Raw genomic sequence first — 56,254 nt, forward strand, 5'->3', positions numbered from 1 at the left:
CCTGCGGCGCCAGGATGGTGCGCGAGACCAGCCCGACGAATATCGTGCGCTCGAGCCGGTCGCCCTGGATGAAGGTCTGGCGAATGGTCACGCCGCCGGACTGGAATGAGTAGCCGGGCACGCCATTGTCCATCACATTGCCCAGCGCCATCGGCACGTTGGCGCGCGCAAAGGCGTAAGGCGAGGTCAGCGCGATCTCGTACCATTCGGTCGGCGAGTAGCCGATCTCGGTCTCGCCGGTGAGCGCGCGCTGCGGCACCCGCCGGCCACCGTTCTGCTGCTGCGGATTGAACGTCGTGAGATAGCCGAAGCGCTGCTCGACCTGAAAATGACCGGGCGAGGCGGGATCGTTGCCCTGGATTTCCTCGGCTATAGCGGCGAACGGAGACAGCAGGGCGGCGCCGGCGATGGCGCTGCAGCCCCATCGTTTCGCCCACCGTGCCCGTGTCTGGTCCGTCGACAGCATCGTCCCCGCACTCCCTCATCGCATGAGCTAATGAGTTCGAGCGGCGAAAACATGCGGGGGGCTCGGCTGAAACGTGACACAATCGGGAAACGATCAGTTGCGTGTTGCCTCATTCGTCGGCTCCGTGCTCGCATCGGCGGCAATGGGGATGTTTTGGCAAGCTGAACGGGAGATTTTGACCGAAAGAATATGGCGCCGGAGTCGCGAGTGAATCTCAGCACGGCGATGAATGTGGCGCGTTGCAACCACATTGAAGTCATAGAGCGATGGAACACAGGTGTTGCAGCACGCATCGCTGATAGCCGGACCAACCAAAGATCGGATGCACCCGTGACCGAAGCCAACCAGCATCGTCGCCGCATGTCCGCCGGGCTGCCAGTGATGCTCTGCGTGGCGCTGTGTGCCTCGATCGCGCTGGTCGGGCCGACCATGGCGCGGGATCAGTTGCAGCGGGAAGAGCTGGAAGCGTGGTGGAGCGAGACGCAAGCCGGGAAGAAGGCAGCCAAGACAACATGCGCCGCGTCGACTGGCGCGGGCTGCAGCCGCCGGCATGGGACCGCGCAGTCTCGGAACGGTCGTGAGGGCGCGACGGTTGACCGGGCGCCGGTTCGCACCGCACATCGGGCCCGTGTCATCAAGCGCGGATCTGTCGCTGCCAACGCCCGCGCCGAGGCGCGAGACAGCGTCGGCTCCGACGCGGCGATGCAGCCTCGCCGCGACCGTCCCGGGAGATATTTCCTGCACGGTCCCAGGTTCTAGTCCCGGCGAGCCCTCCGATAATTTCCCGGACGTCCCTTTCTTGCACTTGCGAAAGGGCGGGACCTCACTTAGTTCCAAAGGGTGCATGCGGTGTCGCGCCAGGGAAACCGGCGACGCCCGCATACGTTGTTGACCGCACCCTTCATCGCCGTCCTGCGCGGACGGTGGAGACAAAGGATCAATTCGATGAATTGGAAACTGATGATGACGGCGGCCGCCGTCGGCATGGCGGCAATCGTCGGCACCTCGACGCTGGCCGTGAGCGCGCCGGCCCCCTCGAAGCTGCTGACCGCGATCGATCCCGACAAGGACGGCACCGCCGACATGAACGAGGTGCGTGCTGCGGCAGGCGCGCTGTTCGACCGCCTCGACCGCGACCACGATGGCACGCTGGATGCCAAGGAGCTGCGCGGCCGGGTCTCGGCCAAGGACCTCAAGGCCGCTGATCCCGACAATGACGGCACACTGACCAAGGACGAGTACCTCGCGCTGGTGGCCGGCCGGTTCAAGGCAGCCGATCCCGACAATGACGGCACGCTCGATTCCAAAGAGCTGAAGTCGGTGGCCAAACTGCTGAAGTGAGGCGAGGTCCGGCATTGGACCGACGAAATTGATGACGAAGGCCTGCGCCGGGATACCGTCGCGGGCCTTGTTCGTTCCGGCGTGTCGCCGCCAGGCGCACGCAGCGCAGCGGCCGTTTACGGAAACGGGACCGCCGCTCAGAGGCCCGGGCGAGACATTTCCACGGCGAGGCGAACCAAGTCGGGCAGGCTGCGCGCCCCGAGTTTCTGCCGCAGCCGGTAAGTCAGGTTGATCACGGTCTTGTAGCTGATCCCGAGATGATCGGCGATCGCCTGATAGGATTTCGCCTGCGCCAGCAAGGCAAGGGCCTGCCGCTCCCGGGGCGTCAGGAAGGTCCGTGCAGTTCCATCGTCCTCCTTGCGCAGCAGCGCAATCCGCGTGGCCAGTTGCGGATCCAGATAGGTGCCGCCGGACCGGACCCGATCCAGCGCCTTTGGCAGCTCTTGCGGCGGGGCATCCTTGAGCAGGTAGCCGCTCGCACCGGCATCGATGGCGGAGCGGACGATCCGCGGATCGGAAAGCATGCTGAAGACCAGGATCCGGGCGCTGGGATCGTACGACCGCATGCGCTCGATCAGCCCGATCCCGCCGAGGTCCTCGCCTTGCAGCCGCAGATCGACGACGGCGGCGTCCGGCCGATCGCGGACATAGGCCTCATAGGCGCGCTCGGCATCAGGGGCGTCGGAGATGGCCGCGATCCCGGCCGCGTTCAGGAGCCAGCGGCAGGCCGTGATGACGACCGGGTGGTCATCGACGAGCAGAACGCGATACATCGAAGACGGTCTCGCCCCTCTGGCGTCGGTCGCGCCGACGTTCCTCTACCATGCGGGTTCCGTTGCAGACCAGAACCGAGTGCGCATTGCGGCCGAGCCGGGGAGAGACCTTGGCGAAAAGGTCGCCAGTTTCCGGATATGGGAAGAATATCCCTAAGTGCCGAAGAATATTGCCCGTTGCGGCGAGGTTTGCCGGTGTTTACGAATATTAACGTTAGTAAACATGCAAATCGACCGGCTTTTGCGGAGGAACAGCTTGGGGTGCGAGCTGCCGCGGCTGGCGGTCGACAAGAAACTGGGGGACGTCTTGACCCGACTCTCGGCGCTGAAGAGCGCGCTTCTCGCGACCTGTGCGTTGCTACCGACCGCTGCGTTTGCGCAGCAAACCCTGCAGACCATCGATGTGGTCGGCGTCTCGCCCGTCCAGGGCAGCGAGATCGCGAAAGACAAGATCCCGTCCAACGTCCAGACCATAACGGCGAAGGATCTCGACCATAGCAAGACGCCGTCGCTGCTCGATGGCATCCTGCAGTCGATGCCCGGTGTCTCCCTCAGTGACCAGACCGGTAACCCGTTCCAGCGCGACCTCGACTATCGCGGCCAGACGGCCTCGCCGGTGCTCGGCACACCGCAGGGCATTGCCGTCTACCAGAACGGCACCCGCATCAACGAGGCCTTCGGTGACGTCGTGAACTGGGACCTGATCCCGGAAATGGCGATCGCGCGCATGACCTTGATGCCGAACAACCCGCTGTTCGGCCTCAACGCCACCGGCGGCGCGATGTCGATCGAGATGAAGAACGGCTTCACCTATCAGGGCGGCGAAGCGCAGCTGTTCGGCGGCTCGTTCGGCCGGGTCCAGTCGGGTGCGCAGTACGGCTGGAACAACGGCACTTATTCGGCCTATATCGCGGCAGAGGGCGCCTATGACCGCGGCTGGCGCGACTTCTCGTCGTCGTCGCAGGTCCGGCGCATGTACGCCGATTTCGGCGCGCGGGGCGATACCACCGAATTCCACCTCTCCTTCACCGGCGCCGACAACAAGCTCGGCTCGGTGGCGGCGACGCCGATCGAGATGCTGAACCAGCGCTGGTCCAGCGTCTACACTTGGCCGCAATCGCTGCGTCTGCAAATGCAGATGGTGCAGGCCAGTGCCAAATGGACGCCCACGGATACGCTCTCGATCCAGGCCAACGGCTATTATCGCCATTACAAATCGTCGCGCATCGACGGCAACGGCACCGAGGTGGAGGATGATGGTGGCGTGTTCGTCCTCGAGGACGCTGCCGGCACCGCATGGGACATCAACCGCAACGGCCCGACTGCCAACACGCTGGCAGGCGATGCGGCGCTTGGCCAGATCGACCGCAACACCGTCAAGACCGACAGCTATGGCGGCTCGCTGCAGGCGACCTCGACCACCCAGCTGTTCGGCCATGACAACCATTTCGTCGTCGGCGCCAGCGTCGATCATGGCAACACCAACTTCCAGGCGACCTCCGAGCTCGGGACCGTCGACAACAATCTCTTCGTCACCGGCCTCGGCGTGTACATCGACCAGCCCAATGCCGGTCTCGCTCCGGTCAACCTGAACGCCAAGAACACCTATCTCGGCGTCTACGCGACCAACACCTTCGACATCACCTCGCAACTGGCGTTCACGGCGGGCGGGCGCTTCAACTGGGCCCAGATCGACCTGCGCGACCAGACCGGCTTCGCGCCGCTCTTGAACAGCAACAACAACTTCCAGCGTTTCAATCCGGTGGTCGGCCTGACCTACAAGATCACGCCGAACATGACCGCCTATGCCGGCTATTCCGAAGCCAACCGTGCGCCGACCCCGCTCGAGCTCGGCTGCTCCGATCCCGCCAATCCCTGTCTGATCGACAACTTCCTGATCGCCGATCCGCCGCTGAAGCAGGTGGTGTCGCGCACCGTCGAAGGCGGTCTGCGCGGCGAGATTTCCGGTGGCCGCTCGGCCTACGCCGCCGATCTGCCGGCCTATCGCAAGGCGCCGGTCAAGGCGGTCGCCGTCGACGACGGCTGGCGGCTGCGCTGGGGCCTCAGCCTGTTCCGCACCGAGAACTCGGATGACATCATCAACGTCGTCGATCCGGCGAATCCGGTACGCGGCTATTTCAAGAATGCCGGCACCACCCTGCGACAGGGTGTCGAGGCCAAGCTCGACCTGGCCTGGAACCGGTGGACCGCCTACGCCAACTACACCTTCATCGACGCCACCTTCCGCAGCTCCTTCGACGTCAACGATCCATTCCTCGGTGCGGCCGTGGGCGTCGTCTCCGGCAACCATATTCCCGGCATTCCGGCGCATCGCCTGAAGTTCGGCGCCGAATATGCGGTGACCGACGCCTGGAAGGTGGGCGCGAGCGTCAACTATGTCGGCAGCCAGTATCTGCTGCACGATGAGACCAACGTCTATCCGAAGGTCCCGGCCTACTGGGTGGTCAACGTCAACACGTCCTATCAGGTGACCAAGAACGTCGAGGTGTTCGGGCTGGTGCAGAACCTGTTCAACCAGCGCTACTACTCGGCCGGCACCGTGTTCGACCCGGCCGGCTTCAATACGGCCGGCGGCGGAACCGCATTCGCCTTCAACGATCCGCGCAGCATGGTGCCCGGAATGCCGCTTGCGGCCTATGCCGGCATCCGGGCGAAGTTCTGAGGCGCGGGCAGGGTCGTCGCAACATCAAGGCGCATCGGCGCCGCGCCACGGCCGCCCCCACCGTGGTGAAAGGGCCGGGAGAAATCCCGGCCCTTTTTTTTGTCTTGTTCATCGCGGGTCGTCGTCCGTCGACGGACAGGCGGCTGCATGTCGGCCCGTCTGGCCTGGCTGACTCCCTTGAATGCGCCGATTGACGGTGGTGTGTACATCCCTGGCGCGAGGTGGTGCCGTCGACGTCTGATTAGTAACGATTAGTTTGCGCATAGCAGGACTAATTCTATTGTTAGTTGGAAATTGTCCCGGCCGCTTCGAGAAACTTTCGCCTTGCCGGTTCCCGTCAATATTTCGATACAATTCGGAACCAACAAGAAAGCGCATGTATTGCGTAATTTGGGGCGTCAGGTGAAATCAAAAACCAGAAGGCGCAGCGAAGCGGCTGCCGCGAGTTTCGTGCTGTTATCGACGTGGATGGTCGCCGGCGAGGCGAGGGCCGAATGTACGACCCCCGGCGTGACCGTCACCTGCAGCGGAAGCATCACCTCCGCGATCACGGTGTATGACGCAGCCGCAGCAACCGCGCCGACGAACGGCAGCAATTCCTACACCCCGGCAAACCCGGCTTTTCCGGCGACCGGTTACAATCCGAACCCGCCGACGACGACCGTCACGCTGGATGCGACTGCGATCCGCAGTCTCACCGCCAGCAACCAGACCGGTCTCGCCAACCGCGGCATGATCGTGGCCAACTTCTCCAACGACGAAGATCCGGCCGTCAACAACGTCGTCATCAACAACGCCGGCTGGCTCAGCCTCACCGTCACCCAGCTCAGCGCAGGCCGTCTTCACGTCATCGTGGCCGACAGCCAGGTCAACAAGTTCACGGTCAACAACACGGGAACGCTCGCCGTCACGCAGAATTCCTTCGGCGCCTTCAACGCAGCGAATCTGAACGCCTCGGTCGGGACGACCGCGACGGGGCGTTACAACAGCACGAACCTGCCGATCATCTCGGCGCTGTTCTCGGACGACAACACCAACAGCTTCGTGGTGAACAACCGGGCCGGCGGCACGATCTCGGCTGCGGGCAACTATGCCGCGGCCTATTACGGCCGCGCCGACACCACGATCACCAACTCCGGCACCATCGGCAACACCAGTTGGACGGCTGCGAGCCGCTTCTACGACGGCCATTGGGCGATTGCTGCCTTTGCCGGCGCGGAGTTCGAGACCATTCCCGGCAGCAATCCGGATTCGCCGCTCTACAAGTTCGACTCCGACGGCAACGTGACGGTCGTCGAGACCAAGGCGTTGACCGTGACCAACAACGCCAGCGGCGTCATCAAGGGTGACATCCTGGCGCTCGATACCAATCCGCTGACCACGGCCGCGGGCCTTGCCGCGGGTTCGACGTTCCCGCTGACCGGCAGCGGCTCGAACTCCGGCCCGCGCGACAGCGTCATCACCAATGCCGGCCTGATCCAGGGCAACATCTATCTCGGCTCGGGCGAGCACGAGGTCACCAACAGCGGCACCATTGCGGGATCGATCTCGGTCGATCAGAGCGCGTCGCGCGGATCGTTCACCAAGGGGACGGCGGGCACCGTTGACGGCACGTTCAGGAGCTCCGGCAGCGGCACGGACGCCAACGGCAATGCCTGCCCGACCGCGGGCAGCAACACGACCGACCCGCTGTGCGCCGCGACCACCTCCGTGGCCGCGACGTTCTTCGGCGAGCGCGTCTTCAATCTGGTCAATACCGGCACGCTCGGCGGCGACATCGTGATCAACGACCAGGATGGCGCCACCAACACGATCCTGCTCAAGGGCTCCGGCTTCAGCGGCAACGTCGTGGCGCAGAACGGCCTCGGCAGCAACGAGCTGACGCTCGACGGCGTGACCAGCCTCGCCAGCATCGTCAATTTCGGCATGCTCGACCTGATGAAGTCACAGGTGACGGTGGGCGGCGTCGACGGCGTGCAGCTCGTCGACGGCGCGGTGCTGCGGACCACGATCTTCGGACCGGGCGGCACCGCGGCGTCGCCCTCGACGAAGATCGGCAACATCACGGGCACGGTGACCTTTGCAGGCGCCGGGACGATCGCGCCGACGCTGCAGGGCATCGTCCGCAACGGCGACGTCTACCGGATCGCCACGGCGGTCTCGGCGACGCCACTCGATGTCGACTTCTCCAGCGCTCTGGTCGGATTTGCCGCTGATACGTCCACCGGGGCTCTGCTGTTGAAGGCCTCGGTGCGATCGCCCTCGACCATCGCCGGCATCTCGCCGGGCACGCTGGCCGCGCTCAACGGCTTGTTCGCCTCCACCAGCGGCAATGCGCAGGTGCAGGCGCTGGGCGGCGCGGTGCAGAGTCTCGGCACGGACCGCGAGGTGCGCAATGCCGGCGACCAGCTGCGTCCGTTCGTGAACGGCGCCCAGGTCCAGGTGCCGCTCAGCACCGCGTCGCTGTTCCAGACCCAGATCGACAACCGCCTGACGGCCGCGGCCGCCGGTCCATCCGCGAATGCGCGTGTCGCCTCGGCCTTCGCCTCGGAGACCGATCCGCTGACGTCGATGCTGATGGCCTATGGTGCGACCAAGGCGCGTCCGGCATTGAAGGCGCCCGTGATCGCGCCGGAGCCCGAGCGCACGGTGTGGGGCAGCCTGATCGGCACCAACGTGTCGCAGCGCGACGTTGCCGGCGTGGCCGGCTATTCGGGCAACACCGGCGGTCTCGTCGCCGGCGTCGATCAGCGCATCGACAGTGCGTTTCGCGTCGGCGCCGCGTTCGGCTATGCCACCAGCAGCATGGATGATCGGACCGCCGCCGGGGACGCGGTCGGAATGCAGCACTATCAGGGCACGGTGTATGGCGCCTACGTCCAGCCGTCCTGGTATGTCAACGGCTCGGCCGGCATCGCGCTGGTCGACTACACCACCACGCGCCGGGTCAATTTCGCGGGCTTCACCGACACCGTTGCGGGTAGCCACAAGGGCTGGCTGACGCTGGTCCGCGGTGAGTTCGGCATGCCCGTGAAGGTGGATCAGGCCGTGCTGACGCCGTTTGCCGGCGTGACCTATTCCCGTCTCGATCAGCAGGCCTACACCGAGACCAGCAACGCAGGCGCGGCGCTCGCCATCGCCAAGCAGACCACCAATTCGGTCCGCTCGAACCTCGGCCTCCGCTCGACGGTCCCGCTGCTGGTCACCTCGACCTACGGCTTCGGCCTGGAGACGCTGGCGGCGTGGCGGCACGAGTTCGGCAACGTGGCGCAGAACGTGACGGCAAGTTTCGCCGGTGGCGGCGCCAGCTTCGTCGCGGCCGGGCCGTCGCCCGAACGCAATCTGGCCGAACTCGGCGCGGCCCTCAAGCTGGTGGCGTTCGGCGAGCGGCAGTCGATCTCGCTCGGCTACAACGCCGTGGTCGGCAGCCAGTATCTCGAACAGTCGGCGGTGCTCAAGGTGCGCGCGGAGTTCTGAGGGCGGCAGCCTTCTCGACGCAGTCGGACAGCCAGAAAAGGCCGGGAGTGATCCCGGCCTTTTCCATGGTCGTCCACCGCGGTCGATGTTCGTTCTGCCTCGACATGTCGATCGTGATGGCCCGCTTGCTGCGGGCAACGGGAACTGATCCCGCCCTTGCCGTGAACTCATGAGCTATGTCGTCCGGAAATTTGCGACGTTTGCGCAATCGCCGCCGATCGTCGTCGCTTGCTGCGAAGTTTCGCCACGAAGCTCGACGAGCTATTGCGCATCTCTCGCATCGAGCAACGAGGTGGCGACATGAATAACGGGTCTTCTACCTACAGAGCGGTGATTTCAGCCCTCTCGGATGTCCTTCATCAGCCCGTCGCCATTCGTTACGTGCGGACGGCACTCTTCGCCGCGGCCCTCGCAGGCGGTCTGGCTCCGTATTCTCTACCGTTGCCCGATGCGGCGGCGCGCGATCTCGAGGGGCGTTTCGCGAATTCTCCGCTCAAGGGCTGGTTCGAGAGCCTGCATTCGGGCAAGGGGGCGTGCTGTTCGGATGCGGATGGGACTGCGCTGTCGGACATCGATTGGGACATGAAGGATGGCCGTTACCGCGTGCGCATCGAAGGCCAGTGGTGGACCGTTCCCGAAGACGCCGTCGTCACCGAGCCCAACCGCGTCGGCCGCACGATGGTCTGGCCGGTGTACTACCGCGAGCTCTACACCGGCCTTCGTATCGAAGTCCGCTGCTTCCTGCCGGGAAGCATGATCTGATGGCGTTGGTTGCGCACGTTTCGCGATATTGGTGTGGGCAAGGCGCGTGCGCGGCACATTGCGTCGTGCGAGATCCTTCGCGCGCGCCGCGCTCACCGTCCCGCACCGGATGCGAGGACCGGCGGTGGGCAGGCGATCGCCCTGCAGGCGGCCGCTCTGCCCACTCTACGAAGCGACGACTATTCCGCTGCCTGCAATGTCTTCAGCGTCGGATAGTCCGTGTAGCCCTTCTCGCCGCCGCCATAGAGCGTGGCGCGATCGAGCTCGTTGAGAGCAGCCCCGGTCCTGAGCCGTTCGACCAGATCCGGATTGGCGATGAAGGGGCGGCCGAAGGCGATCAGATCGGCGGCGCCGGCATCGAGCACCTTGGTGGCGAGTGCCAGATCGTAGCCGTTGTTGGCGATGTAGGCGCCCTTGAAGCGTTTGCGCAGCGAGGCGTAGTCGAACGGCGCGACGTCGCGCGGGCCGCCGGTCGCACCCTCGATGACGTGGATGAAGACGAGCTTCAGCGCTGCGAGCTGATCGACGATGTAGTCGAACAGGGCCTGCGGATTGGAATCGGAGATGTCGTTGGCCGGGGTCACCGGCGACAGCCGGATGCCGGTCCTGTCGGCGCCGATCGCACCCGAGACGGCCTTGGCGACCTCGAGCATCAGCCGGGCCCGGTTCTCGATCGAGCCGCCATAGGCGTCGGTGCGCTTGTTGGCGCCGTCCTTGGCGAACTGGTCGAGCAGGTAGCCGTTGGCGCCGTGGATCTCGACGCCGTCGAAGCCGGCCTCGATCGCATTGAGCGCGGCCTGCTTGAACGCCTCGACGATGCCGGGAATTTCGCTAAGCTCGAGCGCGCGCGGCGTCGAGACGTCGGTGAAGGTGCCGCCGACGAAGGTCTTGGTCTTTGCCGGAATGGCCGAGGGCGCGACCGGGGCGCCGCCGTTCGGCTGCAGCGAGACGTGCGAGATGCGGCCGACATGCCAGAGCTGGATGAAGATGCGGCCGCCCTTGGCGTGCACGGCGTCGGTGACCTTGCGCCAGCCGGCGATCTGCTCCTTGGAATAGATGCCGGGCGTGTCCTGATAACCCTGACCCTGTTGCGAGACCTGGCTCGCTTCGGTGATCAAGAGGCCGGCGTCCGCGCGCTGGCTGTAATAGGTGGCCGTCAGCGGACCCGGCGCGAGGCCGTCCACCGCGCGGTTGCGGGTCAGCGGCGCCATCACGACGCGATTGGCAAGGGTGACCGGACCGAGCTGATACGGCTCGAACAGTTTGGATGCACTCATCGGGGTCTTTCCAGGAGAGAGGAGGGGTAAAGAGGAGTTGTGCACTGCCGCGAACGGCGCAATGCCGGGAGCTATCCGTCAGGCGCAGACGAGCCGCGCGATTGCGGCTGCCCGACCAGGCCATCCAAATTGGGAGCCTGCGGCAGACGCCGACAGGCGTGTCAGGCGGCGCCGAGGAAGTCCCGCTTGCCGATTTCGACGCCGTTGTGGCGGAGAATGCCGTGCGCGATCGCAGCGTGGAAATAGAAGTTCGGAAACGAGACGCGGTTGACGAAATCCTGCCCCTTCAAGGTCAGGGTCGTGTCAGGCCCGGTTGGAAAGGTCACGTCGCGGCCATCGGCTCCATCGAACTGCGCCGGCCCGAACGCCTTCAGGTAGTCCATGGTCCTGGCAAGCCGCTGGCGAAGCTCGGCGAAACTGGTCTCGGTGTCGGGTGTGCTCGGGATCTCGCTGTGGGAAAGCCGCGCGCAGCCTTTGGCGGCGTAGTCGCAGGCGAGCTGGATCTGTCTGGAGAGCGGCAGCATGTCCGGATACAGGCGGGCGCCGAGCAGGACCTCAGGGGCGATCTTTTTGGCCGCGCAATGGGCTTCTGCCTTGTTGAGCAGGCCGGTGAGGTTGCTCAACATCTGGAGGTAGGCCGGCACGGTCGAATCGTAGAAGGACATGTGATGCTCTCGTTCAGCAGGAGATGTCGCGACGAAGCGCGCGCCACGGACATGGGGCGGCGACCAAGAGAATGCAACTGCATCTTCTGTGAATTTGCGGCGCGGTGCGATTCACCTTGGCGCCGGTCTGCTCCCGGATGGCGCGCGTCAAAACCGGCGGCTCGCCACGGGTGGTACGAATTTTAACAACTGTCAGTTATGCAGCCCGGCCGAATGGTTTTTAAGAGGATTGTTTCATGCGGAAATTTGTCTGCGAGGAGTTGCCCAACCCGGACCGCCGCTCGTTCCTCGCTGCCGCGGCGGCGACGGGCGCCACGCTTGCAGCAGGCTTCTCGACGCAAGCCGCGAATGCAATGCCGGCCGGTAATCCGAAATTCATGGAGGAGGCGACCCGGCTTGCCATCGAGTCGGTGGAGAAAGGGTGGGGTGGTCCATTCGGCGCCGTCATCGTCAAGGACGGAGAGATCATCGGGCGGGGTCAGAACCGCGTCCTGCTGACCGGCATTCCGGTCTTTCATGCTGAAGTCACGGCGATCATGGACGCGTCTGCACGTCTCAACCCGAAGGCGCTGCTCGGTAGTGATTATGGGGCCGGCACCATCCTCGAAACGATTCCGCGTGAACCCGGTTCGCCCGACCCGGTGGAGCATCGCGCACGCATGTTGAAAGGGTGTGACATCTACATCAACGGCGCGCCGTGCCCGATGTGCATGAGCGCGATCTATTGGTCGCGCATCGACCGCGTCTATTTCGCCGCGAGCCTGAAGGATACGAGCGCGATCGGATTCGACGATGCCTTCCAGTATGAGGATTTCGCAAAGCCGTGGACGAAACGCCGGATCGAGGTCACGGAGAACTTCGAGCGGGACACCGGCCTGAAGGCGTACAAGGCCTGGATGGATAAGAAGGACCGGCATCCCTACTGAGAACGGGAACATGCGCGCCGTTCACGCTGTCGCGAACGGTGCCGCAAAGACAGGTGGCGCAAGCTCGACCCTGGCTTGTTCGGTGGCCTGCGTCCACTCGAGTGGATGCGTCGCGGTCGAAGTCGTCTGACCTAGCGCGCTGCCGTCGCCGGGGCCGGCGCGGCCGCCCGCGGCGCGTTGCCACGCATGCGGGCCAGCAGCTCCGCAGTCGGCCAGGAATCGGCCGGCAGCCCCAGCCGCTGCTGCATGGTCTTCACCGCGATCCGGCTCTGCTGTCCCAGCACGCCGTCGATCTTGCCGACATCGAAACCGGCCTTCACCAGCAACTGCTGCAGCTCCTTGATCTCGTTGAACGGCAGCTGCGCGACCGGAGCCGTGGGCTTGCGCATCGGCGCTGCGCCGGCGATGCGGGTGGCGAGATAGCCGGCGGTGGTCGAATAGATCAGCGAGTTATTCCATTCGGTATAGGCAGCGAAATTGGCGTAGGCCAGGAAGGCCGGGCCGTTGCGGCCCATCGGCAACAAGACTGAGGCTTCGAGCGCATCGTTCGGCAGCGGGCGTCCATCGGCATAGCTGACGCCGAGCTCCGCCCATTTGCTGCGCGGCGCCTTGACGGTGAGATCGGCCTGCTCCCAGGGAAAGGTCTGCGGCACCCGGATCTCCTCCAGCCACGGCTCGCCGCGGCGCCATTTCAGCCCGGTGGCGATGTAGTTCGCCGTGGAGCCGATCACGTCGGCCGCACTGCGCAGCAGGTCGCGGCGTCCGTCGCCGTCATAGTCGACGGCATAGGTGACGTAATGCGTCGGCAGAAACTGGGTCTGGCCGAGTTCGCCGGCCCAGGAGCCGATCATCTCGTCCGGCGTGAGGTCGCCGCGGTCGATGACCTTCAGGGCGGCGATGGTCTCGTTCTGGAAGCGCTCGCTGCGGCGGCAGTCATAGGCCAGCGACACCTGCGACGGCAGCACCGGCAAATTGCCCATGTTGGCGCCGAAATCGCTCTCCAGACCCCAGAACGCGGCGATCACCGCCGGCGGCACGCCATACTCCTTCTCGGCCCGGGCGAAGGCTGCCGCATGCATCTTGATGTGCTGCTGGCCGTTCTGCATCCGGTAAGGCGCCGCCATTCGGCCGGCGAAGGCGGTGAACAGCTGGCCGAACACGCGCTGGCCGCGGTCGCGGTTGACGATGCCCTGGTCGTAGGTGAGGTACGGCGAGGCGGACGCGACCGCGCGCTGCGACACGCCTTCGGCGATGGCGCGCTGCTTCAACTCGGCGAGAAAACGGTCGAAGTTCTGGCCGTTATGGCAGGTGGCTGCGCGCGCGGAGGGCGAAGGCTTCGGACGCGGCGCGGCCGGCTCCGGCGCCATTTGCGCCGACGCGCTGACAACCAGCATGAACGAGGTTGCGAGCGCGCTGAAGGTTACGCGCAGAGCAGTCGAAGAACTTCGCATCCGGTCTCACCGATGGCTGTCCAATCCCTTGTCGGACCATCGATATCCGATACGGGGGGCGGGAGGGAAGGGGCTGTGGGGGCGGATAGCGAGTAGGGAATAGAGCTATCGCTATTCGCTACTCCCTATTCGCCATTCGCTCCTCACGCCACCTTGGCCAGCGCCGCCTGCGCTTCGCTCTGGATGCGCTTGAGATGCTCCGCGTCGCGGAAGCTCTCGGCGTAGAGCTTGTTGACGTCCTCGGTGCCGGACGGGCGCGCGGCGAACCAGCCGTACTCGGTCTCGACCTTGATGCCGCCGAACGACTGCCCGTTACCCGGCGCCTTGGTATGCACGGCACGCACCGGATCGCCGGCCAGTTCCTTGAGGTTCAGCGTCTCCGGCGTCAGCGCCTTCAGCGCGGCCTTCTGCGGCGGGCTCGCCGGCACGTCGATGCGCTCATAGACCGGCGCGCCGAGCTCGGACGTCAGCTCCTTGTAGAGCTCGCTCGGATCGCGGCCGCGCTTGGCCATGATTTCGGCGGCGAGCAGGCCGAGGATCAGGCCGTCCTTGTCGGTGGTCCACACCGTGCCGTCGCGCTTGAGGAACGAGGCGCCCGCGCTCTCCTCGCCGGCGAAGCCGAAGCCGCCGGAGCTCAGGCCCTCGACGAACCATTTGAAGCCCACGGGGGTCTCGACCACCCGGCGGCCGATCTTGGCCGCGACGCGGTCGATCATCGAGCTCGACACGATGGTCTTGCCGATCGCGGCGTCGCTACGCCAGTCGGGCCGGTGCGCGAACAGATAGGAGATCGCGGTCGCCAGATAATGGTTCGGATTCATCAGTCCGCCGGTGCGCGTCACGATGCCGTGGCGGTCGGCGTCGGTGTCGTTGGCGAAGGCGATGTCGAAGCGCTCGCGCATGCCGATCAGGCTCGCCATCGCGTAGGGCGAGGAGCAGTCCATGCGGATCTTGCCGTCCCAGTCGGCAGTCATGAAACGGAAGGTCGGATCGACCAGATCGTTGACGATCGTCGCATTGAGGCCGTAGCGCTCGATCAGCGGCGCCCAATAGGCGATGGCGGCGCCGCCGAGCGGGTCGATGCCGATCTTGATGCCGGCGGATTTGATGGCGTCGAGATCGACGGTGTTGGCGAGATCGGCGACATAGGGCGTGATGTAGTCGTAGGCGTGCACCGAGCCGCGCTGGCGCGCCTGCCGGTAGCTGATGCGCGACACGCCGTCGAGGTCGTTGGCGAGATAGACGTTGGCCTGGCGCTCGATCTCGCCGGTGGCATCGGTGTCGGCGGGACCGCCATGCGGCGGATTGTATTTGTAGCCGCCGTCCTCGGGCGGATTGTGCGACGGCGTGATGACGACGCCGTCGGCGAGCTGGTCCGTGCGGCCCTTGTTGTAGGAGATGATGGCGTGGGAGATCACCGGCGTCGGCGTATAGCCGTCGTCCTTGTCGATCATCACCTCGACGCCGTTGGCGCCGAACACCTCCAGCGCGCTGGCGAGCGCGGGCTCTGCGAGCGCATGGGTGTCGATGCCGACGAACAGCGGACCATCGAGGCCCTGCTGCCGGCGGTAGTCGCAGAGCGCCTGGGTGGTGGCGAGAATGTGGTTCTCGTTGAAGCCGGTCTTGAGCGACGAGCCGCGATGGCCCGAGGTGCCGAATGCGACCCGTTGGGTCGGCTCATGTGGATCGGGCTTCAGCGCATAATAGGCCGTGATCAGCCGCGGAATGTTGGCGAGCGCGGCATTGGCGATCGGCTTGCCGGCGGCGGGGTCTGTCTTGGCCATGGAGCGTCCTTCGCAAGTTCGAAAAACATCGGCGGCGGCGGTTCGTTCCGCCCGGCGGCGGGGAGAAGGCGGCCGTCGTGACGGGCATGCCGGCCAACATGGCGGCGGGCGCCGATCCGATCAACGGAAATTCGTGGCCTCCCGGGGCCGCGTCGCGCACGTCTTGCCTCGTCGCTCGCGGGCGGAGCGCAACCCCTGCGGTGGCGCCAGCAGGATCGGCCGCATCATGCGCGCGACATTAACCACGCCGCGCTGAGAAAGGGTGCCGAGACCGGCACTTAAGCCTGAGTTTAACGCCTCATCGTAGAAATGGGAGGCCAACGAGGACGCGCGTGCCCCGCGCAGATAGTCGTCAGGAGCGGAAAAGTGAGAGCGCTTTGTTTCGGCGCGTTGGCCGTCATATCAGCCCTTGCGCTTGCGGGCTGCAGCCATCCGGCTACGCCGGCGCTTGCGTCCCCTTGTGTGGATCTGAGCGGCGGCGCCTGCACCGAGAGTCCGACCGCCGGTCAGCCGGCGCCGTCGTCGGAGCGGGCCAAGGCGCATCGCAAATCTGTAGCCACCGCGCGCCGCGCTGCCCTGCAGCGCAAGCACGCCCGCGCCGCCAAGCGGCGCGCGGCCGCGCAAGGCGTCGCCAAGCCGGCTGAAAAGCCGATCGATAGGCCGCGCGACAAGCCGGCGCGCGACCAGGCGCCGCCGGCCGCCGCCGCATCCGCCCCCCAGAGCAAGCCTCCCGTCGCCGCGAAGGAGCCTCCGCCGAATCCGGGCACGGTGCAGAAGGATGTCACGATCGCAGCGGTGACGGTGGCGGCCGAACTGGCCGAGCGGATGACCGCGCTGCGTGTTCCCGAAGGGCCTGCCGACAGCCGTCTCGTCGCGGTGCTGCTGGCGCGCCCCACCGTGCGCGGGCTCGCGGATCTCAGCGGCAAGGTGATCGCGATCGACGAACGTTATGCCAAGTCCAATGCGAAGATCACTACGGCCATGAATGCAGCCGGTGCGTCGGAGGTGCTGCTGCTGGAAGGCCAGGCCACCGCGATCACCCGGCTGAGCAATGGCGAGGTGAGCGCGGCCGTCGTCGCGCTGGCGTCGCCGGAGGCCGCGGAGGCGTTTCCGAAGATCGCCGGCTTCAACCGGTTCACGGTGGTGCTGAAGCCGTAGCGCGCCCGTGCTGCCGCGGCGTTGATCGGCGCGGTCCTCTGGGGCCGGTCTGCGTCCAGTCCCACGACTTCGGCCCGGCTCAGGCCTTCGCCTTCCGCGCCTTCTTCGCAGGCTTGGCGGGGGACTTCTTCGTCGCCTTGCCGCCGGGCGGCTTGGCCGGCGCCGCGGCGGCCTTCTTCTCCGGCGCCTTCGGCAACTCCGCGACCGCCGCCTGCCGCATCGCGCGAGCGTAGCTGTCGGCGACGTTGTCGGCGGAGATCAGCAGCCGGCGCGCCGCGGCATTGGCCTGCTCGACGGCCTCGCGGGCGAGCATTTTGTAACGTTCCTTGACATCCTTGTCCTTGGCCTTCACGGCCATGCCGCTGAAGCGGTCGCGCCGCTTCTTCGCCGCCGCCAGGATGGTCTTGTTCTGCTGCTTGGCCAATTGCCGGATCACGGCATCAAGATCGGCATCCGCCATCGTCGTCCCCAAATCCCCCAGAGAATCAGCGCGCCCCGGCGCCGCAAAGCGCGCGGACTATGCTATCGGCCGTTTCGCTTTGCAATCGGGGTGCTGGAGGAGGGGCCGGCCGCACGGATGCGCGGCGGATGCGGCGAGGCTGGTTTCAACAGGCCATCGCCTCGGCGCATCTGACCAAATAGGCAGCGGCTCAAGCCTGCCCGGCCGGCATGGCCACGAGGCGTTCGAGCGTCGCGCGGTCGTTCAGCACCGCGAGCGTCTCGCGCCGGGAGAGGAAGCGAATCGCCTGCGCGAAGCTGGTCGCGTCCGCGATCCTCGCTTTTGCCGTGGCGAGCTCGACGTTGATGTCGCCGGGATCGCGGCGCTGCGGCGCGGGCAGGGCATCGACGTGCTGGCGGCGCAGCTCGGCGTTGCGCTGCAGCTCGGCCAGCGCCGCTTCGCGGCGGGGCGGGGTCGCAGTCGCCAGCTCCCTCGCCCGGATCAGCACCGGCGGCGGCATCCGGTCCTCCGGCGTGGTGAACAGGCGCGCGCCGGTCCTGCGGCCGCCCGTGAGCAGGCCGATCGGGATCGACAGCACGAGGCCTGCGATGACCGGAGACATCCAGGCGAGCAGCGGGACGGAGACCGCATAGGCGCTCGCTGCCATGATCAGGCCGCACAATGTCGGTAGCGCGAACTTGCGGTAGACTTCCTGCCGGCTCACGCCGCCGTCGCTGCGGCGCTGCACCTGCCAGCCGGCATCACGGCCGAGCAGGATCTCGATCACCGCGACCGACTGGAAGACCATCATCGACGGCGCGATCAGCGCCGCGAGCAGCGTCTCCGCCAGCACGGCGACGCAGAGGCGCAATCCGCCGCCGAAGCCGCGGCGCCGGGTGCGCGTGAACAGCGTGACCAGGCAGGCGAGCAGTTTCGGCACCATCAGCAGGCCGAGCGTCGCGGCAAAGACCTGCGCGGCGAGCACCGGGTCCTGCGCCGGCCAAGTCGGAAACAGCGCGAAGCCCTTCGGGAAGTATTCGGGCCGGACGAAGTTGGCCTGCAGCGAAATCAGGATGCCGAGCACGAGGAAGGCGAACCACAACGGCGCGGTGACATAGGCGCCGATGCCGATCAGGAGATGCAGCCGCGACACCCAGTGCAGGCCGCGCGCCGGCAGCACGGCGAGATGCTGCAGATTGCCCTGGCACCAGCGGCGGTCGCGCGCGGCATGATCGATCAGCGACGGCGGCACCTCCTCGAAGCTGCCGTCGAGATCGACCGTCATGTAGATCCCCCAGCCGGCGCGGCGCATCAACGCGGCCTCGATGAAGTCGTGGCTGAGGATATGTCCGCCGAACGGCTTGCGCCCGGGGAGTTCGGGCAGCGCCGCGTCCTGCGCGAAGGCCGCGACCCGGATGATCGCATTGTGGCCCCAGTAGTTGCCTTCGGCGCCGTACCACCAGGCATTGCCGGCCGCGATCATCGGGCCGTAGAGCCGGCTCGCGAACTGCTGCAGCCGCGCGAACAGGCTGGTGCCGTTGACGATCACGGGCAGCGTCTGGATCAGCGCCGCCTGCGGCGCGTGATCCATCGCATGGGCCAGCCGCACCACGGTCGCGCCGCTCATCAGGCTGTCGGCATCGAGAATGATCATATGGTCGTAGGCCGCGCCGAAGCGCTGCACCCAGTCGGCGATGTTGCCGGACTTGCGGGCGACATTGTCGGCGCGGTGCCGGTAGTAGACACGGGCGCTGCCGCAGGATTGGCGCAGCGCGAGAAACGCAGCCTCCTCGCCGATCCACACGTCGGGATCGGTGGTGTCGCTGAGCAGAAACCAGTCGAAACGCTCGGCCTGCCCCGTCTCGGCCACGGACTCGATCATGGCCCGCAGCCGCACCATCACCGCGTCCGGATCCTCATTGTAGGTCGGCAGCAGCATGGCCGTGCGGCTGGACAAGGAAGGCAGGGGGCCCTCGATGTCGATCGCGATCGTATCGCGCCGCCGTCCGAGCAGGGCGCCGAAGCCGGCCAGCGCACAGACGAAGGCGAAGGCGATCCATGCCAGCAGGACCGAGAACAGCACCAGCACCATGCCTTCCAGCACGGTCACGCCGCCGACCTCGACCACTTCGTACATCTTGGTGCAGCCCGCCAGCGTCAGCGCCGCGGTGCCGGCGAAAATGAGCGCGCGCCTGACTGCGATGCGGCCGCCGCTCGTGATCGCAAGCCTGTCGGGCGCGGCATGATGGAGCGGCGACGGCACCATTGCGAGCGGCGCCTCGGCCGGCAGAAAGCTCGCACCGGCGGCGTCATAGGTCGGGCGCGGCTGCGTTGCGGTCATGGCGTCCATCGATAGACCCAGGTCTCCGACACGATCTTGTCGTTCGCGACCAGCTCGGCCCTGAGCTCAAGGGGAGCGTCACCGACCGCGCATTGGAAGCTCAGCCGCCATCCCTGCGTTTCCGGGTTCGGCTGCGTGACGATGTTCGTCACGTCGGATTTCGCCGCGCTGACCACACCCTTCACGGCGTTCGGATCGAGGCCCTTCAAGACGTCGCCTTCGAGCTCGAGCACGAACAGCCGGCCCTCGCCGCGGGCGGCAACGCCAGTGCGGGTGAAGCGCGCCAGCGTATTCGGCTTCGGCACGTCGGGGCCCCAATGCAGGCGATAGGTCATGTTGTGCTCGCCCTTGGCCGCGAGCGGCGTCTTCGGCCGCCAGAAGGCGGCGATGTTGTCGTGGATCTCCTGGTTGGTCGGGATCTCGAACAGCACCACGGCGCCTTCGCCCCAATCGCCGATCGGCTCGATCCACAGGCTCGGCCGCCGTTCGAAATGCGACTCCAGATCCTGGTAGGCGGCGAAGGTCCGCTCCCGCTGCATCAGGCCGAAGCCGTGCGGGTTGAGGTCGTTGAACACGCTGACCTGCAGGTCGCGCGGATTGCTCAGGGGACGCCAGAGCTGCTCGCCCTTGCCGTTGAACATCGCAAGCCCGCCGGAATCGTGGACCGCAGGCCGGAAGTCGTCGACATCCTTGCGATCGTTCGGCCCGAAGAAGAACATGCTGGTCATCGGCGCCAGCCCGGCATGGGCGATCTCGACGCGCGGATACAGCGAGGCCTCGACGTCGAACACGGTGGTCTCGCCGGGACGGATCGTGAAGCGGTAGGAGCCCGTGGCGCTCTTGCTGTCGAGCAGCGCATGCACCACCATCGCCGAGGCGCCGGGCGTCGGCTTCTCCAGCCAGAACGCCTTGAAGACGGGAAACTCCTCGCCCTTCGTTTCCCCGGTGTCGATCGACAGCCCGCGTGCCGACAGGCCGTAGATCTCGCCCTTGGCGACGGCGCGGAAGTAGCTTGCGCCGAGGAAAACGCAGACCTCGTCATAGTAGTCGGGCCGGTTGATCGGCGCGTGGATCCGAAAACCCGCAAAGCCGAGATCGGCCGCCGGCTGGGCCTGGACTTGCGGACCAAACGAGAAGTCCTCGGGACGATAGGCCACGGGCTTGGCCTGTCCGTCGGACACCTCGTAGATGTCGACGCGGTCCTTGTAGATCGAGCCGCGATGGAAGAACTGCGCCTGGAACGGCAGGTTTTCGCCGCGCCACAACGCATGGTCCGGCAGGAACCGGATCGCGCGATAGGCGTCGTAGTCGAGCTTGGCCAGCGCGTCCGGCAACTGGCTGTCCGGCGCCGCATACGGCTTGGCGGCCAGATTGCGCGCGAGATCGCGCACTTGGGCTGCATTGAACGGCTGTGTCGCGGGCGCCGCGGCCGCGCTCCGCACCATCGACGCTGCGACCGGTAACGCAGCCGCAGATTGAATGAACTGACGACGGTTCAACTTGTACTCGCTTTGTTTGCATGGAACGCCGGAGCAACCGTTTTGGCGGCATCGGGTTCCATTTCATTTGATATGCGGCGGAGAGCATGCGAGTGACGCCATGAACGGCGTCTGAGTGACGGCAGCCAGTGGGAATGCTCGTAGCGTCGCAGCAGAATGCCGTCACCGTCCATTCGATGTGGCTGCCCGCGCAGGACTCGATGGGTGAAGTCGGACTGGAAGTGCAGTTCGCCAAAGATTCCGGCGCGAGGGAAAGTACTGCCGGATGGTCGTCAAGTGCGGTTCTCGGACAGCCACGACCGCTCAGCATGACGCTCACGGCCCGCAGGGCCATCGCAATCGCGGCGTGGAGCTTCGGACCGAAGTGGTTCGATCTCTGCCAGCGCCAGGAGATTCAGGTCTCGGCACCGTTGGGCGTGATGCTCGTGGTCAATCGGCAGGTTCGGCTTCGAGATCGCTGACCCGAACTTTGAGACGCCCGGTTGCGGGCACGGGCAGACGTTGGAGGCCCGAGAGCTTCTGTGCGACCGCCGCGCGGTCATCCCGACGAACGCAGTGATCCATGATCATAACAGGAGCCTAGAACTGCTCGCCGGGCCTTCCTCGGGGATTGCAGTAGATACAGCATTGATGTATTTTCCATCATTGATGGAGGTGTGCCATGACGGAATTCTCGACCAGCGACCTGTCGCGAAAATCAGGGGACATCATTGCGGAGGCCCTGCGCAGACCTGTGACCATCACCCAACGCAACAAGCCGCGGCTCGTCATTCTCAGCATTGAAGACTATCGCGAGCTCGTCGCCAGGGCGGAGACACGCAGTGTCGGCCGTATCGAGACCATGCCGGACGAATTGTTCGATGAGGTCCAGCAGGCCGTTGCCGCATACGAGGAGGAGCATGAGGATCGGTGAGCTTCGAACTGCTTCGCACCGGCTGCGTGATCCGCTTTCCCTAGCTGTGGGCGCGCGAATCCGATCGAGGTGAGACCGAGGGGCGCAAGCCTCGTCCCGTCGCCGTCGGCGTGAGACTTGCCAGACCGAAGGGCAACGACGTGCTGCTCCTGTTTCCCATCACCAGCCAGCCCCCGCATGCCGGGCGCTTCGCGGTGGAAATTCCAGCGACTGAGAAACGACGGGCCGGACTCGACATCGCCTTGCGGCTCTGGATCGTCCTTGACGAATACAATCAGGACGTCGTTGGAAAGTCCTTCTATCTTGAACCGGAGGAGCCGCTGGGCCGGCTCAGCAGAGTTTTCTTTCTGCCGGTCATGAAGGAATTCATCGCGTACCGTGCCCGCGCGCGGAGTGAACCGCCGGGACTGATCCCAGGGGCTCGCATGCGCGGCTCTTGCCCGATGCGATCTCTCCCTCGGGCGCTTCAGCCCGCATGCTGAAGGCGGTGGTTGGCGAGCGGGGCCTCGGCCGATCGTGCGCGTAGCCATTCCCGGAAGACGACCACCTCGGGACAATCTGCAGTCCCTTCCGGCGCCATCAGCCAGTCGCCCAACCCGGTGTCTCCATGAATCCGGTCGCAGCGATAGCCCGGATGATGACCAACACCGCGGGCGATCAGCAGGTCGATCTTGCCTTCGACCAATTCGTGCAGACCGGCGGGATGCAGCACGCGCAAGCCGATGTCCGTATGTGCGGAACGAAACTGCGCCAGGTCGAGGCGGCGCAGGTCGAAGCTGCCGGAAACTCCCACCTGCAGCAGGACGGCCCCTTGCGGCTTCAATTCCGAGGTTGCGTCCGCAATGCGGCGAAAGCCGTCGGACACTCCGGGGAGATAGGCCTGACCGGCCGGGGTGAGGATGAGCTGCTTGTGCAGCCGCTCGAACAGCCGGACGCCGAGGCGCTCCTCCAGCGCCTTGACCTGTTGCCCCACCGCCGCGGGCGTCACGTGCAGCTCATGCGCGGCCAGCTTGAAGCTGAGATGTCGCGCGGCCGCTTCGAAGGCGCGCAGCGCGTTGAGGGGCGGAAGCGTGTAGGTCATCGCGTCGTAGTTTGACACCGATCGGCGCCGGCCTTGCAATAGATTTTCTATCGCTTGGCCAAAGGAGATCTGCTTTGCGCGGCGCTGGCGGCCCCGGCTACGCTCGGCTCGTCAGATCCATCCCGTGCCCCCTGCAGACCCGATCTCGCGAGGGTGACTTTGAGAGAGCCTGCCAATGGCCGTGACCATCCATCCCTTCTACGCGGCGCATCGTGATGCACTGGACGCGGCCATGCGCCAGCGCCTCGACCTTGCCGAGCCGATGGTGTGCGCGCGAACGCATCTCGCCGACATCGCTGCCATCCGGCGGGAGATGCTGGACGAATTCGAGATCGTGCTCACCCAGATGCCGTATGTCGGCGGCGCGGCGAGCCGCATGACCGAGTTCTTCATGCGCCTGACGGGCTTCATGGCCATCAGCCGCGTGCTCCATCGCCATGGTGTGCCGCCGTCCATCATCGGCGACATCGAGCGGGAAACCTACAAGGCGCAATTGCTTACGGTGCCCGAGGAAGAGCGACTCGACTCGGGACGCCACTTCATGTCGGTGGAGAACCAGCAGCTCTTGCGGGAGCAGGCCGCAACAAGTGCGACGGAAACCCACCAGAAGGAGTTTCCGGAGGACTTCGTCTATGATTTCGTGGAGCCTAGCCCAGGTGACCATTTCGACTTCGGCATCGACTACAAGGCCTGCGGCTTCTGCAAATTCGCGGCCCGCCACGGCGATCGAGAGATCCTGCCGAACATCTGCGGGCTCGACTTCGACGCCTATGCGACGCGAGGTATCCATCTCGAAAGGACACAGACGCTGGCCGGCGGTGCGACGCATTGCAATTTCAGGTTCTCACGATTGCAGCCGGATGAGCACGATGGGCCTGCGCGCTTTGCCGCGGCGTCTCGAACCCGGAAGCGGCGCTGATATCGTCAAGGTTCGATGGTCCCGGGCAGGAGCCGCTTGAAGCGGGCGAGGACCCGGCGGGCCTCCTTCGGCGTCAGCGTCACGGCGTGACGAACGGCGGCCGCGATCAGCACCAGGTTGAGCCGGCAGAATTCGCCCAGCACCTTCTCGGACAGATGCGGCGCCAGTGCCCGCAGGGCATGCGTGAGCAAGGCCGTCAGAACGGCGAAGTCGTCCTCGTCGAGCGCCTGGAGCGCGCGATCCGCCTGGGTCGCATGCCAGATGTCGCGCACGACCGGTTCGTCGATGAAGAACTGATAGTAGCTGTCGGTGATGTGGCCGAGAACCGCCTGCAGGTCGTCCGGCGTGTGCAGGCGCTGCAACTCCTTGACGACGCACTCCCGCCCGATCGCGTTGTAGCGTTCGGCCAGCGTGCCGATGATCGCGGTCTTGTCGGGAAAATACTGATAGAGCGAGCCGAACGCGATCCCGGTGCGCTCGACGATGTCGCTCATCCGGAAGGCGTCGCTGCCCTTCTCGGCCATGATTTCGATGGCACAGGCGAGGATTTGCTCGAAGCGCGCACGGCTCCGCTGCTGGCTCGGAACCAGCCGCGCAATCCTCTCGCCTTGCGTCGCCGGCATATTGACTTCACCGCGGCCCGCCTTTCGCCCTGCCATGCTGCCCCCAAGATCACGCTTGACGGCCACAATACGAGAGATTATCGCTTTTGAAAATACGATAATTTCTCGTATTATTGCGAGGCAAGGCGATGCGCCATCTGCTCGTTTCCGGCCTGCTCTGGTTCTCCGCCGTCGGCTGCGGCCTGATGGCGGGCGTCTATTTCGCCTTTTCGACCTTCGTCATGGCCTCGCTGGCGCGCGTCTCGCCGGCGGCAGGCATCGCTGCGATGAATGCGATCAATGTCGAGATCGTGAGGTCGCTGTTCATCCCGCTCTTCATGGGTACGACCCTTGCGGCCGCGGTGCTGGCGCTGCTCGCGCTCTTCAGCTGGAGCGAGCCGGGCTCGGCTGCGCTTCTCGCCGCCGGCATTGTATACGTCGCCGGCATGTTCGCCGTCACGATGTCCTTCAACGTTCCGCTTAACGATGCGCTCGCGGCGGTCGACCCGGTGAGCCGAGAGGGCGTCGCGCTCTGGACGAATTATCAGCGTGACTGGAGCTTCTGGAATCACGTTCGGACGCTCGCGTCACTTGGCGCGGCGTTGTTTTTCACGATGGCGATAGCGGCGGGGTGAAGCCGTCGTGGTCAACGTGCGAGCTGCCTGACATCCATCGATTCTACCACACTCAACGCAGGGCCTTGCAGTTGGTCTTGCGCGAGCGCCTCGATCTCGACGGTCCGACGTGGGGTATTCTGCCGAGCATCTGCGGATTGGACTTCGTAGCCTGCGCGACGCGGCGTCCATCTGGAACGGACACAGGCCTTGGCTGCCTGCGCGAGTCGCTGCAAATCCGCTTCTCGCGGTTGCCTCTCGATTAAAAGGACCAACCCATAAGTGTATCGCTGCTTCTGAATGATGCAATGTCAGATTGCGTCCTTATTCCTATTCCCTTTCAAATTTTCTGTGCAATGATACGCCAGAGAAATTTTGACGCGGCGCGTTTGATCGAGGCCGTCATGCTAAGGGGCATGCGACGTACTTATCGTGGAAACTGAAGCGTATAGAGATAATTATGAGGACGATTCTCCCAATAGGCCTGCTTCTGCTGGCAGTTGTTTTATTTTACGTATATTACGATACCAGGTTACCACCTGGAGTTCAGGCCAAGGGTGGTGATGACTGGATCAGCATCGCATCACTTGTTACCTCGGTCGTTTCTATGATCGGAGGTGTAGTGTCGGCTATCTATCAGGTGCTCCAACATCGCAAGGGGTAGTGGTCCCATGCTTCGGGTAGCGCTTGCGCTTTCTATTATTGCTCTAACCTGCAATCTGTCTTCTGCCGGCACAGATGAAACTTATGTACGCCCAGCAGGACTGCCGTCCTGGTCCGATATCTATAAGAACTTCTTCGGGACCAGCGAGTTTGGGAAAAGTTACGCGATCGTCATAGGGGTGGGAGATTACGATATCTGGCCTAAGCTCGATGCTCCTGCATCGGACGCTCTTCGGATGCGCGATTTTCTGCGTGATGAAGCTGGCTTCGACTACATTGTGACTTTGACCGATGAGCGCGCATCTCGAGCTAGAATCGAGACCTTGTTGGAAAAGACGCTTCCGAAGCTAGTCGGTGTAAATGATCGATTTCTTTTGTACTTTTCTGGTCATGGAGAAACTAGAAAGCTCGCGGGTAACTCTAAGCGAGGGTATCTCATCCTGAAGCCCGCTGGGAAGGAGGACTGGGATGAAATGTTGGACATGCCGCGAGTCATGCAGTGGGCTGAGAACGTCGGCCAATCGCGCCATAGCCTCTTTATTCTCGATGCATGCTTCAGCGGTCTCGCGGCCGTACAAGCAAAAGGAACCGTCCGAGATCAAACCATCAGTCGTCTCTCTCAACCCGCGCATCAATTGGTGACGGCAGGCGTGGAGGACGAGGAAAGCTTTGCGAGTCAAGGCGAAAGTCTATTTACGAAGGCGTTCCTTGAGGCGGCCCGTGGTACGCGAAGGCCAGCTCCTGATGGTGTTGCCTCTGTCAGTGAGATCATGCTCGATGTGGGGCGGTCGATCGATGAATATCGGTCGATGACCGGGCTAAAGCCACGGATGTCTCCTCGGCAATATCTTCTCAGTGTGCGGAATAACGCGGGTGAATTCTTTTTCCTACAGAAGGAACGTCTAGAGAAGAGGGATACTCGTGCGGGTCTGCCTCGAAAAACTGACGATCCGGCGCCCAAGGGATGGGATGGGCAGGCCAGTTCACCTGAACGTAAGCCGCCCGGAAACGATAGCGCGCGCATTCCAAGTCGGGTGACGCTCGATCGCGATACCGTGTTGTTTGATCCATCGACCGGCAAACCCCTGCTGTGGTTTTCTCGCGCCAGCCTCGACTATGAGTTCTTCGACGGTCCTGGCTTCCATCCCCGCACCGGCGAGAAGCTTCTTCCGTTCGGCAGTGACGAAGCCAAGAAGTTCGAAAAGCAAAACGCTGAGCGAGCAGAAGCGATCCGTAAAGAAAAGGAGCAACTCGAAAAGTCGCGAGCGGAACGCGAGGCGCGCGATGCTGCTGCCAGAGAGGTGCTTGCTAAGAAGCAGGAAGAGGAGCGCAAGTCCAGGGAGGTGGAGGCGGCCCGCGCGTCAGAGGCCGGCCAGCGGTGCGACGAACTGGCGGCCAATCCGAACGACAAGAACAAGGCCGGTGTCGGTGTTTCGTTCGCGGTTCTCAAGTCGCAGGCGTCCGGGGCGGTCAAGACCTGCGAAATTGCAACAAAGCAGGCCCCTGGCGAACTACGCTTCAAATATCAACTCGCCCGTGCGCTGCAGTTTTCGGATAGGCCGCGTGCATTCGCGCTGTTCCAAGAGCTGGTTTCAAGACGGTACCCCGCTTCATACGACAATTTGGGCTGGATGCATCTGACCGACAAAAATAACCCTGCGCAGGCCGTGTCAATGTTTCGGTCGGGCGTGCAGGCAGGCGATGTCGACTCCATGGTTAGCTTGGCTGAAATGATCGACCGCGGACAGGCCTCGCCCGCCAACCCGTCGGAAACCAAGATGGAGCTTTGTCGACGGGCATCAGAACTCGGACATCTCGGTGCAGCCCAATGCTATCAGGCGGAAGTCGCCAAACTGGAGCAGGCAGAGAAAGACCGCGTACAGAAGCTTGAGCAGCAGAAAGTGATGATGGAGGTCATCGGCACCGTATTGCAGACAGTAACGAAGAGATAGTTGCCGCCGAGAGCTTAAACCGCATTGAAAACGGAGCATTCGCCAATTGCAAGCGCTGTCTGCTACGGGTCTATGACCGATGGAGTTTCTCTCATCAGTCGTAGGCACGGCCTCCTGCAGCGCGTCGAAAGCATTTTGACATGCGCGTGAAGTCTATTTGTGCCCGCTCAATCAACGAGATGGGCTCTGTCCAGATGGCGCCGGAAAAATATTCCGCTTGGCGCGTCGGGCAAATCATTCGCATCTTTTCGCCTGTCCCGCCTCGATCTGAGGGGCGTATCGCGGTCGTCACGAACGTGGGGTGCGGGATGCGATGGGCGTGTCGGGCTGCAGCGCGAGCGATCGTGCGGACGAACAGCTCGGTGCGCACGGTCAAGCCGTGTGGTCCTGGCCTCCCGATGCTGAGGTCAAGTCAGTGCCGACGATGGCGCGGATGACAGGGGCAAGACAGCCGGTCCCTGGGGAGAGCACGGAGTACGCCGTAAAGCCATCGCGCAGGGAGGGCCGGGATGTCCCAGCCGAACCTGTGGTTCCTACCCCGTGCATTTTTCCGCACGGGGGCCATGGGGGCGGCGAGCTCCCGGTCTTCCCTGCGCTCTCTGTGTGAGAGAGGGCGATCTATCAGCAGAACTCGGGCGCGAGACGTGCCGCGAGAGGCGACGCCATGTCTCTCCGCGTCATTGCGAGCGCAAGCGAAGCAATCCAGAGTCCCGCACGCGACTCTGGATTGCTTCGGCGCAAGGGCGTCTCGCAATGACGTGGAGAGAGGGGTGCCTCGGAATGACGGAGGAGGGAGCGTTGGCCCTACAACTCCCGCGCATTGCTGAACGCGAACGAGCTCACGCGCCGCGTGGTCTCGTCCAGAATCAAAGTCCGCGTGATCGGCGGCTCGGCGCGCTGGGCGCAGTTTTCGCGCTCACAGAGCCGGCAGTTGACGCCGATCGGCGTGCCCTCGGTCTTCTCCAGATCCATGCCGGCGGCATAGACGAGGCGCGAGGCGTGGCGGATCTCGCAGCCGAGGCCGATGGCGAAGCGCGGCTGCGGCAGCGGATGCGGCGCGACCGGCCGGCGCACCATCTGCGCGATCGAGAAATAGCGCGAGCCGTCGGGCAGCTCGATGATCTGCTTCAACAGCCGGTCGGGCGTATCGAAAGTCGAGTGCACGTTCCACAGCGGACAGGTGCCGCCGAATTTCGAGAACGGAAAGGTGCCGGAGGAGAAGCGCTTGGAGACGTTGCCGGCATTGTCGACGCGCAGCATGAAGAACGGAATGCCGCGGGCGTTGGGTCGCGACAGCGTGGTGAGGCGATGGCAGATCTGCTCGAAGCCGGTGTTGAAGCGCTGCGCCAGCACGTTGATGTCATAGTTCAGCGCTTCCGCTGCGGCGAGGAACGGTGCGTAGGGCATCATCACCGCTGCGGCGAAATAGCTCGCCAAGGTGATGCGATAGAGCCGGCGCGAGGTGTCGTCGAGCGCGCCGGCGCGCCCGATGATGATCTCGAACTGCGGATGGCACTCGGTCATGCCGAGCTGGACCGCGAGCTGGAAGGTGCGGCCGGGCCCGTCGACGAGCTCGGAGATCAGCAGCTGGCGGCGATGGCGGTCGTAGCGGCGCAGGGTCTCGCGCATGACGTCGACCGGCATGACGCGGGTCTGCACCGAATGTTTTTCGCGCAGCCGCGCGGCGAGCGCCGCGTACAGCCCTTCGGCCGGCACGTCGAGCGCATCGCGCAAGGCTTCGGCCTGCTGTTCGAGCTCGGCGAAGTAGTTGCGGTTGGCCTCGATCAGGTCGCGGACCCGCTCGATCGGATTGGCCTCGAAGTGCGCGCCGGCGTTGCGATCGGCCATCTGCGCCGCCACCAGCGTCTCGCCGCGGCGGGCCTCGGCGTAGGCGGCGTACAGCCGCTGCAGCGCGTGGGTGACGCCGGGGCAGAGCTCGGCGAGGTCGCGCAGCTCCTGCTTCGGCAGCTCGATCTGGCGGAACAGTGGATCCGAGAAGATCTCGTTGAGCTCGGCGAAGAAGCGGTCCTCGTCGGCGGTGGCGAGGTCGCGCAGATCGAGGTCGTAGGTCTCCGCCAGCCGCAGCAGGATCTGGGCAGAGACCGGGCGCTGGTTGCGCTCGATCAGGTTGACGTAGCTCGGCGAGATGCCGAGGCCTTCGGCGAGCTGAGTCTGCGACAGTCCGAGCTGCTGGCGGATGCGCCGGAAGCGCGGGCCGACGAACAGCTTCTTTCCGGATTCGCCTGGCATGCGAGCCCCTCTCGGCCGGTTCGTGACAAAATTTACAAAATGACATTCGTGACAAGTGAAGATGTTACATGACATCACCATTCAAAAACAAGGTCTCTATACGAAGCGGTTGGTTTCGCGTTTATCTCCGGTCACGCAATTCGCAATGCACTGTCACAGTTGTGACGGGTACAGGAGGGTCTCATGACCAGCAATTTCTGGGTGATCGGCGGCGAGTTCGGCTCGATGAATTTCCACAAGCTGGTGGAAGGCTCGGCCCAGGTGAAGGGTCCGTTCAAGTCGCGCAAGGAAGCCGAGGATTGCTGGCGCGAGGTCTCCGAGGAGAACCGCCACAAGGCCGGCGTGCGGTTCTCGATCGTCGAGGAGCCGCAGCGCGCGCCGGCGGCCTGATCGCAGCGACGGGATGCATTGCCGGGTATTCGAATAAGCTCAAGGAAGAGCCCAAGGACGGGGCGGTCTCAGCCGGGTCACACCGGAGGGGGCCGCCCACGTCCATTTTGGCGTGCCGTGCAGCCGGGTGGTTACACCAGCGTGCTTATAACCCATTGAAGATGAAAGGGGTTTGCGGAATACTAGGTTACTGCTAGGTTAATGGGAGAAAACCTGGCGAAACCAGGGCCGAACCGTGAAAGCGTGAGCGATGTCCGAGGCGCCCGACAGCAGCACCGAATCCCGTCCCGTGCGCCTGCGCGAGGCGCTGCGTCAGGCCCGGATCGAGGCGGCGGACCGAACCGGCGTGGTGGTCGATCTGCGCGACGCCGAGGTGGCGCGGCTCGAGATCCTCAGTGATGCGCTGGATCCGCTGTTCAACGAAATTCCCAACCACATCGACCTGTTCGATCGCGGCATCAGCCAGGGCGAGACGCCGCGGCTGTGGATCGACGTCGTCGCCCATGTCGTGATGGGGCGCGACAAGCGGCAATATCGCTTCGTGCAGGATACACGCAATGGTCGCATCGTGCTCGCCGAGTCGCACGACCTCGGCGCGATCGTGAAGGCCGTGACCGATTACGTCGCGCGCCGCATGGTCGAGCGCGAGCGCGCCTTCAGCGTGGCGCGGGCCGAGGTGCAGGCCGCCGGCGAGGCGCCGCGGCGCGGGCGGTTCTGGCCGTTCGTGCTCGGCTTCGTGCTCGGCGCGCTGTCGCTGTTCGGCATCGCGCTCTACGAGAGCCTGAAGCCGATCTCGTTCTGACGGCGCGCTCAGAGCAGCCGGATCTGGCGGATCTCGCGCGCACGCAGCGCGTCGTTGACGCCGCGCACGGTCATGTCGCAGCGCCAGTGATTGCCGTCACGGGCGATGGCAAAGATGTTGTAGGCCGCGGCCGGCGTGTGGCCATGGGCGAGCGAGGAGGCCGAGGGGACGCCGACGACCGGAATCTTGCGCTCCGGGCCGTCGATCCAGATGGTCGAATGGACGTGGTCGTGGCCGTGCAGCACCAGCTCGACGCCGTGGCGCGACAGCAGCGCGATGAGATCCTTGGCGTCGGTGAGCCGCTTCATCCGATTGGCCGAGCGCAGCGGATGATGCACCAGCAGCACGCGAAACAGCGGCTCGTTGCCGAGCGACTGCAGCAACTGCTCCAGCGCGGCGAGCTGGGCGCTGCCGAGCCGGCCGGTCGCCATGAACGGGGCGGAGGGCACGGCCGACGACAGACTGATCAGCGCCAGCGGCCCGCGCCGGCGCAGCGAGGGGAACGTCGCCGGCCCCTCGGCGTCGCCGCCGAAATAGTCGGCAAAGCTCTCGGCGAAACGCAGCCGCGTCGAGCGCACATAGGCGTCGTGATTTCCGGGGATCGCGGTGACCTTGTCGGGCGGCCCGACCGTCCGCAGCCAGGCCTGGGCGATCGGGAATTCCGATTCCAGGGCGAAATTGACCAGATCGCCGGTGACGGCGATCTGGTCCGGCATCTGCGTATGCAGATCGGAGACGAGCAGATCGAGGACGTCGCGGCGATGATATCTGTAGCGGTTGCGCGTCCAGTTGAGATAGGCGAGCGCCCGCTTGCCCGCGAGCTCTCTCAGCCGCGGCCGCGACTGCGGGGCGAGATGCGGATCGGACAGATGGGCCAGCGTGAAGGCAGCCATCACGCGCCTCGGCGCCGATGGCGGATGCAAGCGCGCCGTGATGTCATCTCATGCTATTCCTCGTGGTGCCCGGCTCTCATGGCAAGCCCGGCTGCGAAGCGCAAGAACAACCGGGACCACGACATTCATGACGACATATCTCAGCGGGCTGCGGATCCGGTTCGAGCCCGTGCTCCGGCGCGGCTTCCACCTGTATTGGCGCTTCGCCCGCGGCATGACCCTGGGCGTTCGCGGCGTGGTGCTGGATGCCGACAACCGCGTGTTCCTGGTGAGGCATGGCTACGTCTCGGGGTGGCACCTGCCGGGCGGGGGTGTCGAAGTCGGCGAGACCTTCACGCAGGCGCTGACGCGGGAGCTGTTCGAGGAGGGGCGGATCACGCTTTCCGGCGAGCCGGAGCTGCACGGCATCTTCCTCAACCGCCACGTGTCGCCGCGCGACCACGTCGCCGTGTTCGTTATCAAAAGGTTCACGCAGGACCGCCCGCCGGAGCCGAATCTCGAGATCGTCGAGACCGGCTTCTTCGCGCGCGACGCGCTGCCGGAGGGAACCACGCTGGGCACGCTGTCCCGTCTGCGCGAGGTGCTGGATGGCGTTAAGATCATTCCGACATGGCGGCCGGAAGGCGGCGCGCCGGCCGGATCATTATGAATTTCTGCACCCAAAGCGGGCAGTCTCCCGGCCGTGGGAGACGGGTCAATGAGTTCACCATCGATGCGCATCGCCGTGCTGGTGCCCTGCTACAACGAGGAGGCGGCGGTCGCCACCGTGGTCCGCGACTTCAGGCAGGCGCTGCCGGCGGCGACGGTCTACGTCTACGACAACAATTCCAAGGACCGCACGGTCGAGGTCGCGCGCGCGGCGGGCGCCGAGGTGCGCTGCGAGCGGCGGCAGGGCAAGGGCCACGTCGTCCGGCGCATGTTCGCCGACATCGATGCCGACATCTACGTGCTGGTCGACGGCGATGCTACCTATGACGCGCCGAGTGCGCCCGGCATGATCGAGCGGCTGGTCGCCGAGCACCTCGACATGGTCGTGGGCCTGCGCGTCGACCAGGAGCAGGCCGCCTACCGCATGGGCCACCGCACCGGCAATTGGATGCTGACGAGCTTCCTCGCCGAGGTGTTCGGCCAGGCCTTCAAGGACATCCTGTCCGGCTATCGCGTGTTCTCGCGCCGCTTCGTCAAATCCTTCCCCGTGCTGTCCGACGGCTTCGAGATCGAGACCGAGCTCACCGTCCATGCGCTGGAGCTGGCGCTGCCGGTCGCCGAGATCGCGACGCCGTACTACGCGCGGCCCGAAGGCTCGGTCTCCAAGCTCAACACCTGGCGCGACGGCTTTCGCATTCTCGGCACCATCCTGAAGCTCTACCGTTCGGAGAAGCCGCTGCGCTTCTTCACCGCGATCGGCATCTTCCTCGCGCTCATCTCGATCGGCTTCGCGATTCCGATTCTCGTCACCTACATCGAGACCGGTCTGGTGCCGCGGTTGCCGACCGCCGTGCTGTCGATGGGCCTGATGATCATGGCGCTGCTCTCGGCCTCCTCGGGCCTCGTGCTCGACACCGTCACCAGAGGGCGCCGCGAGATGAAGCTGCTGGCCTATCTGTCGCACGCGCCGATTGGAGGGGGATACCGGTGAGCGGGGGCGGAAAGCTTGTGTCCGCGCGCCGTTCCGGCCATGGTCCGGGCTGGTCAACGTCCTGCAACGAGAACACTGCTCCTCATGCCCATCCTCAACAGCATCGCCGCGCTCGCGGACGACATGGCCGCCTGGCGTCACGATTTCCACGAACATCCTGAGCTGATGTACGAGGTGCACCGCACCGCCGGCATCGTCGCCGAGCGTCTGCGCGACTTCGGTTGCGACGAGGTCGTGACCGGCATCGGGCGCACCGGCGTGGTTGGCGTCATTCGCGGCCGCAAGACCGAGTCCGGCCGCACCATCGGCCTGCGCGCCGACATGGATGCACTGCCGATCGAGGAGGCCTCCGGCGTCCCCTATGCCTCGAAAACGCCGGGGCTGATGCACGCTTGCGGCCATGACGGCCACACCGCAATGCTGCTGGGCGCCGCCAAGCATCTCGCCGAGACGCGGAATTTCGATGGCACCGCGATCGTGATCTTCCAGCCGGCCGAGGAGGGCGGTGCCGGCGGCAAGGCAATGGTCGATGACGGCCTGATGACGCGCTGGGGTATCCAGGAGGTTTACGGCCTGCACAATGCGCCCGGCGTGCCCGAGGGCGTGTTCGCGCTGCGGCCGGGCCCGATGCTGGCGTCGTCCGATCAGCTCGAGATCACCGTGCACGGCAAGGGCGGCCATGCCGGCGCCGGGGTTCACAAGGCGGTCGACAGCGTGCTGATCGCAGCCCACATCATCACCGCGCTGCAGTCGATCGTGTCGCGCAACGTCGATCCGGTCAAATCCGCCGTCATCTCGATCTGCATGGTCGAGGCCGGTAAGGCCATGAACGTCATCCCTGAGACCGTCGAGCTGAAGGGCACCGTGCGCACGCTCGATCCCGAGGTGCAGGACCTGGTCGAGCGCCGCATCGCCGAGGTCGCCGACGGCATCGCCCGCACCTATGGCGGCGCCGCGACGACGAAGTACACGCGGCTCTATCCGATCACGACGAACCATGCGCGCGAGGCCGTGATCGCCGCCGACGTCGCGCGTGACGTGGTCGGTGCGGAACGTGTTGTCGACAACGCGCCGCCGCTGATGGGCGCCGAGGATTTCGCCTTCATGCTGCAGGCCCGTCCCGGCGCCTTCGTCTTCCTCGGCATGGGCGACGGCAACGACTGTCACCATCCGGCCTATCGCTTCAACGACAACATTCTCGGCCACGGCGCGTCCTATTGGGTGCGGCTGGTCGAGAAGACGATGCCGGCGGGCTGACGCTCGCCCTGTGGCATCAGCCGCTGGTCACCGGTTGCCGTGAGCGTTGGCGCCACTGCCGCGGGCTGCAGCCGGTCCAGCGTGCGAAGGCGCGGGAGAAGGCGGAGGCCTCGGAATAGCCGAGCAGGAAGGCGACGTCGCCGAGCGGCAGATGCGTCTGGCGCAGATAGTGGCGGGCAAGATCGAGCCGCGTCGTCTCGACGAGATCGGAGAAGGTGGCGCCGAACTCGGCAAGGCGGCGCTGCAAGGTCCAGGGCGTCGTCGACAGCGCGTCGGCGACCTCCTTGAGATGCAGCGCGCCGGCCGCCAGCCGGCGCCTGATCTCGCCGCGGACGAGATCGAGGAATGCCGGCGTGCCGCAGGAGCCGGCGATGCCGGCGAGATCGCTCGTCAGCCGCTGCAGGCGCGAGCGGTCTGCCCCTGGCATGGCGCGGTCCAGGCCGTGATCGCGAAACACCAGCGCATTGGTGCCTTGTGACCACCCGACCTCGGCATCGAAAGCCGCCTCATGGTCGCGCCAGGCGGCGGGCCGGGCATGTTCGAACATCACCATGTCAGGTGCCCAGCCGGACGGCAGGCAGGCGCGGAAGACGTTCGCGAACATGCCCATGGTCAGCTCGGCGTCCTGCCGGCGATCGACGATCGAGCCGTCGAGGATGCGATATTCGAGGCGGAGAAAGCCGTCCTGGCGCGTCAGGCGGGTCTCGGTGGCCTGCTGGTGCCAGGGAAACCACAGAGCCAGGTGCTCGATCGCGGAGCCGAGCGTCGGCGCGGACAGTGCGATCTCGCCGATCAGGCCGAGCATCTGCGGCTGGTAGCGCTGGCCGAACCACAGTCCGAAATTGTCGTTGCCGGTCTCCTGCGCAGCCTCTTCCATCATCGCGACATAGTCGGCGAGATCGAGCGCGCGGCGGGTCTGGCCGAGGCAGGTTGCATCGATGCCGATCCGCTCGAACACCGCTTCCGGGCGGCCTCCCGTTCTGGCGATGAAATCGGCAACGCCGGTCGCAGCGGAGGCCAGGATGTTTCGACGTCGATCCCGCGGATGCCGGCTTTCGGCTGAAAGGTGCTGTGCCATGAGATCCTCGCCCTTGAGGAAATGCGCCGTTGGTTGACACCTCGTAATGATGCAAGTGACGTGCCTGCCGAAGCAGGCTTGCGACGAAACCCTCCGCGCGAGGATATGGCGCGGAGGGGGTTGGCCTCGATCGGCGATCGCGCGATCCCGCTACATCAGTCGGCCATGGCGCGGGCCTCGTTCAGCGCGATGTCGAGCAGATTGTCATTGGTCGCATGGCCGCGCCTGCCCGCCGTCAGACGATAGAGCGGCAGCCCGGCGGCGAACAGCACCACGAAGGCCGCGAACACCTGCAGGTTGAACCAGATCATCGTGAGCAGCGAGAGGCTCGCACACACCAGCGCCACCGCCGGCAGCACCGGATAGAGCGGCGCCTTGAACGGCCGAACCAGGCTGGGCTCAGTGGCGCGCAGGCGGAACAGCGCGGCCATGCTCATGATGTACATCACCAGCGCGCCGAACACGCTCATGGTGACGATGTTCGCCGTCAGCGTCTGCCCGGCGAACTGGATCAGCTCGTCGGAGAAGATCGCGGCGATGCCGACCACGCCGCCGGCCAGGATCGCCCAATGCGGTGTGCGGCAGGTGGGATGCAGCGCGGCGAGCTTGGCCGGCAGGAAACCTGCGCGCGACAGCGCGAAGATCTGCCGCGAATAGCCCATGATGATGCCGTGGAACGAGGCGATAAGGCCGAACAGGCCGATCCACACCAGCATGTGCAGCCAGCCCGAATTCTCGCCCACCACGATCTTCATCGCCTGCGGCAAGGGATCGTTGATGTTGGAGAGCTTCGCCCAGTCGCCGACGCCGCCGGCCATGATCATGGTGCCGAAGGCGAGCACGACGAGGGTCAGGATGCCGGCAATGTAGGCGCGAGGAACGGTCTTCGTCGGATTCCTGGTTTCCTCCGCGGCCATCGCGGCGCCCTCGATGGCAAGGAAGAACCAGATCGCAAACGGAATCGCCGCGACGATGCCGCCGATGCTCGCCAGCGAGAACGAATTCTCGCCGGCCCAGCCATTGGCGGCGAAGTTGGCGAAGGAGAAGCCGGGTGACACGACGCCCATGAACACCAGCAGTTCGGCGATTGCCAGGATCGTGACGAACAGTTCGAAGGTTGCTGCAATGGTCACGCCGGCGATGTTGAGCGCCATGAACACGACATAGGCGCCGAGCGCGGCCGCCTTCGGCGACAGCGCCGGAAACTGGACGTTGAGATAGGCGCCGATCGCCAGTGCGATAGCGGGCGGCGCGAACACGAATTCGATCAGCGTCGCGAAGCCGGCGACGAAGCCGCCGAGCGGACCGAAGGCGCGATAGGAATAGGCGAACGGGCCGCCGGCATGCGGGATCGCGGTGGTCAGCTCGGTGAAGGAGAAGGTGAAGGTCGTGTACATCACCGCGATGAAGATCGTGGTGACGAGGAAGCCGAGCGTGCCGGCCTTGTCCCAGCCATAGCTCCAGCCGAAATACTCGCCAGAGATCACCAGCCCGACCGCGATGCCCCACAGATGGAGTCCGGTCAGGCTCTTCGAAAGCGTCGGCTTGGTCTCGTCACGCATGTCCACGCGCTCCTGTCGTGTTGTGATGGATGTGTAGTGGTGGTGTCGTGGCCTCAAGCGCGGCGTCCGGCGCCGCTTCCTTCAGCCCGATGCCGGTGACGCCGATGCGCAGCGCTTCGCGCACCAGCCAGGCCAGCTTGTCGGCGGCGCGGTCAGCCGCGAGGCCGTGACCGTGAATGTTGGAGATGCAGTTGCGAGCGCTGTCGCGCAGGCCGGGCGCCGGATTCAGTGTGAGGTAGACGCCGAGCGAGTCCGCCGCCGAAAGTCCCGGACGCTCGCCGATGAGGACGGCGACCAGACGGGCGCGCATGGCGGCGCCGACATCGTCGCCCAGTGCCACGCGCGCCTGCGAGGCCAGCACGATCGGACCGATCGTGTGGCCGGCAAGACGCGCCGCGGTCGCGATCACGACGTCGGCGGCATGGCTTTCGACAGCATCGGCGGAGAGCCCGTCGGCAATGACGAACACGAGATCGAATGGACCCGATGGAAGCCCAGACGCTTCGCCGGCGGCCAGGCGGCGGCCGAGGTCGGGCCTCCGCAGGTAGCTGGCGCGATCTGGTGCTGCGCTCGCGACCTTGATCACCTCGCGCGGAGCGAGCGCGTCGGCGATGCCGTCGAAATTGACCTTGCCCCACACGGCATCGCGCGCGAGCGCATGCGCCATCTGGAATTCGAGCCTGGCCTTTGTCGGGAGCCCGTCGCCGGAGCGGCCGAGCCCGACGCGGGCGCGCGTCATTCGCCGCAGCCTGTCGAATGCGTCGTCCCTCATGCGCGTCCTCCCTGGCCGATGAGCCGGACCACGGCCGGCGCGCTGCCGGGCAGCGGCGGCACGCGACCGCTGTCGTCGAGCAGGCCCATCCGCGCGAGCCACGCCTCGAACTCCGGCGCCGGGCGGCGGCCGAGCAGATGCCGCAGCCGCATCACGTCGTGATGTGACAGGCTCTGATAGTTGAGCATGATGTCGTCGGCGCCGGGCACAGCGATCAGGAAGTTGACGTTGGCGGCTGCGAGCAGCAGCGCCAGATCGTCCATGTCGTCCTGATCGGCCTCGGCGTGGTTGGTGTAGCAGACGTCGCAGCCCATGGGCACGCCGAGCAGCTTGGCGCAGAAATGATCCTCCAGCCCGGCGCGAATGATCTCCTTTGCGTCGTAGAGATATTCCGGGCCGATGAAGCCGACGACGGTGTTGACCAGCAGCGGCGAGAAGGCGCGCGCGACCGCATAGGCGCGGGCCTCGACGGTCTGCTGATCGAGGCCGTGATGGGCGTCGGCCGACAGCGCCGCGCCCTGGCCGGTCTCGAAATACATCACGTTGTTGCCGATCGTGCCGCGCTCGAGCGACGAGGCGGCGTCCTGCGCCTCGGCCAGCAGCGCCAGCGTCACGCCGAAGCCGGCGTTGGCGGCCTCGGTGCCGGCGATCGACTGGAACACGAGATCGAGCGGCGCGCCTTTCTCGATCGCCTGGATCGAGGTCGTGACGTGGCTGAGCACACAGGACTGGGTCGGCACCTCGAATTTCAGCCTGAGCTCGTCGAGCATCGTCAGCAGGCGGATGCAGGCCTCGACATTGTCGGTCGCGGGATTGATGCCGATGACGGCATCGCCCATGCCGAACAGCAGGCCGTCGAGCGTGCCGGCAGCGATCGCCATGGGATCGTCGGTCGGATCGTTGGGCTGCAGCCGCGACGACAGCCGCCCGTGCAGGCCGATCGTCGAGCGGAAGCGCGTGACCACCCGGCACCTGGCGGCGATGGCGACGAGGTCGCCATTGCCGCAGAGTTTTGAGACCGCGGCGACCATTTCCGGCGTGAGGCCGGGTGCGAGCGCGCTCAGCCGCTCGGCATCCGCCTCCCACGACATCAGCCATTCGCGCAACTCGCCGACCGTCAGCGCGGCGATGGGCGCAAATGCGGCAGCATCGTGGCTGTCGAGGATCAGGCGCGTGACCTCGTCGCTCTCATAAGGAATCAGCGGCTCGTCGAGAAACCGTCGCAGCGGCACGTCGGCGAGCGCCATGCGCGCCGCCACCCGTCGCGTGGCGCTGTCGGCTGCGACGCCCGCCAGCTCATCGCCGGACCGGCGCGGCGAGGCGCAGGCCAGCAGCGTCTTGAGATCATCGAACACATGCGTTTCGCCGCGATGGCGCGACCGGAAACCACCCGTCATCTTCGACCTGCCGCTGGTCCTTGCGTTGGAGCGGTCCCCGCGGCCACGACCGCGGCCGCAACGCTCATGACTCGGTGCAGGTTACCCGATGCCGGCGCGGGAAACTTGACATCTCAGCACAATCTTAGGTCACGTCGCGCAAATGCTCAGAAATTCAGCATGCGGGCCAGGCCACGCGAATGCAGCCAAACCGGGTTGTCACGCCATGGACCGCGCCGCGCCGGGATGCTATCTCGCCACCCCACATGAGTGACCTTTCCATTACGATTTCCGCCGAGAAGCCGGGCGACGCACAGGCGATCGAGCGGCTGCATGAGCGCACCTTCGGCCCCGGCCGCTTCGTGCTGAGCGCCTACCGGCTGCGCGAGCATGTCGACCATCTGCTCGAATTGTCGTTCACCGCCCATATAGGCACCTTGCTGGTCGGCTCGGTGCGGCAGCTGCCGATCTGTGTCGGCGACACCAAGGCGCTGATTCTCGGGCCGCTCACGGTCGAGCCGCCGTTCCGCAAGCATGGCATCGGCCGCATGCTGATGGAACGCTCGATCGCGGATGCGCGGACCCAGGGCCACCGCTTCATCCTGCTGGTCGGCGATGCCGCCTATTACACGCGTGTCGGTTTCAAGCCGGTGCCGAAGGGCCGGGCGACGATGCCGGGTCCCGTCGACTACAACCGGCTGCTGGTAAATGAGCTGGTCGAGGGCGCCTTCGACGGCGTCGAAGGCGCGATCCGTCCGGACTGGGACTACGCGAAGTAGCCCAGCAAAGGGTGCGCTCCCTCGCCCCGCTTGCGGGGAGAGGGTTGGGGTGAGGGGGACTCTCCACGAGCTCAGTGCGTGGAGAGTCCCCCTCACCCGGATTGCATCTGCGATGCAATCCGGCCTCTCCCCGCACGCGGGGAGAGGCGAAGACCTCACTCAGAACTTCAGGTTCGCAAAAATCCGCACGCCGATGCCGGGCAGCAGCACCTCGTCCTTGGTGTAGGACACGGAGTTGCGGATCTTCTCGTTCAACAGATTGTTGCCGACCATGCCGACCAGCATCTCGCGCGCGCCGAACATGTTCGGGTCGAGCTTGGTCCGGTAGCTGACCTCCGCCTTCAAGAGGTTGTAGCCCGGCGTCGGCGTCTCCGCGATCCGCGCCACGTCGTTCTGCGCGAACGCATGCAGCAGGTTGATACGCGTCAGCCAATTGGCATCACGCCAGAACACGCCGCCGCCGACGCGCATCGGCGGAATCCGCGGCACGTTGGTGCCGTCGGGGAAGGTGGCGCGGACGACGTCGAACTGGTTCTCGATGCCCCAGATGCCGCTGCCGAGCGCGGCGACGTCGTACTGGCTCTGGAACTCGAAGCCGCGGAACAGCGCGTTGCGCTGCGAGTAGACCGCCTGGTTCAGCTCCGTGCCGGTGGTGCCGCAGGACGCGAAGTCGTCGTCGCACATCACCCCGGTCAGACGTCGATAGATGAAGTTGCTGAACTGCGTGTAGTAGGCGGTGGCCTCGAAGCGGAACGGGCCGGTCGCCTTGCGCAGGCCGGCCTCGACGGTCTTGGCGGTCTCGATCGTCAGGTTCGGATTGCCGATGTCGAAGGTCGCGGTCGCATCGTGCCCGCCGCGCGAAAACAGCTCGGCCGCCTTCGGTGCGCGCTCGACATATTGCGCGGTGACGCTGGCGACGAGATCGCCGGGCAGGTTCTGCAGCAGGCCGACGCTTGCGCTCTTCGGCGTATACGACGGATTGCGCGCGATGTTGGCCTGTGGCGTTCCGTCCGGCAGATAGTCGACCGGGAAGTTCGGCGTCGAGCCGTTCAGCGACACATGCTCGATGCGGCCGGCGATCTGCGCCTTGGTCGAGGGCGAGAAGGCGAACTCGTTGAAGACGTAGCCGGCGACGCGGTTGTTGGTGTTGGGGCCGAACAGGCCGTTGAAGACAGAGCCGGGATTGTCGGGGCTCGGCGCATTGAGTTCCTGGTGGCCGGCCTGCACGCCGTAGGCGGTCGTCAACGTGGCGAAGCGCAGATTGACCGGCATCATCTGCATCTCGACGCGCGCTTCCTGCTCGCGATTGGTGAAGGTCTGACGCACACCGTCCGTGGTCGGATCGGTCGTATCGGCCAATCCGATCTCGTTGTGCCGATAATCGGTCGCGCCGGCCCAGAAGCGGATGGCGTCGATGGCCGCGGAGTCCGGACGGTACTCGCCCTTCGTGGTGATCTTGGTCTGGTGCGCGTCGATCCGCGTGCGGCTGTCGGCGCCGTCGATGCCGGGAATGTGGTAGAGCGCATCGGTCTGCGTGATCGCGGCACCAATGAACCCGCCGGAGAAGAAGTAGCTGCCGCCGATCGAGGCGCCATCGTTCTGCACGGCCGAGTTCGGCTGCCGCCCGTTCACCGGGCGGCTTCGATCGAACAGATAGGGATAGCCGGGAATCGAATAGTCGCCGGTCTTGCGGCCATAGGCGTCGGCATGGAGCGCGAAATTGCCGCCGCCGGCATCGAGCAGCACGCCGCCTTCGACGCCGCGATCCACCGAACTGAACGACGTGCGCGTCTCCGCAGTGACGCAAGGCGCGGCACCTGCGGAAGGCGCGCTCGCCGGCAGGCCGTAGGTCTGGAACGGTGCAGTCGAGCACGTCGGCAGCGCCTGCGGGATGCGGTTGTTGGTGGCGCTGACGACGCCGCCGATCGAGGTCGAGCCGTAGCGCAGCGCCGCTGGCCCGCGGACGACTTCGATCTGATCGCTGGTGAGCGGGTCGATCGGCACGAAATGGTCCTCGCCGAGATCGGAGGCGCCGCCGCCGCCGAGCCCGTTCTCGACGATGCCGACGCGGTTGACGTCGAGGCCGCGGATGATCGGCCGGCTCGAGGCGCCCGGCGCGAAGCTGGAGCCGGTGATGCCGGGCTTCGAATTGAGGAGATCGCCGAGGGTGGCGGCGCCGGAGCGGCGAAGCTCCTCGTTTGGCACCACGGTGACGGTGGCGAACTGATCGGTGACGACCGGCAGCACGCCCTGCTGCGGCGGAGGCGGCGCGGTCTGCGCCTCGCGTACCGGCGCCGGTGTGCGCGTGCCGCCCCGGGCGACGCGCGCAGCGGGATTGGGCCGCGGCACGACCGGCTTGCGGGCGCGGATCGGGCTCGGCGCCGTCACATTGACCTCGGGCAGTTCCGCCGCCGGCTTCGGATCATCGGCGCGCGCGGGCGCGCCCAAAAGGCACAGCATGGCTGCAGCGCTGCAGCCCGACATCAAAGCTCTCGGCAACATTCTTCCATTCCTGATCCTGATCAGGCGTCCCACGGTCGTCATTGCTGGTGGGATGCGCCTGCCGTCGGCTTGCGACGGACCCATTCCTGCACGCCGGTCGAATGCGCATCGGCGCATCGGTCGCAGCGTCTCGCGGCTGGTGATCAGGCGGTCGGAGGTGCGCGTGGCTGGAACGCCGTGCCGATGATGACGCGATCGATCGACTCGACGATCGGCGTCGGCTTGCGGAAGGCCACCGCGTGCGGCGGGGTCAGGGATGGGGGCGGCGACAGCAGGATCGATTGCGCCATCGCCATGACGGCGCAGATGGCGCAGCCGTCGGCGGCGGGCTGCTGGTCGGGATCCTGGCTTGCCGGCAGTGAGCCGGTGTGAGCCTGGGCAATCGTCAGACGACCACCGTCCAGGGCCTGTGCGGAGAGCCAATGCACATGGCCGAAGGCGAGCGCGAACTGCACCACCAGCGCAAGCAGCGCCAGCCGCGAGACATCCTTGATGTTCGCGCGAAACCAGCTCATGGCCAGCTCTGGCTCATGTGAATCGGCCACCCCGTTTGGCTGATGGGCTCAGCCACTGTTACAATGTAACATCGCAGGGGAGCCCTGCAGCGTCAATCAGGGCACCGCAGAAACGGGCACAATCAGGGATGATTGTGCCCTTCGCGCCACGATGCCCGCACCGTCAGGTGCGAGCGCGCGCGGCTCGATCAGCGTCCTTCGCGGACCCACGTCGCGGCCAGCGCGCCGAGCAGCAGCAGGAGGCCGATGACGCCGGCGAACATCGGCAGCACGCCGACGCCCTTGACCACGCTGGCGTCACGCATCCGCACGCCCATCCAGCCGTCACCGCTGAACAGCGTCGACGATTTGACCGGGACGATGCGCGGCATGTCGAGGCTCGATCCGTCGGCGATGCGGCGGGCGTCGCCGCCGGTCGCCTGCGCCAACGGCTTCAAGGTCTCGGTGGTCGAGGTGACCTCGGAGAATTCCTTCGGGTTGGTGGGGCCGACATTGATCAGCGCCTTCAGGGTGCCGTCGGTGGCCTGCCACAGGCCGAGTTCGCTGGCCGGCAGCGTCGCGCGCCACTCGCCGGGATCGCCTTGGGCGAGCGTCAGCTCGCGGGTCTGGCCCGACGGCGAGGTGACGGTCACCGGCGGGACTGTGTCGCCCATGGTCTGGCGGATGACGGCGAGGTCCTTGCCCTGCATCTGCAGCCGCAGCGCTTCCTCATCGAGATCGGGTTGCTGCATCAGCCAGTGCGACATCCGACGGAGCAGATCGAGATGCGGGCCGCCGCCTTCATAGCCCCGCGCCCACAGCCAGATGTGGTCGGACAGCAGCAGCGCCACCCGGCCGGCGCCGAAGCGCGACAGCAGCAGCAGCGGCTTGCCGTCGGCACCGGTCATCACCGGCGGGCTGACGGCATTGCGGGTCTCGACGGTGCGGAAGAAGCGGCTCCAGCGCGGCGGCTCGGCACCCGATCCCTCGAGGCCGCGCGTGACCGGATGGCGTTTGCCGGCGTCCGAGAGATGCGCATAGAACGGTTTCTCGGTGACACCGACCGGCTCGGCGGGCAGCACCGAATCCAGTGGCGTGCGCCAGATGCTGGTGTTGGACGCATAGTCCGGCCCGGCCGAGACCAGCACCGCGCCGCCGTTACGCACGTAGCGCGCGATGTTGTCGAAATAGGCGATCGGCAGCACGCCCTGACGGGCGTAGCGATCGAAGATGATCAGCTGGAATTCGTTGATCTTCTGCTGGAACAGCTCGCGGGTCGGAAACGCGATCAGCGACAGCTCGTTGATCGGCGTGCCGTCCTGCTTCTCCGGCGGCCGCAGGATGGTGAAGTGGACGAGGTCGATGCTGGCGTCCGACTTCAGCAGGTTGCGCCAGGTGCGCTCGCCCGAATGCGGCTCGCCCGACACCAAGAGCACGCGCAGCTTGTCGCGCACGCCATCGATCGAGACGACGGCGCGGTTGTTGACGAGCGTCAGCTCGTTATCGAGCGGGGAGGCCTCGATTTCGACGATGTTCTGGCCTTCGTGCTTGATGTCGACGTCGATCGTGGCGCTCTGGCCGCTGGTCAAGGTGCGCTCGTTGATCACCTCGCCGTCGCGGCGGATCACGACCTTGGCGCTGGCGCCCGTGATGCCCTGGTCGTCGAGCCGGAAGCTGACGGTCTGCGGCTGGCCGACGATGCCGAAGCGGGGCGCGGCGGTGATCGCGACGCGGCGGTCGCGCTCGGCCTTCTGCCCGGTGATCAGCGCCTGCAGCGGCGCCTGGAAACCGAGCGCGGCGGCGTTGCCGGGGATGTCGTGCACCCGGCCGTCGGTGATCAGGAAGGCGCCCGCGACGCGGTCGACCGGCACGTCCGACAGCGCCGAGGTCAGCGCGCTGAACAGATGCGTGCCGTCGGTCTCGCCGTCGGCCTGGCCAGCCTCGACGACGCGCACTTCGAGGCCCTTGATCTTCTTCAAGCTATCGACCAGCGCCTCCTGGGCGGCTTGCGTCTGCTTGGTGCGGTCACCGAAATTCTGGCTCGGGCTCTTGTCGACGACGACGGCGGCCACCGACGTCAGAGGCTCGCGGTCCTCGCGCGTGAACTGCGGATTAGCAAGCGCGAGCGCGATCAGGGCCAGCGCGGTGACGCGGATCCAGGCCGAGCGCGAGCGGCTGATCAGCAGCAGCGCCGCAATGACGACGATCGCCCCGATCGCGAGCCACAGCACGATCGTCGGAACCAGAGGGGTGAACGCGATGCCGTAGTTCATGAGGCAAACTCGCTGTTGTCTTCGTCATGGCCGGGCTCGTCCCGGGCATCCACGTCGAGCCGCATAGCAGGATGGACGTGGATGCCCGGGACAAGCCCGGCCATGACGACGATGTGTTTGGCGCGGCCTGGGCGCAGAACTAATTTCACTGCCCGAGCCGTTCGATCAGCGCCGGCGCGTGCACCTGGTCGGCCTTGTAATTGCCGGTCAGGGTGTACATCACGATGTTGACGCCGGCGCGGAAGGCGAATTCGCGCTGGCGCGGCTCGCCTGGCACCATCGGCAGCATCGCCTGGCCGTCGGGCCGGATCGCCCAGGCGCCGGCAAGGTCGTTCGAGGTGATGATGATCGGCGAGACGCCATCGCCGCCACGCGCCGGGCGCGCGGCGCTGTCCTCATCGTCGTCCTTCGGCAGCGTCTCGACCCAGGTCTGGCCGGTGGTGAAGCGGCCGGGGAAGTCGCGCAGCAGATAGAACGTCTTGGTCAGCACGTGCTCGCGCGGCACCGGCTCGAGCTCGGGCACATCGAGCGAGGACAGGATGTCACGCAGCGACTGCATGCCCGGTGTCTGCTGCGCGCCGTTGTCGCCGGGCGGCGCCTCGACCGCGTCGCGGGTGTCGAAGATCACGGTGCCGCCCTGCTTCATATAGGCGTCGATCTTGTTGATGGCGTCCTGCGGCGGCTTCGGCGCGCCCGGCACGATCGGCCAGTAGATCAGCGGGAAGAAGGCGAGCTCGTCACGCGCGGGATCGATGCCGACGGGATCGCCGGCTTCGAGCGCGGTGCGCTGCGCCAGGAACAGGGTCAGCCCGGCCAGGCCGGCCTTGACGATGGTGTCGACGTCGGCATTGCCGGTCACGACATAGGCGAGCCGCGTCTGCGACACCGCCCGCATCGCGAAATCGTCGCTGGCCGCGTCGGCGCGTGCCGTGGTCGGCATCGCCACCGCGAGCAGGGCGCCGGCGGCGAGCATGGCGAGAGCGATCGCGGCCGGAGCGGCGCGGCGGCGACGCAAGAGCGCAGCCAGCGCACCGCCAAGCAGCGCGACGATCACGGCATCGATCAGGAACAGCAGCAGGGCGGTCGAGAGCATGATGCCCCGGAGGTCGCGCGGCTCTGCCGTGGTGTAGCTGGCGCGCTTGGCGCGCAGCGCTGACGTGTCGAGCGGCAGGATGCGATCGGCGGGGCTGAGCGTGTTCACTGCGGTGGGTCCCTCGGCAGGGCCGTAGAATCCGGGTGGATGATCCAGCGAAGCCCGGTCGTTCGAATCGGCTGGCAGCGGCTTGGCCGTCGAAGGCGGCGGTCCAAAGGCGCCGAAGCCGTCGAGAATGTGCAGCGGCGCCAGCGTCGCCTTGGCGGTCTCGCCGGCCGGTCCCGGCCCCGGTGTCGAGGTATAGCCGGACATGTCGACGATGCGGCGGAGCATCTCGACCATGGCGCCGGACATCGGCAGGTCCGACCAGCGCATGTCGGCGCTGACGTGGAACAGCGCAATCAGTCCCTTGCCGCGATGCTCGCCGGTGACCAGCGGCGTGCCGTCCTCCAGCGACGCCCAGCTCTTGGTCGCCAGCACGGCGTCGGGCTCGGCCAGCACCTGACGGCTGATCGTGACGTCCTTGGGCACGCTGATGCCGGCGAACGGGCCGTCGGCGGCGAAGGCCGCCAGACGCTGCGGCTTCTCCCAGGTCAGGCTGCCGCCGAGCGTGCGGCCGCCGCGGCGCAGCTTCACCGGCACCAGATCGTCGTCGCCCTGCGCCAGCCGGGGACCGGCGAAGCGCACCAGCACGCCGCCATTCTCGATCCAGCCGTTGAGGCGGTCGCGCAGCTCCGGCGACAAGGTGCCGACATCGGCCATCACGATCATCGGCACCTTCTGGTCGAGGAATTGCGTGATGATCTGCTGCGGTGCGCCGCGGTCGCCGAGCCGGAGGTCGGCGAAGGGGGACAGTGCGCGCGTCAGATAGAAGGTCGGCGCGAGCAGCGGCTGCGCGGTGTCGCTGGTGGCGCCGGAGACGATGCCGACGGCGCGACGGCGCCAGCGCTTGTCAAGCAACTGCACGGCGCCCGCGGAGCGTTCGCCGGCGATCTCGAGCCGGGTGATGTCGTTGCGCAGTTCGACCGGCAGGTCGAAGCTCGCCTCGGTGTCGCGTGCACCGGCGGCGAAGCTGAACGGCGCCTCGCCGAGCGGCGAGCCCTTGGCGTCGAGCGCACGCACGATGCCGCCCGGCACCGACAGATCGGCGCGCAGCACCTTCACGGTCATCTTGGCCGCAGCGTTCTCGGCGCCGGCCAGCGCCAGCGGCGACGGCGCGCCACCTTCGAACACGGTCAGGCTGCGATCGCCGATGGTCTTGGCGAGACCCGTCACGAACTCGCTGCCGCGGCCGGGATCGACGCCGTCCGAGAACCACAGGATCTCGGCATCGCCCGTGGCCTTCAGAAAGCGATCGAGCTGCGGGAGCGCATCGGCGCGCTCGGTGGTGTAGGCCTTGGGGGCGATCTGGCGCAGCGCGACGCGCGCCGCACCGGCCGGCATCAAGGTGAGGTCGCGGGCAGGCTCCGACAGCGGCAGCAGGGCAACGCCGCGCCGGTCGGCGTCGGCATTGGCGATCATCTCGTCGGCGGCCTTGATGCGCGTCTCCCAGCTCGCGGCCGCGCTCCAGCTGTCGTCGAGCAGCAGCACCATCGGCGCCTTGCTGCCGGCGGCCTCGGTGCGCGGGTTCCAGATCGGGCCGGCTGCCGCGAAGATCACCAGCGCTGCCGCGATCAGCCGCAACAGCGTCAGCCACCAGGGCGAGCGCGACGGCGTCTCTTCCTTGGGCGTGATGTCGAACAGCAGGCGTGTCGGCGGAAATTCGATGCGCCGCGGCCGCGGCGGCATCACCCGCAACAGCCACCACAGCACCGGCAGGCTGATGAGCCCGGCCAGCAGCAGCGGTTCGGCGAAGGACAGCGGCAGACCCATCATGCGCCGAGCCCTCGGATGCCGGCCCCAACCTTGACGTTGCCGCGCGCGGCCCCCTTGGCCGTCGTCATGCCGGCGTGCAGGAACAGCAGCAGCTCGGCGGCCGAGCGGCTCGTGGTGTGCGTCGTGAACAGCCAGCCGAGCTTGCCGGTCTCGGAGCGGATCTGGTCGCGATGCAGCGCGACGCGGGCGACGTAGTCCTGCGCCCAGCTCTCGGCGCGGCCGGCGGTGATGACCTCGCCGCCCTCGGGCTCGACGAACTCGACGCGGCCGGAATAGGGAAAGGTCTCCTCGGCGGGATCGACCACCTGAACCATCGTTCCGTGTGCGCCCGACGCCGACAGGCCCGTCAGCATGGTGCTGATCTCAGGGATCGGCGACCAGAAGTCCGACAGCACGACGATCTCAGCCAGCGCCGACGGCACGAAGGACGGCGGCAGGCTCGGCCTGATCGCCTCGTCATGCAGCATCGCCTGCGCGATGCGGTCGATCACGTTGCGGCTCGCGGTCGGATTGACCAGGCCGGGAATGCCGACGCGTTCGCCGCCGGCCACGAGCAGCTCGGCCAGCGCAAAGGTCACGATCAGTGCGCGCTCGAGCTTGCTGTCGCGCGCGCCTTTGGATGCGAACGCCATCGACGGCGAGCGGTCGGGCCAGATCCACACCGTGTGCGCGGCCTCCCATTCCTGCTCGCGGACATAGAGATGATCGTCACGCGCGGAGCGGCGCCAGTCGACGCGCTGCGACGGCTCGCCGGAGACGAAGCGGCGATACTGCCAGAAGCTTTCGCCGGAGCCGGCGCGCCGCCTTCCGTGCAGGCCGTGAATCACGTTGGCCGCGATCTGCCGGGCTTCGAGCACCAGGCGCGGCAGCGACGACGCCAGCGTCCGGCTTTCGCCGTCGGCACGCCGGATTGCGAGAATCTCCTTGTCGGCATGCCCCGGTGCTGCGGCCATCAACCAATCCGGCTCTTCAGTTGCCGGATCACGTCCGGAATGGTGCGGCCCTCGGCGCGGGCCGGGAAGGTCAGCGCCATGCGGTGCTTCAGCACGGGCTCGGCGAGATCGAGCACGTCGTCGATCGACGGCGCGAGGCGGCCATCGAGCAGCGCACGCGCGCGCACAGCGAGCATCAGCGACTGGCTGGCGCGCGGGCCGGGGCCCCAGGCGATCAGCTTGCCGGCCTCGCCAGCCTCGGGACCGGGGCGCGCCGAGCGCACCAGCGACAGGATCGCCTCGACGACGGAATCGCCGACCGGCAGCCGGCGCACCAGGCGCTGGGCTGCGATCAGCGCATCCGCGCTCATCGCGCCCTTGGCGGCGCTCTCTTCGGCCCCCGTCGTCTCGAACAGGATGCGGCGCTCGGCGTCGCGATCGGGATAGTCGACGTCGATCTCCATCAGGAAGCGGTCGAGCTGCGCCTCGGGCAGGGGATAGGTGCCTTCCTGCTCCAGCGGGTTCTGGGTCGCGAGCACGTGGAACGGCTTGGGCAGGTCGTGCCGCGCGCCTGCAACGGTGATGTGCTGTTCCTGCATGGCCTGCAGCAGCGCCGACTGCGTGCGCGGGCTGGCGCGGTTGATCTCGTCGGCCATCAGAAGTTGTGCGAATACGGGGCCGGCGATGAAGCGGAACGAGCGCTTGCCGCCGGCGCTCTCGTCGAGCACCTCGGCGCCGAGAATGTCCGATGGCATCAGGTCGGGCGTGAACTGGATGCGTTTGGCGTCGAGGCCGAGCGTCACGCCCAGGGTTTCGACCAGCTTGGTCTTGGCGAGGCCGGGGACGCCGATCAGCAGCGCGTGGCCGCCGGACAGGATCGTCACCAGGGTGTTTTCCACCACCTTGTCCTGGCCGAAGATGACGCTGGAGATCGCCTCCTTTGCCGCGCGGATCTGTCCGGAGACCTGTTCGGCCGATCGGACGATCGCATCTTCGAGCTTCTCGGCACTCTCAGCCATTCCCGTCGCTCCTTCTGCCCTGCAACTTCTTCAACCGTCCGACCGGCATTCCGCTCCAGTTTGTCGGGACGCGGCTGCCAATGTATGCGAAGGCGCTGTATTCGTTGAGTTAAACTATCCCCATATTATCGGCATTCAGGGGTATTGACGGCATCACGTTATGGCGACCTTACATCACGTGCACGGCTGCCAGGAACTTTTGCACAGACGACGGCGATGAAGACTTGCACCGAGGTCTTGCACCAATCGTGCCAAGGCATACGCAAACTCAGGGCAAACCATGGCGAAGCAAGGGCAGACCACAGATCAGGGGACCACAGATCAGGGACTCGAACGGCTGACGTCGGCTGCGGCGCAGGCCGGCTCGTCTGGAAAGGCCCTGCCGCCGGTGCATCTGTGGAATCCGCCATTTTGCGGCGATATCGACATGCGAATCGCCGCTGATGGTAGCTGGTACTACATGGGCACGCCAATCGGCCGGCCCGCGCTGGTGCGGTTGTTCTCGACCATCCTCAAGCGCGAGGACGGCCGCTATGTCCTGGTCACGCCCGTAGAGAAGGTCGGCATTCGCGTCGATGATGTCCCCTTCATGGCCGTAGAACTGCGGAAAGAAGCCGATGCACAGGGCGTGCGGCTCCACTTCCGCACCAATGTCGACGACTGGGTCAGCTGCGATGCGGAACACGGGCTGCGCTTCGAGCCGGGCGACAGCGGCGGGCTCACGCCTTATTTGCACGTCCGCGCGGATCTCTGGGCCAAGGTGACGCGGGCGCTCTACTATGAGCTAGTTGACATGGGTGAGGAGCGGATGGTCGATGGTGAGGTCATGTTCGGGGTGGAGTCGGCTGGAGCGTTCTTCCCCATGGCCAAGGCAGAAGAGGTGAGGGCGGCGCTTTGAACGAGCCCATGGTGGCGAGGACGACGATGGCTGGCGTCAGCTCGGCCGAGTTCTTCGAGCGCGGTCGGAAGCGGCTGCGTTTCGACGTTCCCAAGGCCTTGCTCGATCCGGACGTCATCCCGAGCAGCGGCGATTCCGGCACGGATCGCATGCTCGAGATCATCGCCCGTGAGCAGCCGATCCGGCCCGCCGCGGTGCTGATCCCCGTGGTCGATCGTCCCGAGCCGACCGTGCTGCTGACGCAGCGCGCGCCGAACCTGTCCAGCCATGCCGGCCAGATCGCGTTTCCCGGCGGCAAGATCGACGTCACCGACGCCTCACCGCTCGACGCGGCCTTGCGCGAGGCGGAGGAGGAAGTGGGCCTCGACCGCAGTTTCGTCGATCCCATCGGCTATCTCGACGTCTATGGCACCGCCTTCGGTTTCCGCATCCTGCCGACGGTGGCGCGGGTGCAGCCCGGCTTCACGCTCGAGATCAACGCGGGGGAGGTCGACGATGCGTTCGAAGTGCCGCTGGCGTTTCTGATGGACCCCGCCAATCACCAGGTGCATTCCAAGGAGTTTCGCGGCATGGAGCGCTCGTATTACGCGATGCCGTTCGCGGAGCGCTACATCTGGGGGGCGACGGCGGGTATACTCCGGGTGCTCTACGAGCGGATCTATCTGTCATGATCCGAGCCGTATTGACGGAAATCGGAATTTTCCTCATTCCTTTCGCAATTTATGTGCTGTTCTTACTCGCGACCCGATCCGGACTGTTGGCGCCGGCCAGCTGGCCTCTGCATCTGGTCGTCAAATTGATGGTGGCGGCGCTGGTGTTGGTCATTGCAAGTCTGGTTCTGGTCGCCGAATTCTCCGGCGCGCCGCCGCATTCGACCTACGTGCCCGCGCATATCGAGAACGGCAGGCTCGTTCCCGGAGTCGAGAAATGACCGGCGCGCGGGTCCTGAGCGCGCCCTGGCTCTCGTCGGGGCCGGCCGCGCGGGTGCTCGCGCTGCTCAATTCCGATGGCGAGGAGGCGCGCGTGGTCGGCGGCGCCGTGCGCAACGCGCTGCTCGGCATCGACATCGGCGACATCGACATCGCGACCACGGCGCTGCCGGCCGAGGTGATCCGGCGCGCCAAGGCCGCCTCGATCAGGAGCGTGCCGACCGGCATCGATCATGGCACCGTGACGCTGGTGCTGGACGGTCATCCGTTCGAGGTGACGACCCTGCGCGAGGATACCGAGACCTTCGGCCGCAAGGCCAAGGTCGAATTCGGCCGCGACTGGATCGGCGACGCGCACCGTCGCGACTTCACCATCAACGCGCTGTCCGTGGGGCAGGACGGCATCGTGCACGACCATGTCGGCGGCCTCGCCGACATCGCCGTGCGCCGCGTGCGCTTCATCGGCGATCCCGCCGAGCGCATCGCCGAGGATTATTTGCGCATCCTGCGCTTCTTCCGCATCCATTCGGCGTTCGGCCACGGCGATCCCGACCGAGACGGCTATCTCGCCTGCATCGCCGGCCGCGCCGGGCTCGCGACGCTGTCGGCCGAGCGCGTGCGGATGGAGATGCTGAAGCTCCTCGTCACCGAAGGCGCCGTCGGCGCGCTCGGAGCGATGACCGACGGCGGATTGCTGACGTCCTTGCTCGGTGGCGTCGCCTATCTCGGCCCGTTCGCGGCGATGATCGACATCGAGCGCGAGCTGGCGCTGCCGCCGAACCCGGTCCGCCGGCTCGCCGCGCTCGCGGTTGCCGTCACCGAGGATGCGCGCCGCCTCGGCACGCGCCTGAAGCTGTCCAATGCCGAGACCAAGGCGCTCGACGGCATGGGCCATCGCTGGTGGCGCTTCGCCTCCGCCGACGAGGCGCGCGCGCGGCGTCTGCTCTATCGCCTCGGCGAGACCGTCTATCGCGACCGCCTGCTGCTCGGCTGGGCGCGTGCCGGCGGCGATCGCAACGACCCGCGCTGGCGCGAGCGCGCGCTGTTGCCGCAGCGTTTCACCCCGCCGAAGCTGCCGTTGAAGGCCGCTGATTTCATCGCGCGCGGAGTGGCGGAGGGCCCGCTGCTCGGCCACGTGCTGACGCTCGCCGAGGATGCCTGGCTGGCGGCGGATTTTCCGCTCGACGAGGCCTCGCTGAACGTGATCGCCGATCAGGCGGCGGCGCGTGTCAATCGCGACGGGCGGAGCTGACGCCGCGCACCACCAACGGGCTTGATCAAGACCTTGGGCAGGACGGAACTGACGGGCGGATCAATCTCTTGATTTTTGTTATGTTATAACGTTACGTTGTGGCTCCACCATGGAGCCTTCATGACCCAGTACGAAAGCATTCGCAGCCTGCACACCCTGCGTCCCGACGCGCCGGGCGACGGCAGAGCACAGGTGAGAGCGTCGGGAGAGGTCGTTCGCGTGGTCGACTTCAGGTCGAAGCGCCGGGAAAGGATCTATGATCCCGAGAAGATCTGGTCGGGCGAGCATACGATGCTGGATTACGTCGAGCTCTGAGCCATCGTGGTCTGCCCGTGCCGCGAAGGGTCTATGCCGGCCGAGCGCGGTGTTGCCGTAGCGCTTCACCCCGTGGAGATAACCTCTTGCCGTCGTCGATGTGATTGCGCTCGGGGTTGCGGAGGCGTGGTTTCTCGGTCACGAGCTGCTTCCCGCAGAGGATGCCTTGCCTTGCGGTCGATTGTCCACGAGGCGCGGTACCGCTGAATGCGATCGCCGATCAGGCGGCGGCGCAGGTCAACCGCGACGGACGTTCATGAATTTTCTGGCAGGCTTTGCCGACATCTCGCTTCTGCAACTCCTGCTCGTCGCCGCGGTCGCTCTGTTTGCTTCCATCATCGGCGGTCTCGCCGGCTACGGGACGGGCGCCCTGATGCCGCTGGTGCTGGTGCCGATGGTCGGCGCCGAGCCGGTGGTGCCGATCATCGCGATCTCCGCGATCCTCACCAATCTCAGCCGCGTCGGGGCCTATTTCAGCCATGCCGACCGCACGCGGGCCGGCATCGTGATCGCCGCGGCCGCGCTGACCACTGCGCTCGGCGCCTACGGCTATACGCGACTGACCAACGCCGGGGCGGCGTTCGTGATCGGGACGATGCTGATCATGAGCGTGCCCTTGCGCCGGATCCTGCGCAAGCGCGATGTCAGGATCGGCAATGGCGGGCTCGCGGCCGGCGCGGTGGGTTACGGCGTGCTGGTCGGCGGGACCTCCGGCTCCGGCGTGATCCTGCTGTCGCTCCTGATGGCGGCCGGCCTCGAAGGCGCGGCCGTCATCGCCACCGATGCGATGATCTCGGTCGCGACCGGCGTGATCAAGATCTCCGTGTTCGGTCTCGCCGGCGTGGTCACCGCGCAGGTGCTGGCCTTCGCGCTGCTGATCGGCGCCGTCGCCGTGCCCGGCGCCTTCCTCGCCAAGGCCTTCGTCGCGCGCATGCCCGTGCACATCCACGCCGCCATCCTCGACGCCGCCGTGATCACCGGCGGCGGCGTGATGATCGCCTCGGCGCTGCGCCATGTGTTGCCGGTGAGCTGACCCGATCGCGTTTGGTCCGCATCAGGAGCCGATACGGACCGGCGTGCATTCCCGGCTGAACAGCCCGATGGCGTCGCGCACCAGCGGCAGATGGCAGAGGAATCCCGACGGGCGATACTTGCCGCGAATGCTCTCCAGCCGCGCCATGGTGAGGCTCATGAACGCGTTCAGCCGCACCACCTGCTTGTCCAGCGCCGCACGATAGCGCGCCTCGTTGTCGCGGAACGCCTTCACGCGGTCCTCGCCGACGACATTGTTCGATGCCCAGACGCGCGCGGTCGCCAACTGGCGATGCGATTGTTCGAAGCAGAAGTGAAGCGTGAGAAGGTGATGTTTGGCGCTCTGCCAGTCGATCGTGACCGGCCGCCGTCCGGTCCCGCGCTTGGCGCAGAGATTGACGCGCTGGGCCGGCTGCGGCGGTGGTGCATCGGCCCTGCAGGGATCGGCATCGTCGGATGACGCCGTGCCGGTGATTCCGAGCCGCGGCATGTTGGCCTCCGCATCGCAATCGAAATCATAGGTGCCGAGCAGGGCCTCGTTCAGTGGATCCTGGTCCAGCGCCCGCGGTGCGTCCGGATCGCGGCCGAGATCACTGGCCCAGTCGATGTAGATTTCCGCCTCGTGCGCGTAGATGCTGCTGTTCTGGCGCAGCGCCATCCGCGCCTTGGTGTAGGGCGCGAAATTCTCGTTGCCGGCCTTCGTCGTCAGAGCCTTGTCGCCGGGATCGACGCCGGCGAGGCTGGCTGCGGCGAAATTGTAGAAGATCAGCTCCTGCAGCATCTGCGCCTCGGCATAGGCGTTGGAGATCGTCACGAAGGTCGCGGTCGCCGCCTTCATGTCGGCCTCGGCGAGTGCGCTGACCTTGGCCTCATAGGCGCTGAGATACTGGAAGTAGCCGCCGAGAAAGCCGGTGGCGATGGTGATGAAGGTCAGGTTCTTGACGACCGACAGCTTCTGATTCCAGTCGAGGAAGCGCGCCCACAGCCCCTGGGGCTGGTTCGCCTCCGCAGGACTCGTGCCCTGACCGGCAGCCGGCGTGGCGGCAACTGGCGTGC

Annotated in this window: 49 protein-coding genes (2 of these 49 only partly in view); 25 read left to right on the forward strand and 24 right to left on the reverse strand. The window is 66.0% G+C overall.

The window, feature by feature from the left end; all coding sequences use genetic code 11:
• Positions 1 to 466: the 5' portion of a hypothetical protein gene (locus tag ACQR1B_RS24380; protein WP_434836413.1), read on the reverse strand. 434 nt of this gene lie to the left of the window's left edge; the window shows 466 of its 900 coding nt (coding positions 1–466); its start codon is at positions 464 to 466; its stop codon lies off the left edge, out of view.
• A gap of 330 nt (positions 467 to 796) precedes the next feature.
• Between ACQR1B_RS24380 and ACQR1B_RS24385 the strand changes: the two genes are divergently transcribed.
• Positions 797 to 1,225, forward strand: coding sequence for a hypothetical protein (locus tag ACQR1B_RS24385; RefSeq protein WP_434836412.1), 429 nt, complete (start codon positions 797 to 799; stop codon positions 1,223 to 1,225).
• 225 nt (positions 1,226 to 1,450) lie between these two features.
• A complete protein-coding gene (locus ACQR1B_RS24390) occupies positions 1,451 to 1,807 on the forward strand; it encodes an EF-hand domain-containing protein (protein WP_434836469.1) in 357 nt (118 codons plus the stop codon).
• A gap of 137 nt (positions 1,808 to 1,944) precedes the next feature.
• On the opposite strand, the gene ACQR1B_RS24395 is transcribed toward ACQR1B_RS24390, so the two are convergent.
• Positions 1,945 to 2,580 carry a response regulator transcription factor gene (locus ACQR1B_RS24395; RefSeq protein WP_434836411.1) on the reverse strand — a complete coding sequence of 212 codons (636 nt, stop codon included), beginning with the start codon at positions 2,578 to 2,580 and terminating at the stop codon, positions 1,945 to 1,947.
• Positions 2,581 to 2,887: 307 nt separating this feature from the next.
• Here ACQR1B_RS24395 and ACQR1B_RS24400 point away from each other — a divergent pair, with 307 nt between their 5' ends.
• The 3 genes from ACQR1B_RS24400 to ACQR1B_RS24410 all read left to right on the forward strand — a co-directional run bounded on the left by ACQR1B_RS24400 (position 2,888) and on the right by ACQR1B_RS24410 (position 9,502).
• Positions 2,888 to 5,263, forward strand: coding sequence for a TonB-dependent receptor (locus tag ACQR1B_RS24400; RefSeq protein ID WP_434836468.1), 2,376 nt, complete (start codon positions 2,888 to 2,890; stop codon positions 5,261 to 5,263).
• Between the two features lie 450 nt (positions 5,264 to 5,713).
• A complete protein-coding gene (locus ACQR1B_RS24405; RefSeq protein ID WP_434836410.1) occupies positions 5,714 to 8,740 on the forward strand; it encodes an autotransporter domain-containing protein in 3,027 nt (1,008 codons plus the stop codon).
• Between the two features lie 420 nt (positions 8,741 to 9,160).
• Positions 9,161 to 9,502, forward strand: coding sequence for a hypothetical protein (locus ACQR1B_RS24410; RefSeq protein WP_434836467.1), 342 nt, complete (start codon positions 9,161 to 9,163; stop codon positions 9,500 to 9,502).
• Positions 9,503 to 9,681: 179 nt separating this feature from the next.
• Here the strand turns inward: ACQR1B_RS24410 and ACQR1B_RS24415 are convergent, their stop codons facing one another.
• Both ACQR1B_RS24415 and ACQR1B_RS24420 read right to left on the reverse strand, forming a co-directional pair.
• On the reverse strand, positions 9,682 to 10,779 hold the full coding sequence (locus ACQR1B_RS24415) for an alkene reductase (RefSeq protein ID WP_434836409.1): 1,098 nt from the start codon (positions 10,777 to 10,779) through the stop codon (positions 9,682 to 9,684).
• A 161-nt stretch (positions 10,780 to 10,940) separates the two neighbouring features.
• On the reverse strand, positions 10,941 to 11,444 hold the full coding sequence (locus ACQR1B_RS24420) for a DUF1993 domain-containing protein (RefSeq protein WP_434836408.1): 504 nt from the start codon (positions 11,442 to 11,444) through the stop codon (positions 10,941 to 10,943).
• 236 nt (positions 11,445 to 11,680) lie between these two features.
• Here ACQR1B_RS24420 and ACQR1B_RS24425 point away from each other — a divergent pair, with 236 nt between their 5' ends.
• The gene (locus ACQR1B_RS24425; RefSeq protein ID WP_434871285.1) at positions 11,681 to 12,370 is read left to right on the forward strand and encodes a nucleoside deaminase; all 690 of its coding nucleotides are present in this window, start codon (positions 11,681 to 11,683) and stop codon (positions 12,368 to 12,370) included.
• A 131-nt stretch (positions 12,371 to 12,501) separates the two neighbouring features.
• On the opposite strand, the gene ACQR1B_RS24430 is transcribed toward ACQR1B_RS24425, so the two are convergent.
• On the reverse strand, positions 12,502 to 13,737 hold the full coding sequence (locus tag ACQR1B_RS24430; protein ID WP_434836466.1) for a lytic murein transglycosylase: 1,236 nt from the start codon (positions 13,735 to 13,737) through the stop codon (positions 12,502 to 12,504).
• Between the two features lie 227 nt (positions 13,738 to 13,964).
• Positions 13,965 to 15,605 (reverse strand): phosphoglucomutase (alpha-D-glucose-1,6-bisphosphate-dependent), encoded by a 1,641-nt coding sequence (gene pgm, locus ACQR1B_RS24435; RefSeq protein ID WP_434836406.1) that lies wholly within the window; start codon positions 15,603 to 15,605, stop codon positions 13,965 to 13,967.
• 462 nt (positions 15,606 to 16,067) lie between these two features.
• On the opposite strand from pgm, the gene ACQR1B_RS24440 reads away from it, so the two are divergent.
• Complete coding sequence (locus ACQR1B_RS24440; RefSeq protein ID WP_434836405.1) at positions 16,068 to 16,763, forward strand: hypothetical protein; 696 nt, start codon at positions 16,068 to 16,070, stop codon at positions 16,761 to 16,763.
• 79 nt (positions 16,764 to 16,842) lie between these two features.
• On the opposite strand, the gene ACQR1B_RS24445 is transcribed toward ACQR1B_RS24440, so the two are convergent.
• From ACQR1B_RS24445 to ACQR1B_RS24455, 3 genes are all read right to left on the reverse strand, one after another.
• A complete protein-coding gene (locus tag ACQR1B_RS24445) occupies positions 16,843 to 17,223 on the reverse strand; it encodes a hypothetical protein (RefSeq protein WP_434836404.1) in 381 nt (126 codons plus the stop codon).
• Positions 17,224 to 17,413: 190 nt separating this feature from the next.
• The gene (gene mdoH, locus ACQR1B_RS24450; RefSeq protein ID WP_434836403.1) at positions 17,414 to 19,552 is read right to left on the reverse strand and encodes a glucans biosynthesis glucosyltransferase MdoH; all 2,139 of its coding nucleotides are present in this window, start codon (positions 19,550 to 19,552) and stop codon (positions 17,414 to 17,416) included.
• A complete protein-coding gene (locus tag ACQR1B_RS24455; protein ID WP_434836402.1) occupies positions 19,540 to 20,988 on the reverse strand; it encodes a glucan biosynthesis protein G in 1,449 nt (482 codons plus the stop codon). Before ACQR1B_RS24455 ends, mdoH begins: the two co-directional genes overlap by 13 nt.
• Positions 20,989 to 21,176: 188 nt before the next feature.
• Here ACQR1B_RS24455 and ACQR1B_RS24460 point away from each other — a divergent pair, with 188 nt between their 5' ends.
• The 3 genes from ACQR1B_RS24460 (at position 21,177) to ACQR1B_RS24470 (ending at position 22,437) form a co-directional block, all read left to right on the forward strand.
• A complete protein-coding gene (locus ACQR1B_RS24460) occupies positions 21,177 to 21,503 on the forward strand; it encodes a hypothetical protein (RefSeq protein ID WP_434836401.1) in 327 nt (108 codons plus the stop codon).
• A 200-nt stretch (positions 21,504 to 21,703) separates the two neighbouring features.
• Positions 21,704 to 21,955 carry a type II toxin-antitoxin system prevent-host-death family antitoxin gene (locus tag ACQR1B_RS24465; protein ID WP_434836400.1) on the forward strand — a complete coding sequence of 84 codons (252 nt, stop codon included), beginning with the start codon at positions 21,704 to 21,706 and terminating at the stop codon, positions 21,953 to 21,955.
• 140 nt (positions 21,956 to 22,095) lie between these two features.
• Entirely contained in the window at positions 22,096 to 22,437 is a 342-nt protein-coding gene (locus ACQR1B_RS24470) for a hypothetical protein (protein WP_434836399.1), read from the forward strand.
• Here the strand turns inward: ACQR1B_RS24470 and ACQR1B_RS24475 are convergent.
• Positions 22,422 to 23,036 carry a LysR family transcriptional regulator gene (locus ACQR1B_RS24475; RefSeq protein ID WP_434836465.1) on the reverse strand — a complete coding sequence of 205 codons (615 nt, stop codon included), beginning with the start codon at positions 23,034 to 23,036 and terminating at the stop codon, positions 22,422 to 22,424. The two genes, ACQR1B_RS24470 and ACQR1B_RS24475, sit on opposite strands and share 16 nt — an antisense overlap.
• A 175-nt stretch (positions 23,037 to 23,211) precedes the next feature.
• Here ACQR1B_RS24475 and ACQR1B_RS24480 point away from each other — a divergent pair, with 175 nt between their 5' ends.
• Positions 23,212 to 23,955, forward strand: coding sequence for an L-2-amino-thiazoline-4-carboxylic acid hydrolase (locus ACQR1B_RS24480; RefSeq protein ID WP_434836398.1), 744 nt, complete (start codon positions 23,212 to 23,214; stop codon positions 23,953 to 23,955).
• Positions 23,956 to 23,960: 5 nt separating this feature from the next.
• Here the strand turns inward: ACQR1B_RS24480 and ACQR1B_RS24485 are convergent, their stop codons facing one another.
• Complete coding sequence (locus tag ACQR1B_RS24485) at positions 23,961 to 24,578, reverse strand: TetR family transcriptional regulator (protein ID WP_434836397.1); 618 nt, start codon at positions 24,576 to 24,578, stop codon at positions 23,961 to 23,963.
• 128 nt (positions 24,579 to 24,706) lie between these two features.
• On the opposite strand from ACQR1B_RS24485, the gene ACQR1B_RS24490 reads away from it, so the two are divergent.
• Both ACQR1B_RS24490 and ACQR1B_RS24495 read left to right on the forward strand, forming a co-directional pair.
• Positions 24,707 to 25,192 (forward strand): DUF1772 domain-containing protein, encoded by a 486-nt coding sequence (locus ACQR1B_RS24490; protein ID WP_434836396.1) that lies wholly within the window; start codon positions 24,707 to 24,709, stop codon positions 25,190 to 25,192.
• A gap of 650 nt (positions 25,193 to 25,842) precedes the next feature.
• The gene (locus tag ACQR1B_RS24495; protein ID WP_434836395.1) at positions 25,843 to 27,786 is read left to right on the forward strand and encodes a caspase family protein; all 1,944 of its coding nucleotides are present in this window, start codon (positions 25,843 to 25,845) and stop codon (positions 27,784 to 27,786) included.
• 804 nt (positions 27,787 to 28,590) lie between these two features.
• On the opposite strand, the gene ACQR1B_RS24500 is transcribed toward ACQR1B_RS24495, so the two are convergent.
• Positions 28,591 to 30,036, reverse strand: coding sequence for a helix-turn-helix domain-containing protein (locus tag ACQR1B_RS24500; protein WP_434836394.1), 1,446 nt, complete (start codon positions 30,034 to 30,036; stop codon positions 28,591 to 28,593).
• Between the two features lie 183 nt (positions 30,037 to 30,219).
• On the opposite strand from ACQR1B_RS24500, the gene ACQR1B_RS24505 reads away from it, so the two are divergent.
• Both ACQR1B_RS24505 and ACQR1B_RS24510 read left to right on the forward strand, forming a co-directional pair.
• Positions 30,220 to 30,426 (forward strand): DUF4170 domain-containing protein, encoded by a 207-nt coding sequence (locus ACQR1B_RS24505; protein WP_006612464.1) that lies wholly within the window; start codon positions 30,220 to 30,222, stop codon positions 30,424 to 30,426.
• A gap of 250 nt (positions 30,427 to 30,676) precedes the next feature.
• Complete coding sequence (locus ACQR1B_RS24510; RefSeq protein WP_434836393.1) at positions 30,677 to 31,228, forward strand: hypothetical protein; 552 nt, start codon at positions 30,677 to 30,679, stop codon at positions 31,226 to 31,228.
• An 8-nt stretch (positions 31,229 to 31,236) separates the two neighbouring features.
• On the opposite strand, the gene ACQR1B_RS24515 is transcribed toward ACQR1B_RS24510, so the two are convergent.
• Positions 31,237 to 32,121, reverse strand: a complete 885-nt coding sequence (locus ACQR1B_RS24515; RefSeq protein ID WP_434836392.1) for a metallophosphoesterase family protein — start codon at positions 32,119 to 32,121, stop codon at positions 31,237 to 31,239.
• 127 nt (positions 32,122 to 32,248) lie between these two features.
• Between ACQR1B_RS24515 and ACQR1B_RS24520 the strand changes: the two genes are divergently transcribed.
• From ACQR1B_RS24520 to ACQR1B_RS24530, 3 genes are all read left to right on the forward strand, one after another.
• Entirely contained in the window at positions 32,249 to 32,770 is a 522-nt protein-coding gene (locus ACQR1B_RS24520) for an NUDIX domain-containing protein (protein ID WP_434836464.1), read from the forward strand.
• 48 nt (positions 32,771 to 32,818) lie between these two features.
• On the forward strand, positions 32,819 to 33,760 hold the full coding sequence (locus ACQR1B_RS24525) for a glycosyltransferase family 2 protein (RefSeq protein WP_434836391.1): 942 nt from the start codon (positions 32,819 to 32,821) through the stop codon (positions 33,758 to 33,760).
• An 84-nt stretch (positions 33,761 to 33,844) separates the two neighbouring features.
• Positions 33,845 to 35,017 carry a M20 aminoacylase family protein gene (locus ACQR1B_RS24530; RefSeq protein WP_434836390.1) on the forward strand — a complete coding sequence of 391 codons (1,173 nt, stop codon included), beginning with the start codon at positions 33,845 to 33,847 and terminating at the stop codon, positions 35,015 to 35,017.
• A 16-nt stretch (positions 35,018 to 35,033) separates the two neighbouring features.
• Here the strand turns inward: ACQR1B_RS24530 and qhpR are convergent, their stop codons facing one another.
• The 4 genes from qhpR to ACQR1B_RS24550 all read right to left on the reverse strand — a co-directional run bounded on the left by qhpR (position 35,034) and on the right by ACQR1B_RS24550 (position 39,826).
• The gene (gene qhpR, locus ACQR1B_RS24535; RefSeq protein ID WP_434836389.1) at positions 35,034 to 36,095 is read right to left on the reverse strand and encodes an AraC-like transcriptional regulator QhpR; all 1,062 of its coding nucleotides are present in this window, start codon (positions 36,093 to 36,095) and stop codon (positions 35,034 to 35,036) included.
• A 155-nt stretch (positions 36,096 to 36,250) separates the two neighbouring features.
• Positions 36,251 to 37,657: an ethanolamine permease gene (eat, locus tag ACQR1B_RS24540; protein ID WP_434836388.1), complete on the reverse strand. Its 1,407-nt coding sequence runs from the start codon at positions 37,655 to 37,657 to the stop codon at positions 36,251 to 36,253.
• Positions 37,650 to 38,429 (reverse strand): ethanolamine ammonia-lyase subunit EutC, encoded by a 780-nt coding sequence (gene eutC, locus ACQR1B_RS24545; protein ID WP_434836387.1) that lies wholly within the window; start codon positions 38,427 to 38,429, stop codon positions 37,650 to 37,652. Before eutC ends, eat begins: the two co-directional genes overlap by 8 nt.
• Positions 38,426 to 39,826: an ethanolamine ammonia-lyase subunit EutB gene (locus ACQR1B_RS24550; RefSeq protein ID WP_434836386.1), complete on the reverse strand. Its 1,401-nt coding sequence runs from the start codon at positions 39,824 to 39,826 to the stop codon at positions 38,426 to 38,428. Before ACQR1B_RS24550 ends, eutC begins: the two co-directional genes overlap by 4 nt.
• 245 nt (positions 39,827 to 40,071) lie before the next feature.
• On the opposite strand from ACQR1B_RS24550, the gene ACQR1B_RS24555 reads away from it, so the two are divergent.
• Positions 40,072 to 40,584, forward strand: coding sequence for a GNAT family N-acetyltransferase (locus ACQR1B_RS24555; RefSeq protein WP_434871286.1), 513 nt, complete (start codon positions 40,072 to 40,074; stop codon positions 40,582 to 40,584).
• Between the two features lie 159 nt (positions 40,585 to 40,743).
• Here ACQR1B_RS24555 and ACQR1B_RS24560 read toward each other — a convergent pair whose 3' ends face one another.
• The 6 genes from ACQR1B_RS24560 to ACQR1B_RS24585 form a co-directional block, all read right to left on the reverse strand.
• Positions 40,744 to 43,068 carry a TonB-dependent receptor domain-containing protein gene (locus ACQR1B_RS24560; RefSeq protein ID WP_434836384.1) on the reverse strand — a complete coding sequence of 775 codons (2,325 nt, stop codon included), beginning with the start codon at positions 43,066 to 43,068 and terminating at the stop codon, positions 40,744 to 40,746.
• Between the two features lie 161 nt (positions 43,069 to 43,229).
• On the reverse strand, positions 43,230 to 43,601 hold the full coding sequence (locus ACQR1B_RS24565) for a DUF2946 family protein (protein WP_434836383.1): 372 nt from the start codon (positions 43,599 to 43,601) through the stop codon (positions 43,230 to 43,232).
• 188 nt (positions 43,602 to 43,789) lie between these two features.
• Positions 43,790 to 45,853 carry a hypothetical protein gene (locus tag ACQR1B_RS24570; RefSeq protein WP_434836382.1) on the reverse strand — a complete coding sequence of 688 codons (2,064 nt, stop codon included), beginning with the start codon at positions 45,851 to 45,853 and terminating at the stop codon, positions 43,790 to 43,792.
• 145 nt (positions 45,854 to 45,998) lie between these two features.
• The gene (locus tag ACQR1B_RS24575; RefSeq protein ID WP_434836381.1) at positions 45,999 to 48,821 is read right to left on the reverse strand and encodes a DUF4159 domain-containing protein; all 2,823 of its coding nucleotides are present in this window, start codon (positions 48,819 to 48,821) and stop codon (positions 45,999 to 46,001) included.
• Positions 48,818 to 49,774 carry a DUF58 domain-containing protein gene (locus tag ACQR1B_RS24580; RefSeq protein ID WP_434836380.1) on the reverse strand — a complete coding sequence of 319 codons (957 nt, stop codon included), beginning with the start codon at positions 49,772 to 49,774 and terminating at the stop codon, positions 48,818 to 48,820. Before ACQR1B_RS24580 ends, ACQR1B_RS24575 begins: the two co-directional genes overlap by 4 nt.
• Positions 49,774 to 50,772, reverse strand: coding sequence for an AAA family ATPase (locus tag ACQR1B_RS24585; protein ID WP_434836379.1), 999 nt, complete (start codon positions 50,770 to 50,772; stop codon positions 49,774 to 49,776). Before ACQR1B_RS24585 ends, ACQR1B_RS24580 begins: the two co-directional genes overlap by 1 nt.
• Positions 50,773 to 51,052: 280 nt before the next feature.
• Here ACQR1B_RS24585 and ACQR1B_RS24590 point away from each other — a divergent pair, with 280 nt between their 5' ends.
• The 6 genes from ACQR1B_RS24590 to ACQR1B_RS24615 all read left to right on the forward strand — a co-directional run bounded on the left by ACQR1B_RS24590 (position 51,053) and on the right by ACQR1B_RS24615 (position 55,199).
• Positions 51,053 to 51,670 carry a DUF1285 domain-containing protein gene (locus ACQR1B_RS24590; RefSeq protein ID WP_434836378.1) on the forward strand — a complete coding sequence of 206 codons (618 nt, stop codon included), beginning with the start codon at positions 51,053 to 51,055 and terminating at the stop codon, positions 51,668 to 51,670.
• Between the two features lie 26 nt (positions 51,671 to 51,696).
• Positions 51,697 to 52,341 (forward strand): CoA pyrophosphatase, encoded by a 645-nt coding sequence (locus ACQR1B_RS24595; protein ID WP_434836377.1) that lies wholly within the window; start codon positions 51,697 to 51,699, stop codon positions 52,339 to 52,341.
• Positions 52,338 to 52,601: a DUF6111 family protein gene (locus tag ACQR1B_RS24600; protein ID WP_434836376.1), complete on the forward strand. Its 264-nt coding sequence runs from the start codon at positions 52,338 to 52,340 to the stop codon at positions 52,599 to 52,601. The genes ACQR1B_RS24595 and ACQR1B_RS24600 overlap by 4 nt, the downstream gene beginning before the upstream one ends.
• Entirely contained in the window at positions 52,598 to 53,851 is a 1,254-nt protein-coding gene (locus tag ACQR1B_RS24605) for a CCA tRNA nucleotidyltransferase (RefSeq protein WP_434836375.1), read from the forward strand. The genes ACQR1B_RS24600 and ACQR1B_RS24605 overlap by 4 nt, the downstream gene beginning before the upstream one ends.
• A gap of 120 nt (positions 53,852 to 53,971) precedes the next feature.
• Positions 53,972 to 54,166: a hypothetical protein gene (locus tag ACQR1B_RS24610; RefSeq protein ID WP_434836374.1), complete on the forward strand. Its 195-nt coding sequence runs from the start codon at positions 53,972 to 53,974 to the stop codon at positions 54,164 to 54,166.
• Between the two features lie 256 nt (positions 54,167 to 54,422).
• Positions 54,423 to 55,199, forward strand: a complete 777-nt coding sequence (locus tag ACQR1B_RS24615) for a TSUP family transporter (protein WP_434836373.1) — start codon at positions 54,423 to 54,425, stop codon at positions 55,197 to 55,199.
• 21 nt (positions 55,200 to 55,220) lie between these two features.
• Here the strand turns inward: ACQR1B_RS24615 and ACQR1B_RS24620 are convergent, their stop codons facing one another.
• Positions 55,221 to 56,254 carry the 3' portion of a hypothetical protein gene (locus ACQR1B_RS24620; RefSeq protein ID WP_434836372.1) on the reverse strand. 22 nt of this gene lie beyond the right edge of the window, so the window shows 1,034 of its 1,056 coding nt (coding positions 23–1,056); its start codon lies off the right edge, out of view; the stop codon is at positions 55,221 to 55,223.

Origin of the sequence: Bradyrhizobium oligotrophicum (assembly GCF_051168495.1) — a bacterium.
GTDB lineage: Bacteria > Pseudomonadota > Alphaproteobacteria > Rhizobiales > Xanthobacteraceae > Bradyrhizobium > Bradyrhizobium oligotrophicum_A.

Excerpts from the sequence above, each read along its gene's own strand:
- ACQR1B_RS24390 (WP_434836469.1), top strand. The coding sequence starts at position 1,451 with ATGGCGGCAATCGTCGGCACCTCGACGCTGGCCGTGAGCGCGCCGGCC.
- ACQR1B_RS24395 (WP_434836411.1), bottom strand. The coding sequence starts at position 2,580 with ATGTATCGCGTTCTGCTCGTCGATGACCACCCGGTCGTCATCACGGCC.
- ACQR1B_RS24415 (WP_434836409.1), bottom strand. The coding sequence starts at position 10,779 with ATGAGTGCATCCAAACTGTTCGAGCCGTATCAGCTCGGTCCGGTCACC.
- ACQR1B_RS24420 (WP_434836408.1), bottom strand. The coding sequence starts at position 11,444 with ATGTCCTTCTACGATTCGACCGTGCCGGCCTACCTCCAGATGTTGAGC.
- ACQR1B_RS24425 (WP_434871285.1), top strand. The coding sequence starts at position 11,681 with ATGCGGAAATTTGTCTGCGAGGAGTTGCCCAACCCGGACCGCCGCTCG.
- ACQR1B_RS24430 (WP_434836466.1), bottom strand. The coding sequence starts at position 13,737 with ATGGCGCCGGAGCCGGCCGCGCCGCGTCCGAAGCCTTCGCCCTCCGCG.
- pgm (WP_434836406.1), bottom strand. The coding sequence starts at position 15,605 with ATGGCCAAGACAGACCCCGCCGCCGGCAAGCCGATCGCCAATGCCGCG.
- ACQR1B_RS24445 (WP_434836404.1), bottom strand. The coding sequence starts at position 17,223 with ATGGCGGATGCCGATCTTGATGCCGTGATCCGGCAATTGGCCAAGCAG.
- mdoH (WP_434836403.1), bottom strand. The coding sequence starts at position 19,552 with ATGGACGCCATGACCGCAACGCAGCCGCGCCCGACCTATGACGCCGCC.
- ACQR1B_RS24455 (WP_434836402.1), bottom strand. The coding sequence starts at position 20,988 with ATGGTGCGGAGCGCGGCCGCGGCGCCCGCGACACAGCCGTTCAATGCA.
- ACQR1B_RS24460 (WP_434836401.1), top strand. The coding sequence starts at position 21,177 with ATGCTCGTAGCGTCGCAGCAGAATGCCGTCACCGTCCATTCGATGTGG.
- ACQR1B_RS24465 (WP_434836400.1), top strand. The coding sequence starts at position 21,704 with ATGACGGAATTCTCGACCAGCGACCTGTCGCGAAAATCAGGGGACATC.
- ACQR1B_RS24475 (WP_434836465.1), bottom strand. The coding sequence starts at position 23,036 with ATGACCTACACGCTTCCGCCCCTCAACGCGCTGCGCGCCTTCGAAGCG.
- ACQR1B_RS24480 (WP_434836398.1), top strand. The coding sequence starts at position 23,212 with ATGGCCGTGACCATCCATCCCTTCTACGCGGCGCATCGTGATGCACTG.
- ACQR1B_RS24485 (WP_434836397.1), bottom strand. The coding sequence starts at position 24,578 with ATGCCGGCGACGCAAGGCGAGAGGATTGCGCGGCTGGTTCCGAGCCAG.
- ACQR1B_RS24490 (WP_434836396.1), top strand. The coding sequence starts at position 24,707 with ATGCGCCATCTGCTCGTTTCCGGCCTGCTCTGGTTCTCCGCCGTCGGC.
- ACQR1B_RS24495 (WP_434836395.1), top strand. The coding sequence starts at position 25,843 with ATGCTTCGGGTAGCGCTTGCGCTTTCTATTATTGCTCTAACCTGCAAT.
- ACQR1B_RS24500 (WP_434836394.1), bottom strand. The coding sequence starts at position 30,036 with ATGCCAGGCGAATCCGGAAAGAAGCTGTTCGTCGGCCCGCGCTTCCGG.
- ACQR1B_RS24505 (WP_006612464.1), top strand. The coding sequence starts at position 30,220 with ATGACCAGCAATTTCTGGGTGATCGGCGGCGAGTTCGGCTCGATGAAT.
- ACQR1B_RS24510 (WP_434836393.1), top strand. The coding sequence starts at position 30,677 with ATGTCCGAGGCGCCCGACAGCAGCACCGAATCCCGTCCCGTGCGCCTG.
- ACQR1B_RS24515 (WP_434836392.1), bottom strand. The coding sequence starts at position 32,121 with ATGGCTGCCTTCACGCTGGCCCATCTGTCCGATCCGCATCTCGCCCCG.
- ACQR1B_RS24520 (WP_434836464.1), top strand. The coding sequence starts at position 32,249 with ATGACGACATATCTCAGCGGGCTGCGGATCCGGTTCGAGCCCGTGCTC.
- ACQR1B_RS24525 (WP_434836391.1), top strand. The coding sequence starts at position 32,819 with ATGAGTTCACCATCGATGCGCATCGCCGTGCTGGTGCCCTGCTACAAC.
- ACQR1B_RS24530 (WP_434836390.1), top strand. The coding sequence starts at position 33,845 with ATGCCCATCCTCAACAGCATCGCCGCGCTCGCGGACGACATGGCCGCC.
- qhpR (WP_434836389.1), bottom strand. The coding sequence starts at position 36,095 with ATGGCACAGCACCTTTCAGCCGAAAGCCGGCATCCGCGGGATCGACGT.
- eat (WP_434836388.1), bottom strand. The coding sequence starts at position 37,657 with ATGCGTGACGAGACCAAGCCGACGCTTTCGAAGAGCCTGACCGGACTC.
- eutC (WP_434836387.1), bottom strand. The coding sequence starts at position 38,429 with ATGAGGGACGACGCATTCGACAGGCTGCGGCGAATGACGCGCGCCCGC.
- ACQR1B_RS24550 (WP_434836386.1), bottom strand. The coding sequence starts at position 39,826 with ATGACGGGTGGTTTCCGGTCGCGCCATCGCGGCGAAACGCATGTGTTC.
- ACQR1B_RS24555 (WP_434871286.1), top strand. The coding sequence starts at position 40,072 with ATGAGTGACCTTTCCATTACGATTTCCGCCGAGAAGCCGGGCGACGCA.
- ACQR1B_RS24560 (WP_434836384.1), bottom strand. The coding sequence starts at position 43,068 with ATGTCGGGCTGCAGCGCTGCAGCCATGCTGTGCCTTTTGGGCGCGCCC.
- ACQR1B_RS24565 (WP_434836383.1), bottom strand. The coding sequence starts at position 43,601 with ATGAGCTGGTTTCGCGCGAACATCAAGGATGTCTCGCGGCTGGCGCTG.
- ACQR1B_RS24570 (WP_434836382.1), bottom strand. The coding sequence starts at position 45,853 with ATGAACTACGGCATCGCGTTCACCCCTCTGGTTCCGACGATCGTGCTG.
- ACQR1B_RS24575 (WP_434836381.1), bottom strand. The coding sequence starts at position 48,821 with ATGATGGGTCTGCCGCTGTCCTTCGCCGAACCGCTGCTGCTGGCCGGG.
- ACQR1B_RS24580 (WP_434836380.1), bottom strand. The coding sequence starts at position 49,774 with ATGGCCGCAGCACCGGGGCATGCCGACAAGGAGATTCTCGCAATCCGG.
- ACQR1B_RS24585 (WP_434836379.1), bottom strand. The coding sequence starts at position 50,772 with ATGGCTGAGAGTGCCGAGAAGCTCGAAGATGCGATCGTCCGATCGGCC.
- ACQR1B_RS24590 (WP_434836378.1), top strand. The coding sequence starts at position 51,053 with ATGGCGAAGCAAGGGCAGACCACAGATCAGGGGACCACAGATCAGGGA.
- ACQR1B_RS24595 (WP_434836377.1), top strand. The coding sequence starts at position 51,697 with ATGGCTGGCGTCAGCTCGGCCGAGTTCTTCGAGCGCGGTCGGAAGCGG.
- ACQR1B_RS24600 (WP_434836376.1), top strand. The coding sequence starts at position 52,338 with ATGATCCGAGCCGTATTGACGGAAATCGGAATTTTCCTCATTCCTTTC.
- ACQR1B_RS24605 (WP_434836375.1), top strand. The coding sequence starts at position 52,598 with ATGACCGGCGCGCGGGTCCTGAGCGCGCCCTGGCTCTCGTCGGGGCCG.
- ACQR1B_RS24610 (WP_434836374.1), top strand. The coding sequence starts at position 53,972 with ATGACCCAGTACGAAAGCATTCGCAGCCTGCACACCCTGCGTCCCGAC.
- ACQR1B_RS24615 (WP_434836373.1), top strand. The coding sequence starts at position 54,423 with ATGAATTTTCTGGCAGGCTTTGCCGACATCTCGCTTCTGCAACTCCTG.